The organism is Microcoleus sp. B3-D2 (genome assembly GCF_036705345.1).
Classification (GTDB): domain Bacteria; phylum Cyanobacteriota; class Cyanobacteriia; order Cyanobacteriales; family Microcoleaceae; genus Microcoleus.
In genome coordinates, this window is the sequence record NZ_JAUBUG010000042.1 from 1 (window position 1) to 57671 (window position 57671).

The window sequence follows — 57671 nt, forward strand, 5'->3', positions numbered from 1 at the left end:
CAAGTTACATTATCCGATATGAGGAATTGGTTTACTCACTGCTGTTATTGTACCTCATCTATCTGAGAAACGCTATAAAATTTTAAAAGAACGTTATGTCATCCAGAAACAGCTAAGTAAAAATGCGGGAAGGCGCACGTTGCTGGCGCGCGACTTGCACACCCAAGAGTTAGTGGCAATCAAGTTACTGATTTTTGGGGAAGATTTTCACTGGGATAACTTGAAGCTGTTTGAACGAGAAGCGCAAACTTTACAACTGCTTTCTCATCCGGCAATTCCCCGTTACCTGGATTACTTTGATGTGGATACACCAACTGGTAAAGGATTTGCCTTGGTACAAAGCTATATCCCAGCCAAATCGTTAGAGGAATGGTTAAAAGGCGGGCGAACTTTTAGCGAAGCAGAAATCAAGCAACTGGCTAAAGCATTACTAGAAATTTTGCGTTACCTTCACAGCCAACAGCCGCAAGTTATTCACAGAGATATCAAGCCGAGTAATATTTTACTGGCAAATAGATCTGGCAATAGTGTGGGTGATGTTTATTTAGTTGATTTTGGTTCCGTACAGACACTAGCGGCCAGAAAAGGTAGCACGATTACTGTTGTTGGCACTTACGGATATATGCCACCCGAACAATTTGGCGGCAGGAATATTCTCGCTTCCGATATTTACAGTTTGGGTGCGACATTAATTTATTTAGCAACAGGTAGGCATCCAGCCGAGTTATCCCAAGATAATGTGCAAATTCAATTTGAGTCAATAGTTAATCTCGATCCAGATTTAATCAATTGGCTGAAGTGGATGACACAACCGAGTTTGAATCGCCGTCTCGCATCTGCTGGGGAGGCGCTGAAAGCATTAAAAAATCCCCGCCAGCAAACAGATATCTCGGCGATTATACAAAAACCGTTTGGGAGTAGGATTGAACTGAGGGAAGATGGGGAGAATCTAGAGATTCTGATTCCGCCACAAAGGTTGACTTTTTGGGGCGCCTGCGCGATGTTGGTATTCACATTGCCTTGCTTGGGGTTAGTTTTATTGCCTTTTATATCGATAATACTCGTGATTCAAGGCGGGCTTCAATCCATTAATTCATTTGTGATGTTATTCTCGTTCATTACACTCACCTTTGGAGGCATTAATTTTGCTATATTATGGATATGCGGAGGTATCGCATTATATTTAAGAGCGACTAAAATAAATATCGATCGCAATCAGATTTCCGTGACTCACCTGTGGCCTTGGTATAAATCTCAGGTGGCTCCAATTATGAATAAAAATTTGAGCAAATGGAGTATGTATATCCGGCATTCGATGGCAATTTCAAGACCAGAAAATTATTATAAAACCCTAGTAATTTATGAGCTAACCCCGCCAGAAATAGAATGGCTAGCCAATGAAATAAGTGCGTTTTCGGGCGGGAAAATTACTGTTGTATCCGCAGATAATAAGTACGTAAATGAGTACGTAAAAATCCCTACAGCAAAATAGGGCGATCGTCCTACCTTTCTGATTCTTGCGAGTAAAAGGTATATTTACACTTTATTGTAGGCTACACAGCTAGATTCGAGCTATTCTAGAAACATACTTCATTCTCGATCGCATTATGGTTGCCTTACCCGATCGCCTATCGATGAGCGCAGAAGAATACCTGGCTTGGGAACCCACCCAAGAGGAACGCTACGAGTATTGGGATGGCGAAGTCGTCGCGATAAGCGGTCAAACCCGCAATCACAATCGGATTTGCATCAACTTCTTCAAGCTATTAGACGATCGCCTTAATCTCCCCTACGAAATTTACGTTATAGATGTAAAAGTTCAAGTGGAACCAGGACAAAAGTATTTTTATCCTGATGTTGTAGTAACTTGTGATGAGCATGATAACGATCCGCAATTAGTGCAATTTCCTTCCTTAATTATCGAAGTTTTATCGCCTTCCACAGAAGCAGCAGATCGCGGTATTAAATTTGCGAAATACCGCCAATTTTCAACACTGCAAGAGTATGTCTTGGTGCAAGTTGAACACCCAGGAGTAGAGATATTTCGGCGCAATCAACAGGGGCAATGGGTTCTCTCCGAGTATGGTTTGGGCGATTCCTTGCAACTTGAATCGGTGAATCTAGAAATTGCGATCGCCGATTTATATCGCCAAGTACAATTTTCTTAAAAATTCCGTTGTTAAGGGATTTGATATTAATTATCCTAGGGATTTTTTTAAATTATTTGAACGAACCGCGAAGGCGCTAGAGCGCGAATAAAGAACAGTATCTTCTTCTTTCTCTTTCTTCGCGTCCTTAGCGCCTTCGCGGTTCATTTAATCTTACTCCAGATTCGTAAAAACCCGGTTTCTGGGCCCCGATGCGTAAGTTCTATTTAAACAAACTGACCGGTTGGAGTCGATCGCACGCGGCGAATCCCAACCACCGACGGCATCGGCGATCGGCGCGAATCATTCGAGATATTACTCGGCCACAAACTGCCGCGAGAAACACTACGAGTCTGATTAAAAACAGCACCGTTCAAATCCAACATTTCAATTGGCCGACTGAGTACAGTACCGTCATCGATGGGGCAATCTTCCCCCGGATGCTGCACCGAAAGCAACAGCGTATCTCCCAAAAAAGTCGGCCCTGTCAATTCGCATCGGTTCGGGCCGTAAGCAAACGGAATTACTGTTCCTGCATTCGGGCCGGAAGTCGGAATGTAAAACAGAAAATTGTTGCCGAAAACACCAGTAATATCTGACACATTTCCAGTCTTTTTATGGTCGATCGTCGTTGGCTCTCCACTCGCACCGACATCAAAACCGTTGTGCGTACTCGTAGACATATCAGTCACGCCCCAAACATTGCCTTGAGGGTCAAAAGCCAAATTGTCTACATTAGCAAATCCCGCCCCATCTGCCGCACCGGCTTCTCCACCTTGAGCCAAACGCTGCCAGCGGAACGTCAAACCCGCACCATCAGGACTGTCTTCAATTATTTTGTAAATTGCTCCCGACTGCTGATTGCTGTTGACTGCGCTACCGTATTTAGCAACATTAAAAATGCGAGAATCTGGATAGCCGTCGCTTCCCGGTGCGCCGTCAGTATAGGCAATAAAAACTTCCTTAGTAGTAGGATTAACTTCCAAATCTTCCGGCCGCGCCGTCGGAGTGCCACCAATCAAATTAGCAGCTAAAAAAGCATCAACTAAAACCGCGCCTTGGCTGCTGTAGAAATTAGCCAGAGTTTTATTTTGGTAGCCCGGAAGTGCTGTTGCTTCATTGGTTGTATCTACTACAAAAGAACCGCCGTCTTCGGTTTGACCAGCAATTCCTGCGCGTTTGGGGAAGCGAGTAGCGGCATCTCTTTGAGCTTTGCCAAAACTTGCTAATTCCGCCTCGCCAACTTGAGAAGGACGCACTGGATTTGTCTGGCTATTTATAGTTAGTGGCAGCCATCTTCCAGTACCGTTGCGGTTGTATTGGGCGACGTACAAAATGCCGTCTTCAAACAAGCGGCTGTTGGTTTTATCTGCGGGATTTGTGACACTACCGTTGCTGACAAATTTCCAGGTGTGTCCGCCGCGCCGATCGTCTCCCATGTACACTACTAATCTGCGACCGGCTTCGGCACGAATCGCGACGTTTTCGTGGCGGAAGCGGCCCAACCAAGTGTGTTTGCGCGGGCGGAAACTCGGATCTAGGGGATCGACTTCTACCATCCAGCCGTATTTTTCGCCGACTAAGCCGAATTCCTCGCCGATAGTACCCTTGGGGTAGCCCGTTTGGCCGCCGTTGGGTTTGATGTTTTCCTGAACTCCCACGAAAAAATCTTCGCTACCTTGGAAATTTTCTTCGGCTGAGAGGATTGTGCCCCAAGGGCTTGTGCCACCGGAACAGTTGTAGGCTGTACCGATTATCCGGTTGCCGAGTCCGTCGGTGTTGACTTGCGCGAAGACTTGGGTAGCTGCAGGACCCGTGCCGATGAGGTAGTTGTCGTCGCCTTGTCTGCTTCCCCAGGAGGTGACATCTTTGTATGTGTCGGAACGCTGGCTGTTGATTCCGAGGCCGGACAGTCCGTGGATACGGCGGTTGAGGGAGTCGCCAGCGATCGCCCCAAATCTGCCGTTGGCTTGTTTGGTGATGCGGACGATGGAACCACCCATATTGTACAAAAATTCGCCGAGGGTCGCGCGATTTTTTACAGATAAGTCTAGACCGAGGACGGCGCGATCCGTTGCTGGGAATGATGCCAAATCTGACGGGGTATCGGGTGCCTGTTTCGACATCGGGAAGGATACGTACTCGTGGTTAACCCAGAGATAACCGTCGTCATTGCTGCCCCGAAGGCCTACAAAGCCTGTGTAGTCGTTGTTGTAGCCGAAATAGTCGGCAGGATTGGGGAAAACTCGATCGCCCCAGCGGAGAATCACGTAACGTTCGTATTCCGGCGGCACAACCACATCGTCAACAACGCTGTAACTCGTTAATCTAGTATCCTGCGAGGCAGCCATCACCGTTCCCTGTCCCCCCGGCGCCATCGCCATGAAGCTGGGCAGTTCTCGATAAATCGGCAGCGGGTGGGGAAGTCTTAACGGAGTGAAAGATGTGGGAACTACAGCTTCAGCAGCGCTGGAATTGATGCTGAACAGTTTTTGAGTTAATTGAGGGGCAAGCACAGTGGTAGCTGCACTGCTACCGAAGAAAATTAGCAGTTGTCGGCGAGTTATTTTAGACATAAATTCCTTTTCCAACCAACATCCCTAATCTGATGATTCCGTATGAAAGTTTATCACTTTTAAATTAAGGAAAGTTAACCTGAAGGTTAATTAAAATTGCCAGATATTTAGGTTAACAAAAAGTTAAAAGTTGCTACTTATAGTAATCCTAAATCCTTTGTGAATTTCTTACTCCCTCCCCTTGATAAGGGGAGGGTTGGGGTGGGGTAAAAATTTTACGACTCCTACAAAAATTGCTATTGTATGAGAGAGATATTTAGGAAAAAATAGCCATCCGTGTATCCGTGATTTCCGTGTCGTGCGGTTGGTTATTGGTTGTTTGTTACTAATTCCCAATGCCTAATGCTTTGGCTACTTCGGCTTGGCCAGCGTACAAGTAGGCTCAGCAAAAGTTCCCCATTACCAATATTTTAATCATCTCGAAAACCCGGATCATTTTCTCGGGATGTAGATCGACTGGGCGCAGGTACATTAATCACTTGCGAAAACCCCGAATTTGCGGGCGAGATATTGCCATCTCTGAATCCCAAGAGCAATTTAGCATCCGCAAAATATCTAGTCCACTGTTCGATTCTCGCATCTTTCTGCCAGTCGCGGCGCGATACTCTCGATCGCAAAACAGGAACTCTTTGTCGGCTGCGATCGGCTGTAATGATGATTGTAACTTCTGTTAATGCCGGATTTTCTTGAAACTCGCGCGCGATCGACTCTTTTGCTAAATCTTCCGCCTGCTGCACTAAATTCGCAAAAGATTGACTGCCGTCCGAATCTAAGGTAAGGTAGCGCTCTTTGGTTTCAGCCAAAGCTATCGATATACTTGCTGTTAAACTGATAATTGCTAGAATGACGGCCGACAATAAGCGTAGGTACAAATTCATTAGGTTTGAAACTCAATACTAACACTTGTCAATAATAATTAATAAAAATTAACAGAAGATTAAGCTTAAATTAAAATAATATTTTGTGTTATTAGAATGCGCCAAAAATGCAGGCTTTAGGGGGGGATTTTTGCAAAAATACAACTTGTATGGCCGGGCTTAACCCGAAATCTTTTTAGCTATCCAAGGATATGGATAAACGCGCCCCGCCTTAGTCTTCCCTTTTGCCTCTTCCCTCTTCCTTCTTCCCTCTTCCCTCTTCCTTCTTCCTTCTTCTTCTTCTTTATGAAATCAACAAAATGTGCGATCGCCCTCGGTAGCAACTTAGGCGACTCCCTCGCCACACTCAAAAGCGCGATCGCAACCCTCAACAACACCCCCGGAATAGCAGTAAAATCTCATTCAAGCTGGTATCAAACCGCCCCCGTCGGGCCGCCGCAACCCGATTACATCAACGCCTGCGCCATCCTAGAAGTTGCACTACAACCAGAACAATTGCTAGCAAAATTATTAGAAATCGAGATAAAATTTAATCGAATTCGCCGACAAAAATGGGGGCCAAGAACCCTCGACCTAGATTTGCTGCTGTATGACGATTTAATCTTAGAAACTCCGACACTGACTCTACCTCATCCCCGGATGACCGAAAGAGCTTTTGTATTAGTACCTTTAGCAGAAATTGCCCCGGATTGGGTGCATCCGGTGACGAAAAGTGCGATCGTCCAACTCCTGCAAACCGCAGAATGTTCCGGAGTGCAAAAATTGCCCTTGTAAAAATGGAGCAAAATTCACGCATCGTACCAGTAAAAAAAAATGCAACCGTAGGTAAGCCCAAACTGTGATAGTTATCAGTCATTCCCAACCTAAAATCTCAAATCTAAAATTTAAAATCGTATGAGATCGCCTATGATGTCTTAAATCGGTGCACTCAAACATTATTCGCTTCTCCCTTATGTCGATCGGTCAAGAACTACCCCAACTCCTCAAACAACGCCTATTTTACCAAGGGCGCAAATTTAACTTTGACGTAGCCACCCTCCGTCTTCCCAACGGTTCCGAAGGCGAGTGGGAATGTATTCGCCACCCGGGCGGAGCACTTGCAGTTCCCGTCACACCCGAAGGTAAACTCGTCTTGGTACGCCAATACCGCTTTGCCACAAAAGGGCGAATTTTAGAATTTCCCGCAGGTACAGTTGAAATCAATGAAAGCCCCGCCGAAACTATCAAACGCGAAATCGAAGAAGAAACCGGATATCGGGCGGGAAAATGGCAGAAATTAGGGCAATTTTTTCTCGCCCCCGGTTATTCCGACGAAATCATTTATGCTTTTTTAGCCCAAGATTTGGAAAAACTGGAAAAGCCCCCCGCACAAGACGATGATGAAGACCTTGAAACAGTTTTATTCACCCCTGAAGAATTAGAAAAAGCTATTTTAGCTGGGGAACCAATTGACGCGAAATCAATTTCTAGCTTTTTCTTAGCCCGTCCATTTTTGACTTAAATAGGACTGACGAAAAAAACCCGGTTTCTTATAAAAATCGTGCATCAAACCGATAAATCTTAACTTAGAAACCGGGTTTTTTACCCCGCGTGTGTCCAGGACTGGAAAATCTAAAATCTAAAATCTAAAATCTAAAATCGAATGTCCGATCTAATTTTATTTTGGCACCGCCGCGACTTGCGTATTTCTGACAATATCGGACTGGCAGCAGCGCGCCAGCAAAGCGCGAAAGTAGTCGGGATTTTTTGTCTCGATCGCAATATCCTAAATCGGGATGACGTAGCCCCAGCAAGAGTCACCTACATGATCGGCTGCTTGCAAAAACTCTCCTCGCGTTACAGGGAAGTAGGCAGCCAATTGCTGATAATTCAAGATGACCCGAGTCTAGCAATACCGAAACTAGCAATAGCGATAAATGCCAAAGCAGTATTTTGGAACTGGGATGTAGAACCCTACGCGAAACAGCGCGATCGGTCTGTATCAAACGCCCTCCAACAAGCAGGAATTAAAGTTCAAAATTTCTGGGATCAAGTCTTGCACGCCCCAGATGAAATTCGCAGCGGTACAAAGACTCCCTACACAATTTATACACCATTTTGGAAAAAATGGAACATTAAACCCAAAGCCCAACCAGTAGAGACACTGCCGATAACTTATCTGGAATTAATGACCGGATTAACGGCACAAGAACAAGATCTCGCAAACGAAGCAGGTGCAATAGAAACAGTGCCAACTGCTTCTAGTTTGGGGTTTATTTGGGAAAATCCATTAGTAATAGAACCCGGAGAAGATGCAGCGCAACAAAAATTAGAAGAATTTTGCGATCGGGCAATTTACCAATATCAAGGACAGCGCAATTCCCCCGCAATTAACGGTACATCCCAACTCAGCGCCGCCCTCAAATTTGGTGCAATTGGCATCCGCACGGTTTGGCAAGCTACCCAGATAGTAATGGACACTTGCCACAGCGAAGAAGCGTACACAAGCATCCGGACTTGGCAACAGGAAATAGCGTGGCGGGAATTTTACCAACACGCCATGTATAACTTCCCAGAATTAGCAGACGGCCCCTACCGTCCAGCCTTCAAAGACTTTCCTTGGGACAACGATGAAAAGCTTTTTCAAGCTTGGTGTCGAGGCAAAACTGGCTATCCGATTATTGATGCGGCAATGCGGCAGTTAAATCAGACAGGTTGGATGCACAATCGCTGCCGCATGATAGTCGCCAGCTTCCTCACCAAAGATTTAATTATTAACTGGCAGTGGGGTGAAAAATACTTTATGCAAAAATTGATAGACGGCGATCTTTGTGCTAATAACGGCGGCTGGCAGTGGAGCGCATCGAGCGGTATGGACCCGAAACCTTTGCGAATATTCAATCCGGCGACTCAAGCTCAAAAATTCGACCCGGAAGGGGAATATATTCGGCACTGGGTTCCAGAATTGCGCCGCGTTGATACTAAAGTTTTGCTAACAGGAAATCTTTCGTCTTTAGAACGCCGACTTCTTCATTATCCCTCTCCGATTGTAGATCACAACGAGCAGCAGCGCAAGTTTAGGGAACTTTACACGCAGCAAAAAATTAAAACATCAGACTCAGAACCCCCCCTTGTTCAAGAACTCGGGGTTATAGCTGACATTATTACACCTACCTAATTAATATGTCATATCAGGTTCTGTTAATTACTATTAAAAAATTTGTTTGTAGTAAGGAAGTGAGTTTTTATTGACTCTATTCGAGGACTAAAGTCTTCGCTCCGAACTATTGAGGGTTATATGAATGGAGAATTTTTCCAGAGTCAAACCCTAGTCAAATAGATAACAGTTGAAGATTTTGTAGAAGGGTATCCAGGAGATGAAAAAAGACCTTCCGAGCTACGCAATGGAGTAATAGTTGAGAGGAACCCAAATGGCGCTTATGAGGAAGTTACGGTTTTTATTCTCCGGACAATTAACGTAGAAATAGACCGCTTCCCCGCACTTGCTGTCAGAAATCCGGCTTATTTACGATCGCAAAAAAGCCATTTTCTCACAGCCAGCCTCCTAATTCCGTTGTATTCTTAATTTCGCTTTTGGGAAATAGAGAGAGAGTAAGGGTGTTGACCTTGAGATCGATCGCCCACAAAAATAACATAAGTTCCCTTGTCCCCATAACCGGAAAATTCTACATTCCCCGCAGCAGCATTCGCCGGCAGCACGCAGAAACGCCCCCTCGGCCCCTGAATCATTAAACTTGGAGCTCCAGCGGTTTGTACTGCAATCCGCCAGTAAGGCAAATCCTGCGTTACTTCGATGACGTGGTTCGGTCCTTGGGAGACAAAACCGCACTCGCCGCTATTGTTCGGGCCGCCGGAAACTCCAGAAACTCCCAGCGGTTCGGGAAATCCCGGAGCAATTTGTAGCGGTTGGCTCCGAAGGGCACCGGCATCCGCTAAAATCATTGCCAAGGCTACGGTCACGATCGGGCTAAACCACAGTTTGCCGCGATCGCCCGGATAATGGATCTTCATGTTTCCTCACACAATGACATTTGGTTCTAGTTCTTTGACGGTAGGGGATAACGGCTGTTCCAAACACATTAATCTAAAATAACTTCCGAATTTTTTTATGAATCCTCAAAATAACTTCAATTGGCAGCAAGCGTTCGGAGAACTAAAAGCTAAAGTAGAACGATCGCCACTCATCACACAAAATTCAGACAGCTATCAAGCCGTCGGAACCTTCTACAATCAATTATTGGACAAGTTTCAAAGACTCCCCAAACCCGGGCAGGTGGCAGCCTTTGCCGTCGGAGCGATAATTGTCCTGACAGTCTTCAATAGCGTCGTACAGCTAATTTCATCGCTGATGACTCTTGCCGTTCTGGGAGTGCTAATCTACATAGCGTATAAATTGGCAATTTCCCCCCAGTCCTCAAATACTAACGACAAATAATAGGAATTTCTAAATATGGCTAACCCCACCGCGCCCAGCGGCATCAATCAACCCGATCCGTCTTGGCAAACACAATCCAAGCAAATGCCACTGCTGGTTCGCAGGTGCGGCGCTTGGGCAGTGGAAATTTCGTTAATTGCGGCCAGCGCCCTCGTTCCCTTCAGTATCGGGGCATTGGTCAACAAGGAATCTCAAACCGTGCCGCTCAATTCCTCAGTAGCAGGAGCATCCGAAACCGTCGCCCGTACCTTGGGCATACCCGTGCGCGATCGCAGCCCCAGAGTCGCACCCCTAACTAATCTATTTTGGTCAGGGGCGCTGCTGGCACCGGCAGTTTTAGCGGGGTGGCAACTGTTTTTGCTCGCCAGAACCGGTCAAACTATGCCCAAACGCTGGTTCGGGGTCAAAGTTGTCACAGCGTCGGGTACTCCTCCGGGTTTTGGGCCAGTGCTAATTCGCGAAAGTTTGGGGCGCTGGGGAGTGCCTCTGGGCGTCGCTTACGGCATTTGGCGCTTGAGCGGTGCGTTTCCAGATTTGCTGATTTTAGGGGGGCTGGGCGGCTTGGCAGTGCTCGCAGACGGGGCTTTTGCATGGCGCTACAAACGGCAAGCGGGACACGATCGCCTCGCGAATACTTTGGTGGTCAATGCTCGATCGAATCAACAGTCTGCCAATCCTGTCCAGACTCAAGATTGGACTGAGGAAGACGCGCAGATTGCAGCTTTGGTTGTGACTCCACAAAGCGGCCGGAAAGCAAATGCCAGTTTGTGGAATTGGATGCGCCAACACCCGGGCACAACTTTAGTGATAGTTACCATCGGTAGCGCGGGATTGATTTTAACTTTGTTTGTCGGCACTCTCATCTACACTCAAAGTCAAGCAAATATGCGGGATTCGCGGCAGCGGAACGACGAATTATTTGTGGCTTTAGTCAGCAAATTGTCTCCCACATCGGCTAGCGGGGCATCGGGCAGGCGATCGGCTATTTTGGCTTTGGGGGCGGTGGAAGACTCCCGCGCCGTACCCCTGCTAGCGGATTTGCTAGCTCAAGAAGACAACCGCGCCATGTTGGACGCGATCCAGCAAGCTTTAGTCAGTAGCGGCCCGAAAGCTTTGCCTGAGTTGCAGCGGTTGAATCAAGCCCTCAGCAACGACCTCGATTCCCTGCGCTTTGGCGGCAAGGCCCCGGAACGCGAGTTAGCGGCCGCCCGCCAGCGAACAGTACAAAGGGCGATCGGCAAAATTCTCACAGTGTATAGCAGCCAACTCAACGGCGCGGATCTGAGCCGCACGGATTTAGCTCAAAGTCCTGCCGGCCCATCTCAGTTTACTTTAGTTTTAAACAAAGTTGACTTGTCGGGAATTAAGTTGAGAAATGCCAATTTAACCAATGCGAGCTTGCAGGGAGCTCGCTTTTACGGCACCGGCGAAGACAGGCGTCCCGCTACATTTGACGATTGGGTTTCTGATTTAAGCGGCGCTAATTTGGAAGGAGTAAATTTGACCGGGGCGTCTTTGAGCAGTGCTGTAATGAACCGCACTACTTTTGTGCGCGCTGTCATGAACAAAGCTAATTTGTCAAACGGCAATTTGAATTCAGCTAATTTCAGCAGTGCTATTTTAATAGGAGCAAATTTACAGGAAGCGCAGTTAAAAAATGCCAGTTTTACCGGGGCAGATATAGGAAGCGCGAATTTGTCGGGAGCAGATTTGTCAGGCGCGCGTTTAGCCAAAGTGAAGGCTCAAGGCGCTCAGTTGTCCTTGACAAATTTGTCTAAATCGGAATGGCAAGGTGCTGATTTGTCCGGTGCTGATTTGGGCGGCGCAAACTTACAAAATGCCGATTTGACTTCGACTAAACTCGCCAACGTGAATTTAAAAGATGCTCGGTTGCAAGATGCGAATTTTCGGAATGCGGAGGTGAGTTCGGTTGATTTTAGGGGCGCGAATTTAGCGGGAGCGAATTTTAAAGGCGCTGTGTTTCTGGGGAAAACCGCTTCGGATCAATTTATTCAAAATCCGACTGGTAGTAAATCCGGTCGATTCCTAGGAGTTGATTTTGCGGAGGCTAAGAATTTAGATAAAAGTCAAATTGCTTACATTTGTTTGCAGGGGGGCATTCATCCGAACTGCCCGAAGAAGAAGTAAGGATTGGTTGTTAACGAGTAGAATAATACAGTTGAGCAAAGAACAGGTAGGGTAATTATGAGCGTTAAGCGAATCATTTATCTCATCCTAGCAATTCTGGGGCTTGTGCTGCCTTGGTACTATAACTTGCAGTTTTTTAGCAATGCTGGCTTGCTCGACTTTGTAAACGAGAGTTCGGCTAATCTTGCTGCGAAATCGGTAAGTTTAGATTTGTTTATCGCAACTGTAGCAGGAAGCACTTGGATGTACGCTGAGTCAAAACGATTGGATATAAGTTTTGTAGGGCTGTACATACTTCTGGGTGTGCTTGTTTCGTTTTCATGTGCTTTCCCGCTTTTCTTATTTGTGCGGGAAACCAAACTGGAAAAATCCAGTGAAGTCTCAAGTTGAACAGTTGTTTAACCGATTAGTGCCGCGCAGCACAATAATTCGGTGCAGGCGATCGAGGTATTATATAATTTCCAGTAAAATCACCGTTATAGGTTTGTAGTGACGGCGGAAGTGCTCAGAATTTTATGAGGATTAAATTCCTCACTACAAACCAACGTGATTGTTGTCGTTCGAGGGGACATAATTTTATATCGTTTCCGGTTGCACGAGCGAGATAATATAGAGGACACGGCAGTGCCGTTTCCCTACCCGGATTAATTGTAGGGAAACGGCACGGCGCCGTCTCGAAAGCTGTGGGTAATATTAATTCCGATGCTACCGGATTTGATACTAATACCAATTCCATTCATTTCTGGCTAAAAACTTTTGTGTAGGGTTTCGTTCCACTGGCCAAACCTACTATTGCATTGTTTATTGAAATGGATATTACGCAATAGCATCCGAACTGGCAAGACTCTCGAATTGCGCCAATAGCATTGCCTCACCATTATTTGGAGTTCCAAAAATTTTAGGTAACTGACCTGTTTGGGCGAGAACTTGTCTCACTTCTCGGTTAGATACATCGGCTAGATTTTTGTTATTTAGAATGGCATTAACCGCAGCGATACCCACACCTTGACCAACTGCAGCGTTGAATTCCACAATTCTGCCGACAGAACAAGCAAACCCTTCAAATCCAGAACAGGGACTGACCACTGCCAGGTTAGGAACGTTTTTAATCAATGCGTGGCGGATGCCAATATTAAAGATAGGGTGTTTAAAACTCAGACTTTTAAACCATCCTAGACGGTTTGCTTTATCGCGAATACCCTGGATGCCTCCCCGTACATCAAAATGATAGCTAAATGTTGCCAGGGCTTCATTAGCAGGTACGCCACCTGACAGCATTTGTGCGCCAGTTAAAGGTTCTACAACTCCCGTCACATTGCCGGCGTGTCTGATATAAAGTTCTGAGGCATAAGTAACAGAAGTAGCGCCCAAACTCCTCAGCCAAGTTGTAACAAATAACATCTCTCTTTGCATATTAGCCGTGGGTTTGCTCCCGCTTCTAGCTAAGGCTTCCGCTTCGCTGGCGGTGACGGCAAATAAAAGTGCATTCCACGAAAGTCTATCATTTGGAAGTATGGCTATATTTCCCTCATCTAAAATTGTGCCGCTTTCAGAAAAAGATAGTTTTATTCCTCTAAAGGAGTGGTAAGCTACAGACAGAGCCGGCGAGCGTACATCGATGTAATCGTTACCCGCCCACAGAGTTTTGAGATTGCCTTGAGTGTCTTTCATTTCCCGCCGGAGTTCTTCTGCTAGTTTGGCATCCTTGTCGGCAGCGTACAGCAAAAATTTTTGACTCTCTGAATCGGCCAGGTTGGTGAAGCGTTTTAGATAAATATAATCGAATTCTTTCAGGGCTCTTGCACTGAGTCCTTGGGTTTCAAAAACGAGGGTGACTGGAAGTTCTGAGTTAGGCAGACCGAATGTTTCAAATCCCTTCAGCTTTCTCACACCGGCAGCTTGAGCTAATTCGGCATTGACAGTGGCATCAATAAATTGCTTGCCGGCATAAACTACGCCTTGAGAGGTGGTTATACTGGCAATTTTTTGACCTTCTTTACTGACTGATTTAATTTCTCCTTTGCTGAGGAGATCTGCCCCAGCTTGTACCAGCATTTCTTTCAGCGCTGCACTGGCTTTGCGGGGGTCAAGTGCAATTGCCTTAACACCGGATTTTTGCAGGAACTCTTTATAGATTGTCGTCGGTGAACCAAAGGTATCTAACTTTAAAGATTGTTGAAGTTGTTCACTAATCTGACTTCTATCTAAATAAGCAAGGCCACCTCTTACCAAATGCCCACCAATTCCTTCTTGCAAGCTTCCTTTAGACATCAGCAGAATTCGCGGATAACGCTTTGTGCGGCGAAGATATTCTCTGGAGGCAGAGACAACAGCTAGAACTCCTGGAACTTCATCACCAAAACAGATGACATCGTAAGAACGCAGATCCATGACCATTATTTAATAACCTCTCCTGATTTTCATGTTTTCGAGCTAAATCTCAATGTTTGCCGTCAAACTCTCTGTTTTTCCCAAATCTAGCCCCATTTTTCCTGATTTTTGGGATAAATAATATTCACACATTCCTGGATGCAGAAACCGGGTTTTTTCCTGAAAATCTTTCGTTGAGGACGATCGATCTCGGTTGAAAAACCCGGTTTCTGAGCGTCCAGAGTCCGTCAGTCTGGTACTCTTGATTGTCATCAGCTCAAATTATCAGGATCTATCCCCAACTCCCGCAATCGCTGAGCTAGTCGATCGGAACGTTCAGCTAATCGATCGGCGCGCTGGGCTTCCTGTTGGGCGCGCTGCGATTCCTGTTGGGCGCGCTGCGATTCCTGTTGGGCGCGCTGCGCTGATTCTTTCACCTGTTCTTCAGGAGTCAGATAACGTTTTCCCTCGGCATCATACCAATACAACCACTCCCTTGTCACCCCAGAATAACTTCCCCTTTCACAACCAATCCCCAAACCAATTTCTGGCATCCAAACTGGATTTCCTGGCTGTAATTCATACTTTCCATTGACTAACTTGTGTACTTCTAAACGAGGTTTACGACGGCGGCGGGAAGAATAAATGACGTAATAAAGTACGCCTAAAGCTTGATATTCCTCTAACTTTGTGGTGTATTCTTTGCGATAAGTTGGGGAAACTACTTCCAGCACAAAACTCGGCAGAACATTTTCATCCCACAGGACGTAACTGGGACGCAATTCTTCATCATAAAACCTTTCTACACCTAAACTCAAGAAAGCATCTGGCACAATGGCAGGTTTATCTGGGTGATAATAGATACCCATATCTATGCCAAAAAACCAGTCCATGCGTTCTGCCCAAAGTATGAGCAATATTGCTTTTAGCAATCCTGGTATTAATTCTTGCAGTTCGTTATCCACAGGCGTTTCATCAGAGTCGGGTAGTTCATCGGCGGAGGGCAAGTTCCTCGGCAAGTTGTACTGTAACATTGCGGGTTTCCTCAAAACTCACTAATATTATACCGTTGATTTGTTGAGCGATAGTATTTATTGAACGAACCGCGAAGACGCGAAGGAAGAGAAGAGAAGATGATAGGTAATTTTGACTTAGTTAATCTGAAGTAATTTTTGTAAAAGATTTGCTCAGACTTACGCGATCGACTAAACTATGTCTAACCAGTCGGTTCTAATGGGGAGCAGCCGTTAGAGGAAACGGGGAAAGTTCGGTGCAAGTCCGGCGCTGTCCCGCAACTGTAATGAAGGTCATGTCGCTTTCTGAGTCAGGATGCCCGCCGATGTGTTAGTTTACATAGTCTCATCTGCGAGGTTCAGTGTGAAGACCAGAAATCGGAAATTGGTCAGCTTGGGATTGATGGCTGGCTTGAGTTGTTATATTGTCCTGGGTTCGGCAACGCCCGCCGCAGCTATGCACATTTCGGAAGGTTTTTTGCCGGTGCAATGGGCTGCGTTTTGGTGGATTGTGGCGTTGCCTTTTTTTGCAGTAGGTTTGCGATCGATTACTCGTATTACAAAAGAACACCCGGAACTTAAATTATTGCTTGCTTTGGCGGGTGCGTTTACTTTTGTGCTTTCTGCTTTAAAAATTCCCTCGGTAACGGGCAGTTGTTCTCACCCGACGGGTACAGGTTTGGGCGCAATTTTGTTCGGCCCTTCGGTGATGGCTGTACTGGGGGCTTTAGTTCTGCTGTTTCAAACGTTACTGTTAGCGCATGGTGGGTTGACAACGCTGGGAGCGAATATGTTTTCGATGGCGATTGTCGGCCCTTTCGCTGCGTATTTTATCTATCAATTGCTGTTGCGAACTGGCAGCCAGCGGGCAGCAATTTTTTGTGCGGCGGCTTTGGCAGATTTGCTGACTTATGTGACGACTTCGATTCAATTAGCGTTAGCTTTTCCGGCAGCAATTGGCGGTTTTATGGCTTCGTTTCTCAAGTTTGCGGGCATCTTTGCTATCACTCAAGTACCCCTGGCTATCAGTGAGGGATTGCTGACTCTATTGGTCTGGAATTGGCTGCATTCTTACGGGAAACCCGAGTTGGAAACTTTGAAATTATTGAGACAGGAGTCATAAGCCGTGAATCAAAAACCTACAAAAAATTACCAATCTACTTCGCGGCAAAATTGGCTTTTGGCTGGCGCTGTGATTGTTCTGGCCGCGTTTCCTCTCGTTTTTGTGCGGGGTGAATATGGCGGTTCCGATGACCAAGCTAAGAAAGCAATTACCGAAATCCAACCGGGTTATAAACCTTGGTTCAATCACTTGTTTGAGCCGGCTAGCGGAGAAATTTCAAGTCTATTGTTTGCGTCTCAAGCGGCGATGGGGGCTGGCGTAGTTGGATACGTCATTGGGTTGTATAAAGGCCGATCGCAATCTCGGCAGCAGTCTGATAATAAATCGTCGGAATGAACCATCAGATTGATAGTCTGGCTTATACAAATCGCTTGCGGGGGTTGCCTCCATCTCACAAGTTATCATTTGCGATCGCCCTTTTAATTCTGTCTCTAGTTTCTGGGGCGATCGTCCAATTGTCGATCGCCCTTTGGTTGGCTGTCTGGATCGTCGTCTATGCCGGTATTCCGGGGAAACTGTATTTGCGGTTGCTGTCGCTACCGTTGATGTTTTTGCTGACAAGTTTGCCTGCTTTGGCGATGGGTGCGGTTGAGTTAAGTCAAATCCAGGAAATTCAGTGGGATATGTGGCAAGGTTGGGGGATTAGCATCAGCACTTTTTATCTGTATGTGAGTCGCACTGGAATATACCAAGTGAGCTTGCTATTTGCCCGTGCCTTCGCATCGACAAGCTGTATGTATTTCATTCTCTTGACGGTTCCATTTACCGAAATCTTGCAAATTCTCAGACAATTACGCTGTCCAGAGTTAGTCACAGAACTGCTATTACTAATGTATCGGTTTATTTTTAGCTTATTGGCGATCGCCGATGAACTTTGGATCGCCCAAAACTCGCGCTGTGGCTACCGCACTTGGAAGCGGGGAATGCAGAGTTTAAGCATTTTAATCGGGCAATTGCTTCAGCGAACTTTGGAAAACTACCGTCAAGTTTCATTGAGTTTAGCGTCGCGCGGCTTTAATGGAGAACTGCGCGTTTGGAATTCTTACCCTTACAAACCTTCGCGAAGATATACATTTGAAGCCGTGTTTGGCTGTACAGTTTTAACTTTGTTAAGCGCGGTATTTTACTGCTAATTTTATGCTATTAGATACCAGACTTGCTCGTGCCCAAGCAGAGTGTGAGAAAGAGTAAACCAGTCCAATAAATGTCGCTTATTGTCAAGTTTAGATCCCCCTAAATCCCCCTTAAGAAGGGGGAGTTTGATAAGAAGAACGCATAGCTTAATAAAGGGGACTTTAAGAAGAATCTTGTTCCCCCCTTATTAAGGGGGGCTAGGGGGGATCTAGACTTTGATGCAAACAAGAGAGACTGAAGGGCTTTCTGCTATAAATATGACTTTTATGAAGATAATTAATGACTTTAATGAATTGACTCCACAAGATAAGTGTTGAATAATTGTAGTCAACACTTATCTTGTGGAAATTATATGATAAATCAACGACTACTCAAGAAAATACTTTATTTATTAATGATATCCTTGACCGTATTTATGGTCACAGTCACTCATGCAGCGGCCCAACAATTACCGTTTTACTGGGATAACATCAACGTCATCATCGACGTTCAAACGAACGGAGATATGTTAGTTACCGAAACGCAAAAATATGTATTCACCGCAGACTACACCAATGAACGATATCGCTATATTCCTTTAGATAAGGTCGATGAAATTAAAGATGTGACCGTTGCCGAAAATAATCAAATAATTCCCAGTAGCACTGGAACAGAAAACAATCAACTTTGGATTCGCTGGCAACATCAATTAAAAGCGCCAGAATCACATACTTTTGTTATCAAATATCGTGTAGTAGGTGGATTGCAGCTAGATGGTCAGGATACTCAAGTTTATTGGAAAGCCATTTCATCAGGTCGCAAAGCCCCGATTAATGCCGCAAAAGTTAGAGTAAAATTACCAGAAACTTTGTCAGGTAAAGTTCTGTTTTTTAGGAATTTTGGTACGCCAGCTATCCCTCGCAAAGTAGATGCTAAAACATTTGAATTTGTGGCAAGTCAGCCTGTTCAACCGCAGCAAGAATTAGAAGTGCAGATTGCATTTCCCCAGCAAATTCTCAATGTACCTCAACCTCGCTGGCAACAAACTGGCAATCAATCTCAATCTTCTTCGGAAGAACAAGTGTTTTTGGACTCTGAGCCTTTTGTAATGTCTTTTATCCTGATTTGGGTATCTGCACTCATTGTAGTGATTGTATTAATAATTATCACCAATGCAATCAATAATCGACGCTGCCCTCAGTGCAAAACGCTCAATCTCAAACGGACTTATAACGTTTTGTTGAGTCCTACATATAGCAGTGCAGGAGAGCAGGAAGTTACCTGCAACTGTGAACACTGCTCTTACTATCACAAGTATAAAGAAGTAATGCCAAGCATGAGCGATGGCGGTGGCGGTGGCGGTGGCGGTGGCGGTGGCGGTGGCGGTGGTGGCGGTGGCGGTGGCGGTGGTGGCGGTGGTGGCGGTGGTGGCGGCGGTGGTGGTGGTTAATATCAACTGGACTTACGCATCATAGCCAAAGAAACTGGGTTTTTACTTAATCTGTGGGTTGTAACGAAGTATTGTCGAAAAAAACCCGGTTTCTGAGCACCCGCGCGTCCATGACTATTGTTGATAATTTTCGTATTCTCGTTAGTTTAGCGCGCAGGATTTGCATAAGGGCGATCGCACTTTTTTACAGATTGTACGATCGCTTTTAAATATTGGATGGAAATTTTAGTCACTCATTTTGAGATGAAACGATCGCACTTCATGCACAATCATATTCCAAATATGACTTTTATGAAGATAATTAATGACTTTAATGAATTGACTTCAAAAGAAACCTGTTGAATAATTGTAGTCAACACTTATCTTGTGGAAATCCTATGATAAATAAACGACTAATCAAAAAACTACTTTTTTTGTTAATGGCTTCATTAAGCCTATTGTTGGTAACAGTGACTCATGCAGCCGCCCAACAAATACCGTTTTACTGGGATAACATCAACGTCACAATCGACGTTCAGACCAACGGAGATATGTTAGTTACGGAAAAGCAAAGATATGTGTTCACAGCCGACTACAACACTGAACGATATCGCTATATTCCTTTAGATAAGGTATATGAAATTAAAGATGTCACCGTTCAAGAAAATAATCAAATAATTCCGAGTAGCACGGGGATTGAAAACAATGAACTTTGGATTCGTTGGCAACATCAATTAAAAGCGCCCGAATCACATACTTTTGTCATCAAATATCGCGTGGTAGGCGGATTGCAGGTAGATAATGAGAATACTCTAGTTTATTGGAAAGCCATTGCAGCGGGTCGCAAAGCTCCGATTAATACGGGAAAAGTTACGGTGGAATTACCAGAAGCTTTGTCAGGGAAAGTTCTCTCGTTTACGAATTTTGGTACAGCCGCAGTTCCTCGTCAAGTAGATCCGAAAACATTTGAGTTTGTGGCAAGTCAGCCTATTCAACCCCAACAAGAATTAGAAGTGCAAATTGCATTTCCGCAGGGGATTTTGAATATACCTCAACCTGGTTGGCAACAAACTGGCAACCAATCTCAATCTACTTCTATAATTTGGCAACTGTTTTTCTCCGGCACAGCAATTAGCATATTCATTGCACGACGACGTTGCCCTGAGTGCAAAACGCTCAAGCTCAAACGGACTCATCAAGTTTTGATTCCTGCAACTACTGGCACTTCAGGAAAGCAGCAAGTTACCCATCACTGTCGAAACTGCTCTTACCATAAAGAGTACGAAGAAACAATTGCAGTCATTAGCACTAGCAGCGATGGTGGTGGCGGTGGTGGCGGTGGTGGTGGTGGCGGTGGCGGCGGCGGCGGTGGTGGCGGTGGTGGTGGTTGATATCAACGGGACTTACGCATCACAAGCAAAGAAACCGGGTTTTTACCGAATCTGTGGGCTGTAAAGAAGTATTGTCGCAAAAAACCCGGTTTCTGAGCACCCGTTGATATATTGCTCTTAGCCAAATTCAGGACACTGCAGTGCCGTTTCCCTACAAATAATCGGGCGGTGGTTACATTTTTCATGAAGTGCTCATGATTATTTTAGGGTAGGGAAACGGCATTGCCGTGTCCTCTTTTCAACATTTGGTAAAACTTTGAGTCCCTCATTTTGGGGGACAACCGATCGCACTTCCTGCAAAATCATATCATCAATATGACTTTTATGAACATAATGAATGACTTTTATGAATTGACTTTAACTGAAATCTGTTGAATACTTGTTGTAGTAAACAAATATTCTGTATATTGCAAGAGTAGATTGAAATCTACAGCATATACTAAGTTTATTAAATACAGTAGTAAGTATTGCTAATTCAGCTATATATATCACGCGATTGTGTGTGTACCAAACACATGAAATATGCTGTTATTCAACCCTAGGAGAAACAACTCATGACATCTGATTCCACCAAGGGAAAATTTTCCCCGCCCCCGATCTTCTACATAATTGCAGCACTACTCTTAATTGGAGGAGTTAGCTTGGGCGGTAAAATCCTTAATTCATTGCCTAGCAACTCGATCAAAATCAATACTGATGCTGTTAAAGATTCCATGAGCCAAGGGGAGACTCTATTCTTTCCAAAAGACGGCACTCCTACTAAACTCCAAGCGGCAGAAGCGTTTACAAGTGGCAACTATGCAAGTGCACAAGCATTATTCGATCTATCGCTGCAACAAAAGCCTAACGATCCCGAAGCTTTGATTTACAGCAACAATGCCAAAGCATTCTCGCGCAACCCACTTAAAATTGCGGTTTCTATTCCAGGGAGTACCGATATCAATGGCTCCCGTGAAATTCTGAGAGGCGTGGCTCAAGCTCAACAGGAAATTAATGCGGCTGGCGGTATCAATGGTCGGTTACTCATGGTTGAAATTGCCAATGACAACAACGATAATAAAACCGCACAAAAAATTGCTGAATCATTAGTCAATCAGTCAAGTATTCTTGGTGTTGTTGGACACTATGCCAGTAGTGTGACGCTAGCCACTGCCGAGATCTATAACCAGGGCAAGCTGGTCGCAATTTCTCCAATTAGTACAGCGGTTCAACTGTCAAATAAAAGCCCCTATGTGTTGCGGACAGTACCAAGCGACTATGTTTCAGCTAGGGCGCTGACTGACTATATGCTGCAAACATTGAAGCTGAAAAAAGCGGTTGTTTATTTCAATTCCCAAAGTGAATACAGTAAATCTCTTAAGGGGGAATTTAGCACTGCGATCGCCCTCCAAGGCGGCCAAGTTGTGGGCGAATACGATCTGTCCAATTCGGGCCTCAGCCTCAACAAAAGTTTAGAAGAAGCTAAACAGCTCGGAGCAGAAGTGATTATGCTAGCCAGCAATACGGATTCGCTCGATCGCGCTTTCCAGGTTGTCCAGGCCAATAATAATCGCTTACCTGTGCTCGGTGGGGATGATGTTTACAGCCCCAAAACCCTAGATGTGACCCGCGAGCAAGGACGCGGCATGGTCATAGCAGTGCCTTGGCACATTCTGGCTGCGGGGTCGGAGAACTTCGCAACACGATCGCGCAAACTCTGGGGCGGCGATGTTAACTGGCGCACCGCAACTGCCTATGATGCGACTCAAGCTCTGGGCACAGCTTTGCAACCAAATCCCACTCGTGAAGGTGTTTCGGTAACCTTGCACAGTCCATTGTTTACTGCATCGGGAGCTTCTGGCACGATCTCATTTCTGCCATCGGGCGATCGTAATGCTCCTGTGCAGTTGGTGAAAGTGGTCGAAGGTAGTCGTTCCACCTACGGCTATGATTTCACCCCCATTCCCTAGTTTCTCACTGATATTGATTCGACATTTGGTGAATTACCATCTGACAATGTTTGAGTTAATCTGTGCAATTTATAGAGAGGACGATCGTTCTCTCTTAAAGCTTTTCGTTAATGCTAAAACTTGACATTCTAGACAATTAGGTGTACAAGATGATGACACTTATAGTTGGACAAAAATACATGAATTTACCAAAGTTTATCGCAATTACTTGTAGTGTACTCATCGCTGTAGCATTATCTTGAAATGGACTTTCAGTTTTAGCAGCAGAAACCCAACCCACAAACAAAACATTTGGTGATTGGTGTCGCGAGTATGCTTCTTTGAATCCAGAAGCTAGACATACTGTGGAAGCCCTTTTGGAAAAAGCAGGGACGAGTGAATGCGATGTGGCTAATCAGAAAATATCAACGAGAGTTACGCATCACAACCTTCATAAACCGGGTTTTTACTGAATCTGTGGATCGCACTTCCTGCCAAATCATATTCTAAATATGACTTTTATGAACTTAATTAATGAATTTAATGAATTGACCTTCCAAGAAATTTATTGAATACTGATTGTAGTTAACTACTTTTCAGTACATTTGAGCTTAAAACAGGTTAAAAACTATGACTAAATCACGTTGGCTTCGCAAACTTTTACCCTTAGCAGTATCTTTCGCAACCACGATCGCAGCAGCAGGCGCTTTTGCCCCGCCAACTTCCGCTCAAAGCAATCCGCCGCCGCAAGCCCAGGAAGTTCAACCAGCCCAAGCAGAAGGATTTAGCATTCCGATTTGGATCTATCCCGTAGGAGCAATGTTCCTAGTTTTCATCTTTATACCCAAGATTGGCTGGACTTTGGGATTAATTGCGATCGGGGAACGAGAAGTGGGAATTGTTACTAAGAAATTCTCCCGCAAAAATTTGCCATCCAGTAGATTGATTGCTCTCGATGGCGAAGGAGGTTTGCAAGCAGATACCCTTCCTCCCGGCTGGCATTTTGGTTATTTTCCCTGGCAATATAGCATTCGCAAAGAACCAGTTGTTGTCGTTCCTCAAGATGAAATCGGTTTAATTATTGCCAATGACGGAGCCACTATTCCTCCCGATCGCATTTTAGGTAAAGTTGTCGATTGCGACAATTTTCAAAATGCCCGAAAGTTTCTCACCGACGGTGGAGAAAAAGGACGGCAACTAGCCATAATCACAACTGGTACTTATCGGATCAATACCGCTGTATTTGAGGTGATTACTTCTGCCAATGCCTCTGCAAAGGGTATGCAGCCGTCGCAACTTCAACTATACAAACTTGCTCCCGATCGCGTGGGAATTGCGAACGTGCTAGACGGCGTTCCGATTGATGAAGGTGAAATTGCTGGGCCAATAATTCCCGGTCACGACAATTTCCAAAAAGCACAATCTTTCATCAAGGGTGGCGGGCGCCGGGGCTTGCAAGAACAGGTGATTTTATCGGGTTCTTGGAACCTCAATCCCTGGTTTGTGCAAGTTGAACAAGTAAAAATGACCGAAGTGCCGATCGGCTATGTAGGCGTAGTAATTTCCTATGTCGGGCGATCGCACCAAGATGTAAGCGGCGCCGCTTTTACCCACGGCAATCTCGTCAACAAAGGCGATAAAGGTGTGTGGGTCGAACCGCTTTACCCCGGCAAACATCCCATCAATACAAAAGTGATGAAAGTAGAACTTGTTCCCACTACCGATGTTGTTTTAAACTTCACATCGCGGTTCAGCGGAGAACACGGCTACGACTCTAAGTTAAGCGCTCTGAAATTGCTTTCTTTTGACGGATTTACGTTTGAGTTAGAAGTTTTTCAGATCATTCATGTCGGTACTTTGGATGCACCGAGAGTCATTTCGCGGCAAGGTTCGATGCAGAATCTGATCGACCAAGTGCTGCGTCCAATTGTGGGCAATTATTTTCGCAATTCCTCTCAAGAATATACAATACTCGATTTCCTGATCGCGCGCAGCGAGCGCCAAGCAGAGGCGGCAGAACACGTCCGTCAAGCCCTGCGGGCCTACGACGTGCAAGCTGTGGACACGCTGATCGGTTTGATTTCGCCGCCACCAGAGTTAATGCAAACGCTGACCGATCGCAAAATTGCTCAGGAACAGGAGAAAACCTACGAAGTACAGCGCATTTCAGAGTCGCAGCGTCAAGAATTGGTGCGCGCAACTGCGATCGCCAATATTCAAAATCAGGTGGTGGCGGCAGAACAAGGGGTGAAAATTGCCCAACTAAGTGCAACTGCTGCGATCGAACACGCAAGTGGTGAAGCAGAAGGGATTCGGCTGATGGGACAAGCAAAAGCTGATGCTTATCAAGTTGGTGTCAACGCTTTGGGTACGCAGAGTTACACGCTGTTGCAACTGATGCAAGCGGTTTCGGATGGTAGCGTTCGCGTTGTTCCCGATGTCACAGTGAATGGTAACGGCGGTAGTGGGGGTTTGTTGGACGGTTTGATGGCAATGTTGCTGCGGAATGAAACCAGTAAACATCAAGAAAATGGAGCACAATCACCTGTAATTAATGTCAAAAAATCATAGTCTGTCGTTGTGGAACCTGTGACCGAATCACCAGTAGCAAAAGTGCATTCGGTGAAGTCACCGGAGTCTCCTAATCATTCACCAGTTTCTCAGTCTATGGCTGTTGCTGAGATGGATATTGATTCGGCATTTGGTGAATTGTTAGGTATTTGAGCTGAGTGCAATTTGTAGAGAGGACGGTTGTCCTCTCTGAAAGCTTTTTGCCTAAAACTTTACTGTTCAGAGAATTAGAGGTGCAAGATTATGACATTTATGGTTATACAGAAATACGTGAATTTGTCAAGGTTGATGGTGGTAGTTGCTTTGAGTGCGATCGGTCTAGCATCATGTGGAAATATATCTTCCCCATCAGTCGCACAGACGCAGCCGGCAAACAAAACATTTGGTGATTGGTGTCGCGAAAAAGCTTCTTTGAGTCCTGAAACTAAACATACTGTTGAAGTGCTGTTGCGGAAATCTAAGACTACTGAGTGCGATGTGGCTAATCAGAAACTTTCGAGTCTCACAAAACTCGACCTTGACAACAATGACATCAGCGACATCAAACCCTTGGAATCTTTGACTAAACTGACTGAACTAGACCTCAGTAGAAATGAAATAAACGATATTCAATCATTGCAATCTTTGGCTAACCTGACTCAACTCTCCCTCTACAACAATCAAATCAGTGACATTAAACCCTTGCAGTCCTTGACTAAGCTGAGTTTTCTCACTCTCGGCAACAATCAGATCAGTGACATCAAACCCTTACAATTTTTGACTGAACTGGATTATCTCAGTCTTGACAACAATCAAATCAGGAACATCCAACCCTTACAATCTTTGACTAGCGTGACTTTTATCGAACTCGGCACCAATCAAATCAGCGATATCAAACCGCTAGAATCCTTGACTAACCTGACTGGGATATTCCTCGGCACCAATCAAATCAGCGACATTAAAGCCTTGCAATCTTTGACTAAACTTACTCAGCTCGATATCAGCAACAATAAAATCAGCGATATCAAACCATTGCAATCTTTGACTAAACTGTCTGGAATCGGTCTCGAAAACAATAAAATTAGTGACATCAAACCGCTAGAATTCTTGACTAAGCTGACTAATATCTCCCTCGGCGGAAATCCGATCACGCCCAAAACTTGCCCTCTCAAACCAGAGTCTATCTGTAATTGGGAAGCACTACCTAAATGATAAAACTTAACACTAAAAAAAAAACGGGTACAAGATGATGACACTTATAGTTACACAGAAACACATGAATTTATTAAAGTCGAGCGCAATTACTTGTAGTGCGCTCATCGCCCTAGCATTATCTGGAAATGCACTGTGTGCGATCGCACCATAAACGCGATCGAGAAACAGAACATTTACAGTTGAGCAAAACAGCCAACTTTGATGGAACTCTTGTGGGGTGAGCATCCTGCCCGTTTTAAACATACAAATATGACTTTTATGAACTTAATTAGTGAATTTAATGAATTGACTTTAACAGAAAGCTCTTGAATAATGATTGTAGTTAACAGCTTTTCTGTAGAACTTATATAAGGAACAAAAATTATGTCTCCAGATACTAACAAAAGAAACAGTCCCCCGCCCATTGTTTTTATTATTACCATCGGCTTAATTGGGTTTGGCGCATACAAGTTCCTTCCCGGTTTATTGAAGGGCAAAAATTTAAATACACCTACATCTACATCTACATGGGCAACGAGCGGCTCGGGAGGGATCGCCAATCGCATCAGTTTAGGAAATCAGATATTGCTGACATCCCAAACAACAGGCGCAAAACAAGCAGGCGTTCAAGCTTTTGCCAAGGGAGATTACCAAGCCTCCGTCCAAAATTTTCAGGATTCGCTGCAACAAAATCGCAACGATCCGGAAACCATTATCTATTTAAATAATGCCATTATTTATTTGAATAATGCCACAGCCAGCAATGGGTCTTTCTTAAAAATTGCTGTCAGCGTCCCCATTGGTAGCAACCCAAATGTCGCCCAAGAAATCCTCCGAGGTGTGGCCCAAGCTCAGGATGAAATCAATAATATCGGTGGCATCAACCGCGCCAAACTGCAAGTAGAAATTGTCAACGATGACAACAGTCCAGAAGTGGTCCGAGAAGTTGCAAAGACATTGACAAAAGATCCGGGTATATTAGCAGTAATTGGACACAATGCTAGCAACGCATCTCTCGAAGCTGCTCCGATCTATCAGCAAGAAAAACTGGTAATGGTTACACCGACGAGCTTTGCCAATAATTTATCAGGATTTGGCAGCTACATCTTTCGGACAGTACCCAATATTAGCTTAATGGCTGCTCCCTTAGCAGAATATGTAGTTAGAACAGAACGCACAACTAATATTGCCGTTTGTTATGACTCCCAAGCACCGGATAACATATCATTTAAAGATGAATTTGTGGCATCTCTTACTGCTGCTGGAGGCAAATTAGTTCCTACTGTTTGCGACTTTTCATTACCCTCTTTTAATCCCGAAAGTGCGATCGCCGATGCTGTCAGCAAAGGTGCACAAGGATTGATGCTAGCGCCCCACATCGATCGCATTGACCGTGCCATCTCTCTGGCTCGCATCAATCGAGGCAAATTGCCACTCTACGGCAGCACTACGCTCTACACCTTTCAAACTTTAAAAGAGGGACAAAAAGACGTTGACGGGCTTGTTTTGCCCGTTCCCTGGCATCCGGACACTAATCCCGGTAGCCGTTTCCCAGAAAATGCCCGCCAGCGTTGGGGAGGCATTGTGAATTGGCGAACAGCAACGAGTTTTGACGCGACTCAAGCTGTGATCGCTGGCTTGCGGCAAAGCAATACGCGGGAAGGATTGCAACAAGCACTCAGAAATGCGAGTTTTTCGACACCAGGATCGAGCGAAAATGTGAAGTTTTTGCCCACGGGCGATCGGGCTGGTAAGCCGATTTTAGTGCAAGTTAAACAAGGAGGAAGCACTGGCTATAACTTTGTCCCGCTGCGGTAACTTTGTTAAGTGCGATCGCACTTACATCTTGCACATTCTCAATAAGTCTTTCAGGGGCGGGCAGGATGCCCACCCCACAAGAAAATTCTCTCTTTGTGGAACAGGCATCTTGCCTGTTTTTTAGCATGATTAAAATCGAATTTTATGTTTAATTAACATGATTCTTAAGAGAAAATGAAATGGGTAGATTAAAGAAGATTGTTGTATATAATCGCGTCGGTTGAAACCAAAAGCTACACGGCTGAAGAATATCTAGAAGCTGAAGTCAATTCTCAGGATAGGCATGAATTTCTCAATGGAAAAATTGTTCTGATGACTGGCGACACACCGAATCACAATATAGAATTGAAAAGTCAGTCAAGGGGCGGCAGGATGCCTAACCCCTACTCCCCACAAGGATTGTTGCAGATGTCCGATCGCTTTTTTGTCAAATATCCCAAATAGTGGTAATATCCCCGTATATCGATCGGCTCTGATGAAAAACACACATCAGACGCAAGGGGGAAAGTTCGGTGCGAATCCGGCGCTGTCCCGCAACTGTAATGAGATCGTTGCATCTCTGAGTCAGGATGCCCGCCGATTTGTTTACCTGTTGTTTTTCATCTGCGAGGTATGGATGATGGTGAGTTTATTATTTTTTTAATTATTGGATTGGGCTTTTTTAACCGCAGATATCAGCAGATAAACACAGATGAACGCTGATGTAATTCGATCTGTGTTCTGAAGCGTATATTATTTTAATGGAAAAGAAATGCGAATCGAAGATAGTGTTTGGCAGGGTAGTTTTGGCTACTGGCAAAACTTGTTTATTCACCAGAATATTTTGTCGATTGGACATACTGCTTGGAATGGCTTTTTGCATCAAGGACGAGGCTTGGTTGCTTGCAACATCAATACTCCCATTAACGGTTCTGTGAATTGGAGCGTAGATACTATCAAGTACGATCTGCAATTTGTTTCCCAATTGTACGCAACTGCTTATTTGCAACAACTAGAACTAGAGGATAACACTGTTTCAAATCTGCTCTTTATCATTGCTAGCTACGAACCCAAGGAAGCAATTATATTTTTGTCGATCGCCAACGGTCAGATTGATATCAATTTGTTGCAAAACTTGGCAATTTCTCCGGTTGAGTGCTATGAACAAGTATGCAAGCGCTGGGAAGAATTTCAACTCTGCCCGAAATCCTAAAAATTACTAAATTTTCCGAATGTCGCAGCCAAAATCAATCGAAATTTCCAAGGTAACTCGCTACCAAAATGCAGCACTTAATTACTATTTGGGCCTGACAGATTCGCCCTACCTTCACTACGGCTATTGGGAAACCCTACCTGTGCCCGCTGACGAACTAACGATCGCACGATTGCGCCTGGCTCAGCAAGCTTATACTGTAAAACTGTTGGATGCGATCCCCAAAGGCACTCATACGATACTCGATGTGGGCTGCGGGATTGGCGGAAATGCAGCTTATTTGCTCGATCGAGGTTTTGCAGTCGAAGGGCTCGCACCCGATCCGTTTCAACAGCAGCGCTTTCTTAAGTGTACTGGCGATCGGGCAATCTTCCACCTCACTAGGTTTGAAGACTTCAAAGCAACCCATTTCTACGATCTTATTCTCTTTAGCGAAAGTAGCCAGTATATGTCGGCTGTTGATATTGCTAACGGTGCCGCCAAAATCCTCAATCAGGGCGGTTACGTTTTGCTGGCTGATATGCTGCGCTCTGATGCTAATTATAAAGAGGGAATGTTCTCTAATTGTCATGTTGTTACGGAACTTCATGCAGCATTAAAGCAGGCTGGATTCACTTTAGTAAAAAGTGAGGATATTTCCGCCCATATTTTGCCGACTATCGATTTGTATGTCGATACTTTCCGCCGATATGGACTAAATACAATGATCTATGTTGCCGATTTGATTGCGATCACAGTTCCCCCCGTCCACAAATTCCTGCGCTGGATATTTCGCCGCTGGTTCAAGAAGTTGGTGGTTGAAGGATTGGAAGCGGGCAAACTTTTTGAGCAACATCTCTGTTATGAAATGCAACTTTGGCAGTTGTCAAAATCAGATCAAGGCTGACACAAATATAGCAATCCTAAATCATTTGTGAATTTCTTACTCCCTCCCCTTGATAAGGGGAGGGTTGGGGTGGGGTAAAAAGTTTACGACTCCTGCAAGGATTGCTATACAATGGAAATCGGTAATCGGTAATTGGTAATCATTCATCGGTAATCGGTAATTGGAGGCATAGCCTCCGGGTATTTATTCCCCGGCAGAGCCTGGGAACAAGGCTATAAAAAATAAAAAATAACGAATATGTCTGAATGGATTCTCGAATTCGCTGGCACTTCCTACTCCTATCCCTGCGGTTCGCGATCGGCAATTCATGATTTAAACCTCAAAGTCCCCGCCGGGAAACGCTGCGGGCTGATCGGTCAAAATGGCTGTGGCAAAACTACCTTTTTTCTGTTAGCAAATGGCTTATATCAACCGCAACAGGGAATCATTAGCTGGCAAGGTGAACCCTTTCGCTACGATCGCAAATCTTTGATGCAACTGCGCCAACAAATCGGACTCGTCTTTCAAAATCCCGAACATCAATTAGTAGCTTCGACGGTAGAAGAAGATATTTCCTACGGATTGTACAATTTAGGCTTAAGAGAATCCGAAATTGCTCAACAGGTGCAGCAGGCGATCGAGCAATTCGATCTAAGCGAACTCGCCCGCGAACCAATTCACAATCTCAGTTTGGGTCAGAAAAAGCGGGTTTCCATCGCCGATATCATGGTTCTCAAGCCCAAACTGCTGCTGTTAGATGAACCTACCGCTTATCTCGATCCGCGTCACACCCGACAACTGATCGGTTTACTTCAACAAATTCACAGCACCGGAACCACCATTCTTTTAGCAAGTCACGACCTCGATTTCATCTACCGCTGGGCTGATTGGGTGTTTGTAATGGATCGGGGAAAACTGATTTTAGAAGGAACACCGGAAACCGTTTTTGCTCAGCGGGATGTCTTGGAACAATTGCAGCTTGGCGTACCGCTGGCGATCGAGCTTATGGAGCAAATAAGGGCGATGTTTCCAACAGACGATCGCTCAAAAATCCCCGCTTTCGAGCAATGGCAACAACAAATTTTACAAGCACGTCGGCTGCTTTAACGAGACTTAGACAATTGATAATTGGCATTGCTGATTCACGGTAGGAATTACCTTTTCGCTTGAAGTTACAAAACTCACCAGACTTGGCTTGTAGCAATTGGGAAATCTTGAATTCATACCTCTATTCAGCAACGCCGTTTATAGCAATTGGGAAATCTTGAATTCATATCTGTATCCAGCAACGCCGCCCGTGGGGGGAAGTTCAGATTACACATTACCAATTATCAAAAATTGATTTAGGAAAAAGGCGATCGCCCCACTGCCGATCGGCACAGTCAGATTGTCAATTCCCAGCTTGGAAACCGACTCCAAAGTAGCAGCCGCCAAAGCTACAACAGCAGACACAGCCCAAGTTTGCCAAATATTGCCTTGAACCGTCAGCAAAATCAAACTGCTAACAGCAAAACTCACCAAATACATAGTTGCAGAACCTTCCCAACTCTTCTGTATTCCCCAAACTCGATAAATATGTTTGCCGTATTTCTGGCCGATGACAGCAGCCAATCCGTCGCCCCAAGTCATGACTAAAATGCCCAAAGCAGCGTACTCCTGATGCTGTAGCGGCCAAAACCAAGCCACGAGAACGCTAATACTAACAGCATAGAAAAAAGTCCCCAAACTCTTGCGGTTGATACTGTTAAGACTCGGCAAAATCGGAACTTGGTAAGAAATTAGGGCGATCGCACCTGCTAAAACCCCCGCCGAAATCCCCACCCAACCGGGTATTTCCAGCCACCACGCCAGCAAAATCACATTTCCAGTACCGATATGCACCACCTTCCGCGATACTTCAGGATCGACAGAAGTAAAGCGATTTAACCCTTCAGCTACCAGTAAAATCAAACCCAACCAGACTCCCACGAGGGAAATTTGCAACCACACAGTCGGAATTTCAGAAAATATAGACACGATATTTAGGAAAAACTTATTTACATCAGGCACTCTTTACTACTTTAGTGGAAAGCCGATCGCTCTGTTCGGTGTTGGGAGGATTTTTAACCGTCGCTACGGTATAATTTACTCGCTCTCCTGTGGTCAGCTTTGGAGACAAAGTGAGTGAGTCTAATAAAATTAGTCGTTTGAAGTTTTGAGAGGCTCAGAGAATCTGATTACTATGCAGTATGTCTTAATTATTCATGAAGTAGAAAATTATGACGCTTGGAAACAGGTATTCGATCGTGCTGAAAGCATCCGAAAAGAAGCGGGCGAGCGCTCCTATCAGGTCTTGAAGTATGACAATGAACCAAACAAAATTGTTCATTTCTCCGCCTGGACATCAATCGCAGATGCTAGGGCGTTTTTTGAGTCGCCTAGACTGGTTAAAATTAGAGAAGAAGCCGGAGTTAAAGCTCCTGAGTTTATTTATCTAGACCAATTAGAGTCAGGAGTATTGTGAAAGACCTATAGCCATCCTAAATCATTTGTGAATTTCTTACTCCCTCCCCTTGATAAGGGGAGGGTTGGGGTGGGGTCAAAAATTTACGACTCATTTAGGATTGCTATATTTGTATAATGTAAGTTGTTCAAACTATGTGATTATGTTTTGAGTATGTACGACGGTAGCTACTACCAGCTAATGGCTGAGTACAATTGCTGGATGAATCAAAATCTATATTCGGTCTGCTCGGCTATTCCTGATGAACAGCGCAAACAGGATATGGGTGCCTTTTTTAAGTCGATTCATGGCACTTTGAATCACTTACTGTATGGGGACAAAGCATGGATGGGTCGTTTCACTCTTCACCCATTTTCTGGTACCGTTATCGGTCAAGAACTGTATGCTGACTTTGAGGTTTTGAGAGCAGAACGGGAGACAACGGATCGGCAAATTATAGAATGGTCTAGACACCTTAATTCTGACTGGTTGAGCCAACCGTTTGAGTACACAAGCAATGTAGATGGTAAATGCCGCGTGCTACCGACTTGGGTTCTGGTGACACATATGTTCAATCATCAAACTCACCATAGAGGGCAAATTACCACACTACTCAAACAACTTGGCTACGACCCAGGCGTTACAGATATTCCGTGGCTACCCGCTATATCAATCGGATAATTTCTGGTTGTAAACCGACACGCCAGAAAACTCGGCGGTTAAAACCTGGTCTACAGTTGCCTCTCGTCCCAGCAGAGGGGGACTCAAGAAAATCAAGAATTTAAACTTGTTTCGATGGGTTTTGTCTGTATAAACGTGATTTTAACCCCCGACTTTTCAACCCTTGCCTTGTGAGTTTTGTGTGTATAGACGCGGTTTCAACCGCCGGGTATTCTGTAGAAATCCTACGCCTTCACAACTCCCCTTTTACCAACTCCCGCACCGCAGCAAAAGCCCTCCTCCGCCACTCGACGGGCAGCAGCGACAATCCCAAACCAGCCCACATTTTCGCCTCAGAAACAGACTTTCCAGCCCGTACCATCAGGCGCCCTTTTGCAGTTTCACCCACCTCAATCAGCCGCAAACCTAGCGCTAATTGAGTTTCAGCAATCCTTTTGAGCCTGACTGTTTCCAACTTCTCCGACTCAAACTCGTACCCGGTCAAATAGCGCAATTTATCGCTTAAATACGGAATTGCCCGATCGACTCCTTGCTGTCCTGCATGAACTCGATACTCCATCAACAGCTCCGGCAAGTAATAGCACCTTTTGCCAGCAATCGCAAGTCTCACAAACAAATCGTTATCTTCGCAATTTTGCAAATTCGGCCGCAGAAATCCTACTTCTTCCAGGGCGCGGCGGCGAAACAAAGTGGCCCCTATTTGCAAACTTTGTCTCAGAAAAACTGTGGAAAGCAAATCTTCAATAATTCCAGCCGACAACTCGGTGCGGCCCCACCGCTGCGAATTGAGTTTCGTCTGGTTTTCGTCAATATAATTGTTAATGTCGATCACCCAGTGATCGGTACTGACAAAATCGATGCTGGGGTCTTTATCTAAAATAGCAGATGTCCGCTCTAGAAATTGCGCGCTCAGGCGATCGTCATCGTCAAACTTGATAAAATACTCACCCCTTGCTGCCGCAAAGCCCGATCGCATATTATTACTCTTGCCGATATTCTGCGGGTGGCGAATGTAGCGAATCCCGCGATCGACAAATTCCGACATCAACAGTGGAGTGCTGTCAGTGGAACCGTCATCACAGATAATTAATTCAAAATCTGTATAAGTTTGATCTAGCACGCTGGCGATCGCACAAGCCAGTAGATGCACTCGATTGCAAGTAGGAATGCAAACGCTAATTTTCGGCACTAACTTAGACAATTTGAGATTTGAGATTTAAGATTGCCAAAAAATCCTGAAACCATTGATTTTCTTCCTTCTTCCTTCTTCCTAAATTTTCTTCCTTCTTCCTTCTTCCTGACATCGGTTACATCCGTTACATCCCGTACATTGCTCGTTGCCGAACTTCCTTCTTCCTTCACTCCACAGTTGATTTTAACTCAAACGAGCCGTACATTCGAGAATTAACTTTTGATTCACCAAAGCAAAAGGTTGAATTTCCAAAGCGCGACGAAAAGCTTGAATAGCATTTATGTATTCTCCCAACGCAGCGTAGCACAAACCCAGACCGTGCAACGCCCCAAAATGCACCGGGTTCAGTTTGAGGACGATTTCGCAGTCGTCGATCGACTTTTTATAATTTCCTTGGGTATAGTGAAGTACGGCGCGCCGGTTCCAAGCTTCAGCAAAATCCGGCGCTTCCGCAATCAGTTTCGTCAGCAAATCCAAAGCGTGGTGAACATCGCCTGCATCCAGCGAAACTTGCGATCGCCTGAGAATTTGCATCCCATAGTCACCCTTCTGGTTAAACCAAGTGCGCCAGAGTTCTGTAGTTGCCCGATCGCGCACGCTTTCGTCGGACTTTTTCAAGTCTTCGAGCAGGGCCTTAACAGATAATTCGTCCATAGGTGCGAAGATTGTTAAAAAGATTTAATCAATCAATTTTATCGCGCAAGCGGCAACTTTAATTTATTCCACATCCCATGAAGATTTTGATGCTTTCCTCGACTTTTCCCTATCCGCCAAGCCGCGGAGGAACTCAGGTGAGGACGTTTAATTTATTACAATACTTGAGCCAGCGGCATGAGGTAATTCTCGGCACTGTGCGATCGCCCGATGTCACCGATGCACAAATCGACACATTGCGCCAGCAAGTTGCAGAATTGGCAGTTTTTCCCCATCCGCAGACACCCCCCCAACCCCCCCTTGCTAAGGGGGGGCTAAGACTCCACCAGGAGACTGAGGAAGGATTTTTACCTCCCCCCCTTAATAAGGGGGGGACTGAGGGGGGGTTCTCTAAAATAATAGGAAAATTCCACAGATTTGGTCGATTTTTGCAGTCGGGTACACCACCCAACGTACTCTCAAGCTACTCCCAAGCAATGCAGAATTGGGCAGACGAATTGGTAACAGCAGGCAAATGCGATGCTGTCACCTGCGAGCACAGCGTTAATGAGATTTACGTGCGTCCAGAATGGCGGCAAAAACTGCTGACAGTGGCAAACATTCACAGTTCCGTTTGGGGAACTTGCAGGGAAATGTTAGCAACCGGCACCTCGGAAAAACCCCTGCGCGATCGACTAAATTTACCGCTACTTGCCCGCTACGAAAAACGCTACTGTTCCAAATTCTCCCGCATTGTTGCGACCACATCCACAGACAGAGAGCAACTCCTAGAATTACTGTTGTCTCCGGTTCAGGTGCGAGGAAAACAAGATTTTTTTGTACCTTCCGTAGATGTAATTCCTAACGGCGTAGATTTAACTCAATTTCCGTACCGGTCGATCGATCCGGGAGGACACACCTTAATTTTTGCAGGCGCAATGAACAATTTGCCCAATATTGACGCGGCGCGGTTTCTCAGTTTGCAAATACTGCCGCCTTTGCAGCAGCGGTATCCTGATGCTACCCTCACCCTAGTCGGGGCTTCGCCAGTCCCGGAAGTGCTCGCCTTGGGGAAACTCCCGGGAATTCAAGTAGTAGGTCGGGTGCAAAGGGTGGCAGAATATTTGCATCAAGCTGCTGTTTGTGTGGTGCCGATGCGGATAGGTTTTGGGATTAAAAATAAAACTTTGGAGGCGATGGCTGCGGGAACCCCCGTCGTTGCCAGCGATCGAGGTTTGGAGGGTTTAGCCGTCGATGGCGGCCCACAACCGAGAAGGGCCTTGCGGGCGAACAAAGTTCACGAGTATGTTGAGGCGATTACCAGTTTGTTTGAAAATCAGCAGCTAAGACAGGATCTTTCTGTCAGCGCGCGATCGCTCGTGGAAAGCCAATACACTTGGGATATCATAGGTCGGCAGTACGATCGGCTATTGCAATTTTAAACCCTAAATTCTAAAATCTAAATTCTAAAATGGGATGATGGAACACAAAATTAACCCCTCAAAAAATCGAGCCTTACCCCCAGAAAATCGAAAAGTTGCTCCTCCTCCGACAAGGCGCCGTCGCCAAACCCGACGCGCGAAAAATCTTCAAGAGTCCCAGCTTCCAATACCTACTCCCCGAACTCGCGCCAGATATCCCTGGAAAAGACTGGTAGCTAATTTGACAGCCCTCAGCGTCTTGGCTGGCTGTGCAGCTTTGATGGGAGGCGGCGCTTGGCTGAGTTATCAGCTAATTGTCGATCCCAATGGCAACAGGTTGATCTCTCAGTTTGTGCCGGAATGGTCGCGCCTGCCTACAGGTAGCAGAGATTCGATCCAAACTCTCGATCAAATCAAAGCCAGCATCCGCAAATTGGGATTCGTAACCGGAGAACCCCTGCCGCTTCCCGTCGATCAATCCCGCGATAATTCTATTTCCGATTTGCTATTGCCGGTGATGGTAGAAAGAACTGTTAAGGCTTCTACTGTTTGCAAAAATCCTTGCCGTCAAATTGTCGAACTTCGGGTGTACAAGCGAGTACAGTTGCCCGATCGCAGTTCCGATAAAGAGCAGTATTTTCAGTTAGCAAGTTCTGTGAACGTAGAAGGCCCGGCGGAATCTTTTGTCATTGCTTCTTTACCTGACTCTACATCTGACAATCAAGCCTCGAATCAGTCGCTACCCCTAACAGAACTGCGCCGCTTTGACGGAAAGCCCCCCGCCTCAGGCATTTGGTTTAATGTCAGCGGTCAACTAAAGCGGGGCGACAGGAAAATTCCCTACGGACAAGTCGTTCGCTACAACCCCAGCCAAAATCATTTAATGCCGCTGTTGGAGTGGGCGAGTGCGGCCGGACAACCGCCGAATTGGCAGCAAATTGTTAAGGGGGAAAACCCGCAGTTGGCGATCGACCAAACAGTTGGTTTAGAGCCGCAATTTACCCTTTATCAAATTGGCCCGCGCAAATTTTTGCCGAACCCCGTTCAGTTAACGGCGATTTCTTTAGAAGAAATTGCTTTCAATGACGAGACTTACAAAAATGGGCTGCGGCTGGCGAAAAGCGGGCTGTGGTCTCCAGCATTAAATGTCATGCGTGTGGCGAAGGGGAAAGCTGGCAAAAATTGGCCTGCTGTCGCGCAAGCTCAGCTAGAAACGATCGAATTTCACGCTAAAATTACTCGGGCGCAGGCGATCGCATCTTGGGCCAGTCCCGGTCAACAAGTTCTCGCAGAATTGATCGACGGCCGCTGGGCCGAAGCTTTGCAAGTATTTGAAGCCGATCCGAGCAACAGTAACGAAATAGCCACAACCCTCAAAAATGACAGCGGGCGGATCTGGAACCGCATAGACGCCGCCTTGAGAGTGAATGCCGCTGACGCCGATGTCAAGGCTTGGGGTGCTCTGATTGTAGCTTCTCAAGACGGAGCTCGCGAGGCGATGAATTGGCTCGACCAGCAATCAGATACTGACAGCGAAACAAGAAGTCGAATTCGGAATTTAGTCAACAAACTTCAGGAAGCAGTTTCTCAGGCTGAAAGTTTAGAAGCCCACAAAAGTCAAATTATGGGTTCTGCTACTTTAATTAGCAGTGTCAATCCCGCTGAGTGGCTGGAACCCGAACCGAACAACGAGTTAAAATTGGCCGGAGAACAAGTTTGGTATCAGGTGCAAGTAGCGAGTTTTTACGACGGTAGCCGCTGGGTTAATTCGCCCTTTTCAGATGTAGAAGTGCGCTCTTTTCCTGCTACTCAAGTTAAGTGGCTCTGGGGGCGGCTGGGATTACTGGCTGACCCCAAGATTAAGATTGAGGTAGCGATGGCTAACGGTCAACAAAGAGTTGCTGTGGGAACGGTGAAAGCAGTGCAGGTTCAAGACGGAAGTCTGCGCTTGCTGGCGGCGGTTGACAAGCGATCGTAATCTGGCAGAAAGCATTCGGCAGACAGAACAGTCCCGGAGGCACTCTTGATACAAAGAAACCGGGTTTTTTTACCATTTCTGCCGATTGCAACAGAAGTATTTTCGTAAAAAAACCCGGTTTCCTGCGACCCATGCGTCCAAAACTAGGAAAAAGGAAAATGCTCTCTTCTCCCCCTCCCGCAACTCCGAAAGAGGCGCAATCTCAAAACTCTTCCCCTAGCCACTTATCGCTCTTGGACAACCATGCAGACAAAAATTTTGTTAATTAAATTAACACAAGTTGCACACAAAAAACCCAGAGATGTCAAATCGCGCCCTTTTTAGAGAGTGCTGCAATCATCTGCCGTTTCACCGCTTTAGCCCAAAGCTCAAACTCCAAACTGTTGATATTGTTGATTTTCACTTCCTCAACAGGCTGAGTTGGGGCTTCTTTCTGTGCTGTAGTCTCCATTGTTTTTTTCCTCGTCCAAAAAATGTTAGTAGTCGATCGCAAACGGTTAGCATCATACATCTATCTTATGAACTAATTCCTGCGATTAATTACACTAAAGGCAGAGATTTTACCCATAAGATGCAGTAAATACATCTAGATAATGCAATTTACGAATTTAATGTAAGAAAATCCTACAACCCTTGCTCTATATAGGCTTTTCCTGACATTAAAATCTTACAATTTACATTGTATGGCACTATCAAACCACTACTTATGTTAGTAAAATTATTTTTTAATGAATGTATTGGCATATACAGCCCAAAATCATTTTATTGAATTCAGAGAGTGCCGTAAAGCCGATCGCCTGCATCTCCGAGTCCGGGTACAATATAGCCGTGTTCGTCCAAACACTCGTCAACAGCAGCCGTATAAATCTGCACGTCAGGGTGTTGTTCGTGAAAGTGCCCCACTCCCTCCGGTGCCGCCAGCAAGCACAAAAACTTAATAGACTTCGGATTAACTTCTTTCAGCCTATCCACTGCCGCGACTGCTGAATTACCAGTAGCCAACATCGGATCGACAATTAAAACATCTCGCTGTTCGATATCGTGGGGAACTTTGAAATAATATTCGATCGCCATCCGAGTTGTCGGATCGCGGTACAAACCAATATGTCCTACCCTCGCAGACGGAATCAGCTCTACAATACTATCTAACAGTCCCTGACCGGCGCGCATAATCGAAATAATAACAATTTTCTTTTCTGCCGCCAGCACCGGTGCATTCATTTTGGCGATCGGCGTTTCTATTAGTTCGTATTTTAGCGGCAAATCTCGCGTCACTTCATAGGCTAGCAGCATTCCAATCTCTTTCAGCAGTTGGCGAAATTTCGCCGTGCTAGTTTGAGTTTGCCGCATTAGAGTTAACTTGTGCTGTATCAAAGGATGGTCGATGACAGTAACTTTAGCACTCATTTTTTTGAAGAATTAATTTGCTTTATTCTAACTTATCAGCCATCAAGGCATTCTTGACGCAAAAAAACCCGGTTTCTGCCGCCCCGGCGTCCTGAACTACTTATATCAAACCCCTATTGAAAACACAAATACCGCGCCAATAAAACTACTTCTACACTTGCCTTTCATCCGCGCTGGGCGACACTAAGTATGCGAGGTTAAAAATACACAAATATCTCATTTTCTCGTTTCCTCTCCTTCCCGCACTCTTCCTAAGAACGCAGATCCGGGCCCAAAAGCCTCCCCACTGGTTTCGCTGTCTCGCGCTCCGTCCAAGCCCATTAACACAGATCCGGAGTTTCGCACCGAAATCTTCCGGAACTTTTACGAGCCGACATGAATCTTAGAAAGTATCAGCAGAAAACCAATTTTTTCGATTAATGAATTAATCGAAAAAACCAGATATAGGTAATGCAATTCAGGTCATCAGCTTGGCTTGACAGGCTTTTCATCTTTCAAGATAAAGGCTGCCTTATCCAAGTTTAAAGAAGCTTACCTAAAGTTGGCTTCCATTTTTTAGGGTGCTCCTAACACACACCTGAGCTTATTAAGGAGAACATCCATGAAGTTTGTAAAACTATTGCTAGCTACGGCATTAATGACTGCTTCTATCAGCCCCGCCTTGGCTAATCCGCTGGTTCAAATTTTAGGTGCAAGCTACGGTGGTAGCGGTTGCCCCGATCGCTCCGCCAGCGTCAGCGTCAGCCCCGACGGTCAAGAACTCACCATCCTATTTGATAAGTTTGCAGCCCAGGGAAATGTCTCAACAGAAAGCCGGAAAAGCTGCAATCTGAGCATTCCCATCAAAGTACCCCAAGGCTACCAAATTTCTATCTACGATGCTGATTACCGCGGCTACGTGGCTCCTAAAACCACAGCCAACCTGCGAGCAGAATACTTTTTCGCTGGAACCCGCGGCCCAGTCCTTTCTCGGAATTTCAGCGGCGAAACTAACTACAATGTTCGAGATAGCTTAGCCACTGTAGCTAATGTTTGGTCTCGCTGCGGCGACAGTGTAAATATGCGAGTAAATGCTGCGATGACAGCCCGCGGTGCCGGCATGGCCACCGTTGACTCCTTCGATTTGGCTCATCGCGGTTTAGTTTATCACGTCAAATATCGAGCTTGCCGCTAAGCAGCTTGTGGGAGTGTAGTGTGAGGAATAGTTTTCAGGTTTGAATTGTGAATTTTGAGTGGGAAGAGGGAATAATTTTCCCTCTTCCTTCTTGCTTCTTCCCTCTTCCCTTTTCCTTCTTCCTGACATCCGTTACATCTGTTACATCCGTTACATCCGTTACAGAATCCGTTGCCGAACTTCCTTCTTCCCTCTAAAACACAGTGCCGTCACTTTCAATCTGAATTGGCGGCCCTCCACCAGCCCTCAATTCGCCCGCAATTTTCCGCCCCGCCGCCCAAGTTCCTCCTTGCAAAATCTTCACCAGCGGCAATTCTGTCGCACTCAAATGCAGCTTTTCTCGAATAGCTGCGGCAATTTTATCTAAAAGATTCACAGTCAGCGATCGCCATTCCACTATAACTTCCGAACCCGGCAAATAACTCTGCTCAAAAATAGCCGAATCTTTTGCCCGCAGCAGCCCGATATCCAAACACAAACCGCCGTTGCGGTACTCCGGCAATCCCGTTAACTCATCCAATCCCGCGACTTCTAAACCAAGTTCTTGCAGCGGTTCCAACAGCGAATAAGTCAACCACTGCGAGAGTTTGTGAAACGGCACGAATTCATCTCCCAGATTTTCTCCTGTTAAAGCCGGATGCCGCCAAACATCGCCTAAATTAACGCCACCAATTGCATATCTTCCCGGCCAAATTTCCCCAAAACCTGTCAAAACAGCGTTCAATACTTCAGCAGCCTTCACAGTGTTGACTCCAGAAACCCGATTGTCTAGCAAGTATTTTGCCAAATTGCCGGGACGCGGGTTTTCGCTGCCAAATAATAATGGATGCTGACAAATCGCATTTCCCAAACGCTGCAATAATTCTAATCTGCCTGTTAAACCAACTAGCGGATTGTCTCGACTTACCTGAAATCCCGCAGCTAAGGTTTCTAGTTTTAATTGAGAAAGTCCGCGAGAATCAGCTTGCCAAGGAAAATCAGGATTGCTGGAAAAAACACCTTGACAAAACATCCGCAAGCTGGCTATTGCTAACCCTTCAGAACGGCGGTAAACCTGCCCGGTTTCTGGTTCACAATACTGCCAATCTGCACCAGCACCGGCATCGATCAAAACGCTGACAATTGCTAAATCAAATTTGATTTTAGCTTGCTCTATGAGTGCAAATTCGGCTATTGCTGCATCCAATTCGGCGAGTCGCGACAAGTTGCCAGCTTCAAAATGTCGCCAGCGACTGTGAAAGGGAATGTTAAAATCGGGATACTGTTGGCGCGTTGTATCAATTACATAATTTGCTGCGTTATCGAGTTGGGATAAATCGACGCGGAAGTAGCGGAGTTTGTCTAGGCGGGCTAAATCAAAAAGCCGATCGCACTTTTGGCGAATAGCAACTGGTGTTCTCAGATATTCTACAGTCTCAAGTTCAATATTTTTCAACGTCATACCACCAAACAACGGTAAACATCGTTTTCTTGAAAAAAGTCAAACTGACTGTAATCTAAAAGATTATCTAAAATCACATTTTTATCGAGTTTGATCAGCTTATATTCCCACTTCGAGCCGCTGACTTCGCGTTTTACTTGATCGGAAACTATCACCGAGTTTTTTTCGGTACTCGGAGATACTATTTTACTTAAATCTTCCAGTCTGTCGGCTATGTTAATATCTTTTCCGTAAGTGCAAGACCTAAATATATATAAATTTCCCTTAGCAACTCCTACGGACAAGCCACAAGGGATTTGATTGGCGTCAATAAAAAGTTTCCAATTCTCGCACAAACTTTCCATTGCCGCTAAGGCTGAGTGAGCTTCCGGGAAAGTCAACAAATGCGAATCCCCAACAATACTCCGAATTGTACCGCCGTATTCTTCGCAAATTGTTTTTTCAAAAGTATCAAAGTTGGTGAGCAAATATTCCACATCTTTGATAGAATTAGATTCTTGATAAGCAATAAAACCTCTCAAATCGGCTTTAATTATTGCTTGATTCTTGATGATTCGCGTTTTATAACTTTGGTCAACTTTGTAGACTTTTTCAGGTTCGCTCATCCCTTTCAAAGAAAACTCGTTGACAAAAGACGTTTGCACTTCTGCTTTGTTGAGCGCCAACCATGCTGCTTGGGACAAATATATTTCATCCGGCGGAGTTACTGATTCTATGCGCGCTGTTAAATTCACCGTATCGCCAAAGATATCTTTATCTTGATGCAAGACATCTCCTAATGTAATCGACACGCGAATAGCCAACCGTTCGTCGTTCGCCTTGCTAGATTGTTGCGCTCTCAATTCTTGCTGCATTTCTATGGCTGCTACCGCCGCTGCTGTGACGCTGGGAAAAATTATCCAAAATGAATCACCTTCCCCTTTAATCACGCTGCCTTCATTTCTGGCGCTAATATCTGAAACAAAATTTTTATGCTCGTTTAACAAACTACTCAAGTCCGACTGAGATAATTTTTTGACTCTGGCGGTATATCCGCAAATATCTGTTTTTACGATCACACTAGAACGCAAATTAGCCATAACCTACCCTGACTGATCAAAAACCAGCAATAAATTTTGTTTAGCAAAGACGCGATTGTTCGCGTCCCATCGGTCGCGTCTTTGCCCTCTTAATCTCCTAAATCGCGTCCGATCGCTTCTGCAAGAATTGTAGCATCTGGCACCGGGTCTGGCGTGTAGTAGCCCGCGGCTTTTTTGGCGACGATTTCGACTTGTGCGTCTGCGGGAATCCAATCTTCAGGAATGGGGATGCGATCGACCACCTGAATGCCAGAATTGATAATCGCATTGTATTTCATATCGCTCATAGAAACTAAACTGTCAATTCGAGAGATACCCAACCAGTGCAGCACGTCTGGCATTAGTTCTTGAAACCGCATATCTTGAACTCCCGCAACACATTCAGTGCGCGTAAAATAGGCATCAGCGCGATCGCCGCCTTCCTGCCGTTTTCTGGCATTGTACACCAAAAACTTAGTCACTTCCCCCAAAGCTCTCCCTTCCTTGCGGAAGTAAACTATTACCCCAGAACCGCCTGATTGTGCCGTTTGGATGCAAATTTCCATCCCGTGTACCAAATAAGGGCGACAAGTGCAGATATCGGAACTGAAGACATCTGAACCGTTGCATTCATCGTGTACACGTACCGCCAACTGCTTATCCGGGTCAGAAATATTCGCGACATCGCCAATAATATAAACCGTAGTTCCGCCAATTGGTGGCAAGAAAACGTGTAAGTCTGGCCGCGTCACTAAATCCGAGAACATTCCGCCTGTTTGCTCGAACAGGACACGGCGGAGAACGCTTTCTTGAGCCCCAATCCGCCTAGCAATTCCCGGCAAATACCAAACCGGGTCGATCGCAATTTTAGTTACTGCTAAATTGCCACCTGCTTTGACTATTTTGCCATCAATTTGCACTCGCCCCTTAGCGATAGCATCTTGCAATTCCGGCATATTAATGTGAGCTTTAGTGACCGCAATTGTCGGTCGAATATCGTATCCCTGCTGGAGAAATGAAGTATAAACTTCGCTGACCAAGCCTCCAAAGGGATCGAGAGAAACAATTAAATTGCGATCGCCCCAACTCGGGTGCGGCCCGATGTGTGCGGCCGGAGAGGTGTTGGTAAAATCCGGGCGGTGATCTGCTTGGAGTGCGCCGGAAGCAACTGCTAGCGCGCGATAAACAGAGTAGGAACCCGAATGAGTGCCGATCGCATTCCGGTGAGACGATTTGGTGAGGCTACCAATCACAGGCCCCCGTTTCAGGGGATCGATTTCTCCCCAGTAAATTGGATGAGGTTTGGTGCCGGATCTGTCGGGGTGGGATGTTAAAACTATATGCTTGGGTTTTGACACAGTTGTTTTTGGCTTTTGCTATGGATGCTGCTGTTAGTTGAAAGTGAAATTGCAATTTGAAGCAGTGATTTATGATAGCAACAGGATTCAGGCTCTGGAAGTATCCGGCATAGCCAAACTCGTGACACTGATTTTCGCGCTCTCCTCAAAAATATAAAATTTTTATATTTTTGCTTCAGTGCTCAGGGCTGCCGTACCAACAACAAATCTACCTATTTAATCCAAGTTTCTTTAGCGATTCTATTTCATTTGTGCATGAGTTTTTTTGAACTAATCACACAGGGCGCAGAGGACGCAGAGCCTCTATAAAAGAGAGAAAAAGGAAAAGAGAAATGTTCACAATTCCGGCAAGGGTTGCTATAGTTACAACTGGTAGCGCTGAATAATCAATAAAATACATACTAACTTAGAAAATTAATGTTGCCAAGTACATCTAATTATTTGCTCAAAAATGCTCGCGTGCCCGCGTCTCTTCTAGAGATGAAATCGATCGCCCCGTCAGCTTCTACTGTGGCGACAGCAGGGAGTGAGAACAATTTTTGTTTGGTGGATTTGGAAATTGCAGCAGGGGCGATCGCCCAAATCATCCCAGCAGGTACAAAACCTGTATCCTTTTCTGGAGATATCTCAGTTGTAGATTTGCAGGGCGGCTTAGTTTGGCCTTGTTTTGTGGATATGCACACCCATTTAGACAAAGGCCACATTTGGGAACGATCGCCCAATCCCGATGGAACTTTTGCCAGCGCGATCGAAGCGGTAGGCGCTGATGCCCAAAAAAATTGGAATGCAGAGGATGTTTACCGGCGAATGGAGTTTGGCCTCAAGTGCAGCTACGCCCACGGAACCCAGGCCATCCGCACTCACATCGACAGCGCGGGCGAACAGGGAACCGTTAGTTTGGGAGTATTTGAAGCGCTGCAAGCCGAATGGGGCGATCGGCTGATCTTGCAAGCAGTTTCCCTGGTTTCCCTCGACTATTACCTGACACCCGCCGGCGAAAAATTAGCCGCTCGCATTGCCCAAATTGGCGGCATTCTCGGCGGCGTCGCCTATATCAACCCCGACTTAGACAAACAACTCGATCGAGTTTTTGCCTTAGCCAAAGAACGAAATTTAAACCTCGACTTCCACACCGACGAAAACGACGATCCAGATTCAGTAACATTGCGGGAAGTCGCAAAAACCGCCATCCGCCATGAATTTGGGGGTCAAATAATCTGCGGACACTGCTGTAGTTTAGCCGTACAACCGTCAGATTTAGTAACAGAAACTCTGGAATTAGTCAAGGAAGCAAATATTGGCATTGTCAGCTTGCCGATGTGCAACCTTTACCTGCAAGACCGAGAATCTCAGCATACACCGCGCTGGCGGGGAGTGACACTGCTGCACGAACTCAAAGCAGCAGGAATTCCCGTTGCAGTTGCTAGCGACAATTGTCGCGATCCGTTTTACGGATTTGGCGACCATGATGTTTTGGAAGTTTTTAATATGGCAGTCCGCATCGCTCATTTAGATAGCCCTTATGGAGACTGGCCCTGTGCAGTTACAAAGACTCCAGCCGATTTAATGGGATTGCCGAATTTAGGACGAATTGCAGTGGCTTTACCTGCTGATTTGATTTTGTTTAAGGCGCGGAATTTCAGCGAATTGTTATCTAGACCGCAGGGCGATCGCACAGTTTTGCGGCAGGGGATTAAAATTGATACAACTTTGCCCGATTACCGCGAACTCGATGATTTATTAGCAATTAAAATCTGACATCCTGCATCAATCTCAAGAACAGGCTCTCCGGTCTGTGCCACAAAAGATAAATTTTCTTTCTACTCGTTACTAGGCTCTGCCTGGTAAGGTAGATCCGGAGGGCCTGCTCCAATTTTCTTGACCGTAATGCGAGGCAGAGCCTCTAAATCTCGGTTCCCAGGCAGAGCCTAGGAACCAGTTAAACAGGCACTATAAATTATCAACAAACGTCCCTTCTCTTTTCTTCCTTCGCGTACTTCGCGTCTTCGCGGTTCGTTCAAAAAAACATCTTTTACCAAGCATTCCGCATTGCTATCTTGTCAAGTTGCCCCTAATTTGATATAAATATAAAAGTTAATTTTAGTGAGGATGTTTTAAGTGAAAGCAGTTATTTTATTGTCGGGAGGGCTGGATTCCTCAACAGTTTTGTATCAAGCCAAAGCCGACGGCTGCGAGTGTTACGCTATTTCGTTTGACTACAAGCAAAGACATCGGCGGGAGTTGGAATCAGCAAGGGCGATCGCACTTTCGGCAGCGGTTAAGGCACATCAGATAGTAAACTTTGACCTGACGCTTTGGGGCGGTTCGGCTTTGACGGATAATGAGATGGAATTACCGATCGATCGCAATCTTGCAGAAATGTCCCAAAACATCCCAATTACCTACGTTCCTGCTAGAAATACGATCTTTCTCAGCTTTGCCCTCGCCTACGCAGAAACTCTAGAAGCTCAGCGAATTTACATCGGCGTCAACGCTTTAGATTATTCCGGCTATCCCGACTGCCGCCTCGATTACATCCAAGCAATGCAGGAAGTATTTCGGTTAGGAACAAAGCAGGGAAGGGAAGGAGAAGCTATTAATATTATAACACCTTTGATCGAACTTAAAAAGACAGAAATTATTCAACTGGGCAACAAATTAGGAGTACCTTGGGAGCAAACTTGGTCTTGCTATGCAGGGGGTGAAACTGCGTGCGGCGTTTGCGATTCTTGTCGGCTTCGGTTGGCAGCTTTTGAGGAAATGGGGCTGAAAGATCCGGTGCCTTATGCTTAAACAGTATTCCGACTCGGCGGTTGAAAACGTTCCTCCATAAACTCTCCTCCCTCTCTAAGAGACTAAAGAATAAACGGGGTTGCTAACTCAGATTTGGTATAAAAAGTTGCGCTATTTCGATCGCCCTTTTCATCAAAATCTTAATGAGACAATTTTGCCACACTACTCAACCCGTTATTCTTTCGCCCTTTTGCCACAATTTCCCCCTCGGCTGCTGCAATTTCATCTAAAGCTCGATCGCCCGCAGCGTCTTCCAACAAGTGAATTTGAAGTTGATCCAACCGCGGCCCGGACACAGAAACAACCGTAAGTTCCACATTTTCGCCGCGCCAAACTTCCCCCACAGCCGGCATTCTTTGCAACTGATAGCTCAGAAAACCTCCGATTGTCTGATATTCGTCAGTTACTGGCAAATCCAAATTCAATATTTGATTCACATCATCTAAATTTAACTGCGCTTGCACTAAATAAGTGCGATCGTCCAATACTTGCAAAGCAATTTCTTTACTGTCGGGTGACTCGTAGCTGCGACCGATAATTTCGGCTATCAAATCCCGCAATGTCACTAACCCGGAAATGCCACCAAATTCATCGACTACGATCGCAATTTCTTCCGACGAACTCTGCATCAAAGGCAGCAGTTCTCCCAGCAGCATCATCTCCGGCACAAACCTCACCGAATCCATCCAAGGTAAAATTGGCGTGTCGGGAGATAGCAAACCTTCAGCTAAGGGTTTCGCAAGTTGTTTGAAGCCAATAATGCCGATAATGTCGTCTAAAGAATCTCCCGTCACGGGATAGCGGGAATGGTGAGAAATCGCCATTTCGTCGAGCAAAGTTTGAAAGGTTGCCGTCTTGGGAAGTGCGACAATGCTAGGCCTCGGCACCATTACTTCTTCTACCCAAACTTCGCCAAATTCAAACACGTTGTTGAGCAATTCTCGCTTTTCTGCTTCCAAGCCGCTGGATTCGCTGGAAGTAGCTATAATTAATTGCAGTTCTTCGGGAGTAACCGGGCGATGCCTTAGATCGTATTCGATGCCCGCAAACCGCAAGAGCGATCGAGTAGATTGATTGAGAAACGACACAAAGGGCTTGAACAAACGGGCAATCAATAAACTCGGAGGCCCTAAAGTTCTGGCTAGCTGTTCGGAATACAGCAACGCTACAGATTTGGGAAAGAGTTCGCCGAGTACGATTTGCAGGTAAGCTAGCAACAAAAAAGTTACTATTGATATGCTAAAAGAATGGGCGATCGCAGACTTGAGGTAAATTGGCAGCGGCAAATAGCCGATCGACATTCGGACTAGCACGGCGATCGTACTTTCCCCAATCCAGCCCAGAGCTAAACTAGAAAGAGTGATTCCCAACTGCATTGTCGAGAGCAATCGCTCAATACTTTGCTGCAAAGATTGCACAGTTAAAGCTGCAACGTCGCCAGCTTCCACTAACTGATTGATGCGCGATCGGCGTACCGTCACCATCGAAAACTCAGCCGCGACAAAAAAGGCATTAATCGCAATCAGCAACAGCACTGACAGCAACCGCGACAGCACCTCTGTCAAACTCATCGCGGGTAAATCAGATATCTCCTGCACTCTCGCCCCTAAAAGTGACACAATGCTCCCTAAAAAAACTTTCTCGATCAAACCTGAGAATCTGTCTGCAGGTTTGGTCTTCTTTTATTTTACTTCGCCACTGGAATGCCAGATATTTGCAACTGAAGTTTTTGACCTGGATAATCTGTCAGCGTCAGCGAAACTTCTTTAGCATTTTCCAGCAAAGCTGTGGGAATACTCACCGTACCGTAAAACACCTGCCCGTTGGGGGGCAGTTCCGACGGCAAATCCTCGGCAGTCGCGCTCAGGGCCCGACCGCGATCGTCAGTAACGTTCAAGAAACTGTAGAGAAACCTCACAGGTTGGGAGCCTTCATTTTTCATGCTCACGTCTAGCAGCATGGAATTGTTGCGCTGACTGGCCGCGCTCACTTCCAGGGTTATTCCCCCGTCGCGACTGTTCAGGGGAAACTTGGCGCTAGCATTTTGTGCAGCCGGTTTTTTTGCCGCGGCTGGTTTAGAGCTTGCCTTGTCTGTTTTAGTATTTGCTTGATCCGTTGTTTTTTCGGGATCGCGACCTTCTACCCGTGCTTTGACGGTGGTGAGAATGTCTTTTTCTTTCAAAATGCTCACTTGGTCTTTGCTAGCCGTCTTTCCAGGCTTGCCGCTGCCAGCATTGTTGCTGGGACGAACATCGGGTTGAGTCGTTCCTTGCAAGGCTTCGCGACCTATAGTAAATCCCCAAACAGAACTCGTCACGCCTGCTCCAAACATCAGAGCCAGCAGAATTAGAGTCAGCACTACCGTCGAATTCACTGCCATTGCCTATAAGTTTATGCCGAGTCCTAGACACTGCTTTGTCCGGTCGATCGGCTCCAGCACATTGGCTAAGAGGCGATCGGGGAATCAGCAGATCTAAAGATTTTGATTTTTGTTCTCTAGTTCTAGCACGGACTGGGAAATTATGTTATACTTCATTTTCAGTTAGGTCGAACAAATCGACTTAACGGCAGTTGGCCGAGCGGTTTAGGCAGCGAACTCATAATTCGCCCCAGGCAGGTTCAACTCCTGCACTGCCGATTTAAAATCAATCACGACGCTCCGCGCTCTGGCTAAAAACCAGGTTTCTTCCCAGATACCAGTTTTAGACGGATGGGCGGCTAGAAACCGGGTTTCTACGAAAATTTTGCCAGCAGTAACGAAAAATATACCAAGAAACCTCATTTCTGAGGTCGCAAGTGCGATCGCCAACTAGAAATTTGGTCGATCGCGATCTCAAGATCTCGCACTGCACTCGGAAAATTATTATTCTGATGCCAAGGTCAACGATATCAACCCTTAATCAATTCCACATTATATCTGCTCGCTTCTGAGATGGCGGGCGCTGCGCGGGGACGATCGCACTGCACTCCAAAAATGATTATTCCGATGCCAAGGTCAACTATATCAACCCTTAATTAACTCCACTCCGTCGCGCCCGTCGAGTTCTTGAACGTAAACCTTAACTTGTTCTTCCTTTGCAGTCGGCAACTTTTTACCCGTAAAATCCGGCTGAATCGGTACTTCTCGGTGGCCGCGATCGACTAATACCGCTAACCAAATTTTCTCCGGCCGCCCGTAATCGTTTACCGCATTCAAAGCCGCTCGACTCGTTCTGCCTTTATATATAACGTCATCTACCAACACCACGGTTTTGCCCGTCAAATCGAAAGGAATTTCTGTTTTAGCCGGTGTCCGCATCGCAACTCGATCCAAGTCATCTCGGTAAAAGGTAATATCTAAAGCGCCCACGGGTACTTTGACTTGTTCGAGAACTTCAATTTGATCTGCCAAAATTTGAGCTAAAGGCACTCCTCTACTATGAATGCCCAACAGCACTAACTCCGAGGGATTCCCTGATTTTTCGACAATCTGGGAAGCGACGCGGGTGAGACTGCGCCTGACTTCATCAGGGGATAAAATTTCGATAATTTTAGTCATTGGTTGCTGCGAGCTAATTGTTGGCTGTTGGCGGATCGAACAATTTTAGATTTTAGATTTTAGATTTTAGATTGACTTTACAGATGAATTTGGGGGTTTGAACGAAGGTCAAAACTTTTTTTTGCTTCTGTCGGTGGCCGATCTGTGTCTTCTGCAGGACTTACCCCGAACGGATGAAAAGGATATGCTGCGATTGCAAGGCTTGGAGCGCGAACAATGACAGAAATACGTTATTTATGCCTCCTGGACTGTTCGGGTGAGGTCATCCGTTAGCAGCTCAAACATAATAAGGTATAAAAAAGCAATGATAGTCCCAACCAAATCAGAAAGCAATACCGAGTTAATTGCAATGCTTGGCAAATTAGCGGCGCTGCGATCGGGTGAATCGGGTCGCCTAACAGCGGTTTGTGTTTGAGAACTCCGCGATAGGAATTGGTACCTCCTAGTTGTACTCCCAAGATGGCGGCGTAAACGCACTCGCTCCAACCGGAATTGGGGCTGGCATCTTTAACAGCATCTCTCTGACAAATTTGCCAAATGTAAATCGGTTTGCCAGATATAAGGGCTAAAGTAATCACTGTTAGGCGGCAAGGAATCCACGTCAGCACGTCTTCTAGTTTGGCGCTAAACCATCCTAAATCAGTGTATGGTGCTTCTTTGTAGCCGATCGTAGAATCTAATGTGCTGGCTGCTTTGTAAGCGATCGCCAAGGGGACTATAGCACTCGCCCACATCGAGTTAGGATCGATCGGCCCAGCGGTAACACTTAATAATAGATGCGGCAGAGCGAACCCAAGTAAGGCATAAAATAGCGGTGCTGTCACACCATCGACTGCATTCTCTGTTACAGTTTCTAACAATGCTCGCAGAATTTCTGGCTCGGATAAGTTTTCGGTATCCCGGCCGACGTAAAGGCTCAACCTTTCTCGCGCCTTGACTAAATCTCCAACATTTAAAGGTGCTAGCACATCCTCTGCTGCCGCCCTCAAACTGCGACCTGCAAAACAGCTTGCCAGCAAAATGGTGTCTAGGGCAATACCTAAAAGAGGATGCACCCAACTACCAGCTTGGACGATCGACCAACTGACAGTATAACTGCCTACAATCAACCCGATCGCTAGTATTGTACCAGCACATCGTAGCAGCAGTTTGTGCTGCTCGCCAGGGGGACGATCCGCTGCTTCAGGCATTTTGCCTGCGGGATTATTCCATATATTAAAGACAAGTCTAGTATAGCGGTCGATCGCCCAACCCATCGCCTGCACGGGATGCGGCCAACCCCAAGGATCGCCGATCGAATAATCCAACACCGCAGCTAAAATCAAAACAGGAAATTCATCCGGCATCATTATATATTGTGTCAAACTTGATAGTCCGTCCGAGCAAGAGCGCTCGCAATGGTAGCGCAGGTTTTAACTACTCCTACCCTTGCGGACTTTGATTCTTGAGCTGCAATTTTAACTGCTGAGATTACTTTCGTCGCGGAGCAAGTGTACGTTCTCCTCCCAATTAACACCGTCAAAGGGTAGGATCTGAAAGTGTTTGATGGCATCTGAGTCAAGACAGCGGACGTTGACATCGAAATGATCGGGATGCGATCGGGGGCGATAGAACGAGTGAATGCCGCAAATTCGGCAGAAAGTATGTTGAGCAGTTCCTGTATTAAATGTATAGGTGGTCAAAACATCTTCGCCACTGAGCAAGGTAAAACGTTCCGGCGGCACAATGAGGTGCAAAAATCCCTTCTTTTTACAGATAGAGCAGTTGCAATCAGATGCTTCGTGTTTGTCAACGGCGACACGGAAGCGGACAGCTCCGCAGTGACAGCCGCCAAAGTAGGTAACAAGTGTTGCGTCCATGTGTGATTGCTGGCGATCGAATGAATGAACTTACCATTTAAATGATAAAGCTAGTTTCTTCCCCAAGAGCCGCTTGCCAACTGCGGACATCATAGTATAAGTCTTCGAGGGAAATACTGTACAGCGCTTCGGCAAGTTTTTTGTGCAATCGGTTCCACAAACTGAATGTTACCCAGTCCTCTGCTTGCGTCGCGTCTGGAAAATGTCGAGGTAAAGGTTCAATAGTTTCACCTACAGCCTCTAAGATTTGTCCTAAAGAGATTTGAGCTGGCTGGCGGGCTAATTGATATCCTCCTTGGGCACCCCGAACAGATTGGACTAAACCTGCTCGTCGCATTTCAATCAGCAATTTTTCTAGATACGGAGCAGGTAACTCCTGTCGCTTCGCTATCGATTTCACCGATGTCGGGCCAAAGCGAGGTTGCAAACTTAGATCCAGTAATGCTTTGACACTGTAGTGTCCGCGTGTGGTTAACTTCATGGGATTTTAAGAGCGGGGCAAATATTCAGCTAGCTGATAGCTGATAGCTTATGCTACCGACTTTAGAGATTGCTCGCACCGGCTGCAGCTACTCCTCAAGAAAGACTACAGGTTGTTAAAAATATTTAGATAATAGTGGTTAACAATTGAGCCAATCGGTGTAATATGGTTTTACGACCAGCTATAAAGCTAAAGTTTCTTGGTCAAACCAAAAACCAACCGAGAAAAAATCCGTACACCAGTTGAATATTTCAGGACTCAGTAAATGGCTAAAAAGAAAAATATCGAACCCCTTGAAGGCGAAGATCTGATCAAAAAGGTCAAAGACCTAGAGAACCTTACCAAGGAAGAAAAAGCTAGAGCCTGTGGCTACTACACCGTTACCAAGAACGGCGTAGAACGGGTCAACATGATGAAATTCCTGAATGCGCTGATTGATGCAGAAGGCATTCAGCTAGACGGGAAGCAAAACGGCAATGGACGCGGCGGACGCTCTGCCAGCTATCGGATTAGCGTTCAATCTAACGGCAACTTACTGATTGGAGCTGCCTACACCAAACAGATGGAACTCCAGCCGGGAGATGAATTTGAAATCTCTCTGGGACGCAAGCACATTCACCTGCGCCAAATTGATCGAGAAGAAGAAGAAGAATCCTAGGCTTTTACGACTTGCTTTGACTTCTTGCTTGAACTGGTTGGTTTGACTTCAAGCATTGACTGCAAGCAGAGAGTTGGCTCTGAAATCTTTCTGTGAGCCTAAAAAAGTATGGCTTCTATAGATGGCAATGGCTCGACAAAAGCCAGTGCCACCACTTTATATTTTCCGAGAATACCTATTCTCGCCCCTCGCTATATCCGTTTGGACAAGCGGGGGATTTTCCGCATAGCTGTTGAAGAGAAGTTCTGCAGCCAATTGTGTACGGGATTTAACGGATGTAATTGATGAACCGAAGAGGTTTGAAGGAAGAATTAGGTTTGGTTGAGCTAGGAAACCCACCAAAGCAAGAAAATGGCAGAGGTATTCTCAGCTAACAGTGCGTCATACCAGTTGAAAAAAAGAATGCAACTGTAGCGAAGCTCGAAAGCACGAGCTTCATGATTCATTCCCAATTATTTAACCTAAAATCTAAAATCTAAAATCTAAAATTGTATGTGTCTGTGTGGGAGGGGTTTTGAGGGCAAGGAAACACCTCGATCGCCCCTAAGTGAAATTACAGGCAGGAACAGTTAAAGTGTTAGGGAGCAATTAGTCACCAGCCTATGCCGTTGCCCCGATTCGCGAGTAAAACTTCTCAACACCAAACAAAAATCTCCCTGCGTCGCCTTGTAGTGGCCTCTTTGGTGCTGCAAATCGTCGCAGCAGTCGGGATTGTCGGGTATCTGTCCTTTCACCCTTTCGTAACGGAGACAAAGCAGTCGAAGAGCTCGCCGAGAAATTGATCGCCCAGACGCGGAAGAGAGTTGAAGAAAAGCTGATTTCTTTTCTGGAACCTACGCAGTGAGTAAATAAACTTAACGCTGAAGCGATCGAGCGCGGTGAATTAAACTTACAGTTAGAAAGGCCCTAGCCTCGGGGAGAGAAGTTCCTCTGGCAGCAAATGCGATGTTTTAAAAGCATTCAATGGATATCCTTCGGTGCTGAAAAATCAGGAGAATATCTCGGCATTTGGCGCAACCCACGGATAACAGCTTGCAAATTGTCGCAGCTAACAAGTCTACCAACTCTCACAACATATACTTAGCTACAGACAGCCGAGGCACTTGCACCGCTAAATTAAAGGCAGAACCGGCAACCTACGATGCCCGCCTGCGCCCCTGGTACAAAGAAGCTGTCGCAGCGAACAAACAAAGCGATTTGGACGAGTATTTATCCTGGTTTTACTCCCGGGACTGTTTTTATTGCTGCCAGCCAACCGATTCGCGATCGAAATGGTAAATTACTGGGAGTTAGTGCCGTAGACTTTTTGCTCTCGGGGCTTCAGCAATATCTCCATCGCATCAAGCTTAGCAAAACGGGACAAATTTTCGCGATCGAACGATCGGGCTTGCTGGTTGCCAGTTCAAGTCAAGAATCACCCTTTAGAAAGATGCCAAGAAAGCAGCAACTGGAGCGGGTGAATGTTTTAGACAGCCAAAGTCCTGTCATTCGCACCGCAGCTAAATATTTGTACCATCGCTTCGAGGGCTTTGGCGACATTAAGCAGCCGCAGCAACTGAAATTTAGGCGAGACGGGCAGGAATATTTGGTGGAAGTGCTGCCGTTTTCTGATGTTTACGGTTTGAACTGGCTGATTGCGATCGCAGTTCCCGAATCCGATTTCATGGGGCAAATTAACCAAAATACCCGCACTACAATTTTACTTTGTTCGGCGGCGCTGCTATCGACAATTGCTGGAGTGCTGCCAGCTAGGTGGGTAACGCTGCCGCTGCTGCTCAACGAAGCAGCTAAAGATATCGCCGCCAGAGAGTGCGCGCTGTTACTGTCAGTAGGCTTGATGAAGTCGGCGAATTAGGGCAGTCTTTCAACGAGATGGCAGCTCAACTGAAAAAGTTTTTTCCAGCTTTGGCACAAACTGAAGAAAAATTTGCCCAACTGGTAGAAAATTTGCCCTTTGGAGTCTCGACGATAACTCCGGGCGGCGTATTTATTTTCATCTATTCGGCGCGAGTGCAAATATTGAGTAGGGGATAAATGCCCGATGCTAGCGCCGAAGAGCTACCACCAGCTTATCAAACTTATATAAATTAGCGAACACTGTTCCCGGAAAACTTTACCAGATAAAATTGCTGTCGGACACGCAAGGCGCAGCTAATAACTGATGAATAATGGCTGATGACTAATCTTGAGATTTTATGACTTGTTTATGTTGAGAAAAAATTCTACAGTTATCAATATCAATCAACAACTGCTCTTCTTCATGCTTGTCTGACATATTCACTAAATTATACTGAACATTGTCTCCATAAATAGTTAAAGCAATCTGGCTCAATTCTAAAAAATTAATGAGCCACTGACATTCAGTAGCCGAGTCATCTTGATAGTATTGAATTAATCTAGCACAACAAAGTTCTAAATAGGTTCTGGAATGGGGTGAAATTAAAATAAGTTTAAGAATTATAATTGCTAGCCTTAAAGGATTTAGTTGAGTGGCGAACAGTAGAAATAAGGCTGTTGGTTTGCCGGAATTTTCTACAGTCAAACATTTGATTAGATAATTGCAAGTTCTGAGATGCAGGCCGGTGTTCAAAGTTTCTCCGTCATTTTCTGGATGAAAAGTCTTTAAAACATTAATTACTTGCGATTGATAAATCTCAGTACGTAAAAGTTTAGATTGGTAATTAAATAAATACTTAATTAGAGATTCCTTAAACTGCTTGTAAGTAATATTTTGAGTCTCTCTAAGAAAAATAGTGGCTAAGCTGCGATAGTTGAAGGAGCCGCTGTTGACCAAAATTATTTTGATTAAACGCAGGGCTTCATCTCCTAAAAGTGTGGGATTATGATAATTATTTAATTGGGATGTGGCAGACTGAGAGCGAGAGGTATACATTGCTAGGTCAAACTTGTATTTTTCTTTGAGCTGCTGCGACAATAGTCTGGCAGCTTGGCGTTCTTCGGGGGTGTTTTTAGCATCTAGATATTGAGCGGCGAGCAAATAAGGCTGATAGCGAGAAGTCCAGTGATTTTGTAGTGGCTGGTAGTCCTCGTACTTTAATACAAATAACTTTAGGTCTTCATAGTCTTTGCTACTGAGAAAGTTTGTCAGCCACACTCTCAGTATTTTGAGACAATTGTCGGGGTGGGGTTCCCGAAGGGTTCTATCGCTAATAATGTTAATTAAGTCGCGAGCCAGTTGGTATTGTTTCTGAGTGATCCAGTTATTTAATAAGATGTAAATGCAGCGCTTAAATAAGTAGTTAAATTCTAGTTGAGAGTCAAATTTAATTATTGTGTCTAAAGCTTGAATTAATGTGGGGTTAGCTGGAGGAATTAATTGGATAAAT

The 57671-nt window shown here is 45.5% G+C and carries 52 protein-coding genes, 1 tRNA gene and 2 riboswitches (1 of these 55 running past the window's edge); of the genes, 32 read left to right on the forward strand and 21 right to left on the reverse strand.

Annotated elements, in window-relative coordinates; translation table 11 throughout:
- Positions 1-139 precede the first annotated feature (139 nt).
- Together QUB14_RS16865 and QUB14_RS16870 are read left to right on the forward strand one after the other, a co-directional pair.
- Positions 140-1492: a serine/threonine-protein kinase gene (locus QUB14_RS16865; protein ID WP_333218248.1), complete on the forward strand. Its 1353-nt coding sequence runs from the start codon at positions 140-142 to the stop codon at positions 1490-1492.
- 115 nt (positions 1493-1607) lie between these two features.
- Positions 1608-2168 carry a Uma2 family endonuclease gene (locus QUB14_RS16870; RefSeq protein ID WP_333218247.1) on the forward strand — a complete coding sequence of 187 codons (561 nt, stop codon included), beginning with the start codon at positions 1608-1610 and terminating at the stop codon, positions 2166-2168.
- Between the two features lie 206 nt (positions 2169-2374).
- Here QUB14_RS16870 and QUB14_RS16875 read toward each other — a convergent pair whose 3' ends face one another.
- Together QUB14_RS16875 and QUB14_RS16880 are read right to left on the reverse strand one after the other, a co-directional pair.
- A complete protein-coding gene (locus tag QUB14_RS16875) occupies positions 2375-4723 on the reverse strand; it encodes a PhoX family protein (RefSeq protein ID WP_190656104.1) in 2349 nt (782 codons plus the stop codon).
- 410 nt (positions 4724-5133) lie between these two features.
- Complete coding sequence (locus tag QUB14_RS16880) at positions 5134-5601, reverse strand: hypothetical protein (protein ID WP_333218246.1); 468 nt, start codon at positions 5599-5601, stop codon at positions 5134-5136.
- Between the two features lie 285 nt (positions 5602-5886).
- On the opposite strand from QUB14_RS16880, the gene folK reads away from it, so the two are divergent.
- The 3 genes from folK to QUB14_RS16895 all read left to right on the forward strand — a co-directional run bounded on the left by folK (position 5887) and on the right by QUB14_RS16895 (position 8758).
- Positions 5887-6375: a 2-amino-4-hydroxy-6-hydroxymethyldihydropteridine diphosphokinase gene (folK, locus tag QUB14_RS16885; protein WP_333218245.1), complete on the forward strand. Its 489-nt coding sequence runs from the start codon at positions 5887-5889 to the stop codon at positions 6373-6375.
- A gap of 178 nt (positions 6376-6553) precedes the next feature.
- Positions 6554-7102: an NUDIX hydrolase gene (locus QUB14_RS16890; protein ID WP_006635393.1), complete on the forward strand. Its 549-nt coding sequence runs from the start codon at positions 6554-6556 to the stop codon at positions 7100-7102.
- A 141-nt stretch (positions 7103-7243) separates the two neighbouring features.
- Positions 7244-8758, forward strand: coding sequence for an FAD-binding domain-containing protein (locus QUB14_RS16895; RefSeq protein ID WP_333218244.1), 1515 nt, complete (start codon positions 7244-7246; stop codon positions 8756-8758).
- Positions 8759-9162: 404 nt separating this feature from the next.
- Here QUB14_RS16895 and QUB14_RS16900 read toward each other — a convergent pair whose 3' ends face one another.
- Positions 9163-9612 (reverse strand): hypothetical protein, encoded by a 450-nt coding sequence (locus QUB14_RS16900; RefSeq protein ID WP_333218243.1) that lies wholly within the window; start codon positions 9610-9612, stop codon positions 9163-9165.
- 97 nt (positions 9613-9709) lie between these two features.
- Between QUB14_RS16900 and QUB14_RS16905 the strand changes: the two genes are divergently transcribed.
- From QUB14_RS16905 to QUB14_RS16915, 3 genes are read left to right on the forward strand one after another with little or no spacing between them, the layout of a single operon-like run.
- Entirely contained in the window at positions 9710-10036 is a 327-nt protein-coding gene (locus QUB14_RS16905; protein WP_333218242.1) for a hypothetical protein, read from the forward strand.
- A 15-nt stretch (positions 10037-10051) separates the two neighbouring features.
- Entirely contained in the window at positions 10052-12184 is a 2133-nt protein-coding gene (locus tag QUB14_RS16910; protein ID WP_333218241.1) for a pentapeptide repeat-containing protein, read from the forward strand.
- A 57-nt stretch (positions 12185-12241) separates the two neighbouring features.
- Positions 12242-12574: a DUF2834 domain-containing protein gene (locus QUB14_RS16915; protein WP_190656091.1), complete on the forward strand. Its 333-nt coding sequence runs from the start codon at positions 12242-12244 to the stop codon at positions 12572-12574.
- Positions 12575-13000: 426 nt separating this feature from the next.
- On the opposite strand, the gene QUB14_RS16920 is transcribed toward QUB14_RS16915, so the two are convergent.
- Positions 13001-14575, reverse strand: a complete 1575-nt coding sequence (locus tag QUB14_RS16920) for an FAD-dependent oxidoreductase (protein WP_333218240.1) — start codon at positions 14573-14575, stop codon at positions 13001-13003.
- A gap of 251 nt (positions 14576-14826) precedes the next feature.
- Positions 14827-15588: a Uma2 family endonuclease gene (locus QUB14_RS16925; protein ID WP_333218239.1), complete on the reverse strand. Its 762-nt coding sequence runs from the start codon at positions 15586-15588 to the stop codon at positions 14827-14829.
- Positions 15589-15762: 174 nt separating this feature from the next.
- Positions 15763-15909, forward strand: a riboswitch (cobalamin riboswitch).
- A 61-nt stretch (positions 15910-15970) separates the two neighbouring features.
- Here QUB14_RS16925 and QUB14_RS16930 point away from each other — a divergent pair.
- The 8 genes from QUB14_RS16930 to QUB14_RS16965 all read left to right on the forward strand — a co-directional run bounded on the left by QUB14_RS16930 (position 15971) and on the right by QUB14_RS16965 (position 26313).
- Positions 15971-16690, forward strand: a complete 720-nt coding sequence (locus QUB14_RS16930) for an energy-coupling factor ABC transporter permease (RefSeq protein ID WP_333218251.1) — start codon at positions 15971-15973, stop codon at positions 16688-16690.
- Positions 16691-16693: 3 nt separating this feature from the next.
- Positions 16694-17026, forward strand: a complete 333-nt coding sequence (locus tag QUB14_RS16935) for an energy-coupling factor ABC transporter substrate-binding protein (RefSeq protein ID WP_333218238.1) — start codon at positions 16694-16696, stop codon at positions 17024-17026.
- Complete coding sequence (cbiQ, locus tag QUB14_RS16940; RefSeq protein ID WP_333218237.1) at positions 17023-17823, forward strand: cobalt ECF transporter T component CbiQ; 801 nt, start codon at positions 17023-17025, stop codon at positions 17821-17823. The genes QUB14_RS16935 and cbiQ overlap by 4 nt, the downstream gene beginning before the upstream one ends.
- A 353-nt stretch (positions 17824-18176) precedes the next feature.
- Positions 18177-19253: a DUF2207 domain-containing protein gene (locus QUB14_RS16945; protein ID WP_333218236.1), complete on the forward strand. Its 1077-nt coding sequence runs from the start codon at positions 18177-18179 to the stop codon at positions 19251-19253.
- A gap of 419 nt (positions 19254-19672) precedes the next feature.
- Positions 19673-20623, forward strand: a complete 951-nt coding sequence (locus QUB14_RS16950) for a DUF2207 domain-containing protein (RefSeq protein ID WP_333218235.1) — start codon at positions 19673-19675, stop codon at positions 20621-20623.
- Between the two features lie 554 nt (positions 20624-21177).
- Positions 21178-22572 carry an ABC transporter substrate-binding protein gene (locus QUB14_RS16955; RefSeq protein ID WP_333218234.1) on the forward strand — a complete coding sequence of 465 codons (1395 nt, stop codon included), beginning with the start codon at positions 21178-21180 and terminating at the stop codon, positions 22570-22572.
- Positions 22573-23181: 609 nt separating this feature from the next.
- Positions 23182-25122 carry an SPFH domain-containing protein gene (locus QUB14_RS16960; protein WP_333218233.1) on the forward strand — a complete coding sequence of 647 codons (1941 nt, stop codon included), beginning with the start codon at positions 23182-23184 and terminating at the stop codon, positions 25120-25122.
- A gap of 252 nt (positions 25123-25374) precedes the next feature.
- Positions 25375-26313: a leucine-rich repeat domain-containing protein gene (locus QUB14_RS16965; protein WP_333297256.1), complete on the forward strand. Its 939-nt coding sequence runs from the start codon at positions 25375-25377 to the stop codon at positions 26311-26313.
- A 12-nt stretch (positions 26314-26325) separates the two neighbouring features.
- On the opposite strand, the gene QUB14_RS16970 is transcribed toward QUB14_RS16965, so the two are convergent.
- Entirely contained in the window at positions 26326-26541 is a 216-nt protein-coding gene (locus QUB14_RS16970; protein ID WP_333218231.1) for a hypothetical protein, read from the reverse strand.
- A gap of 138 nt (positions 26542-26679) precedes the next feature.
- On the opposite strand from QUB14_RS16970, the gene QUB14_RS16975 reads away from it, so the two are divergent.
- The 5 genes from QUB14_RS16975 (at position 26680) to QUB14_RS16995 (ending at position 31277) form a co-directional block, all read left to right on the forward strand.
- Positions 26680-28113 carry an ABC transporter substrate-binding protein gene (locus QUB14_RS16975; protein ID WP_333218230.1) on the forward strand — a complete coding sequence of 478 codons (1434 nt, stop codon included), beginning with the start codon at positions 26680-26682 and terminating at the stop codon, positions 28111-28113.
- 198 nt (positions 28114-28311) lie between these two features.
- Positions 28312-28557 (forward strand): hypothetical protein, encoded by a 246-nt coding sequence (locus QUB14_RS16980; protein ID WP_333218229.1) that lies wholly within the window; start codon positions 28312-28314, stop codon positions 28555-28557.
- A gap of 6 nt (positions 28558-28563) precedes the next feature.
- A riboswitch (cobalamin riboswitch) is annotated at positions 28564-28708 on the forward strand.
- 156 nt (positions 28709-28864) lie between these two features.
- On the forward strand, positions 28865-29305 hold the full coding sequence (locus QUB14_RS16985; RefSeq protein ID WP_333218228.1) for a hypothetical protein: 441 nt from the start codon (positions 28865-28867) through the stop codon (positions 29303-29305).
- Positions 29306-29324: 19 nt separating this feature from the next.
- The gene (locus QUB14_RS16990; protein WP_333218227.1) at positions 29325-30191 is read left to right on the forward strand and encodes a methyltransferase domain-containing protein; all 867 of its coding nucleotides are present in this window, start codon (positions 29325-29327) and stop codon (positions 30189-30191) included.
- A 237-nt stretch (positions 30192-30428) separates the two neighbouring features.
- Entirely contained in the window at positions 30429-31277 is an 849-nt protein-coding gene (locus QUB14_RS16995) for an ABC transporter ATP-binding protein (RefSeq protein WP_190656066.1), read from the forward strand.
- 207 nt (positions 31278-31484) lie between these two features.
- On the opposite strand, the gene QUB14_RS17000 is transcribed toward QUB14_RS16995, so the two are convergent.
- Positions 31485-32186, reverse strand: coding sequence for a diacylglycerol/polyprenol kinase family protein (locus tag QUB14_RS17000; protein WP_445251637.1), 702 nt, complete (start codon positions 32184-32186; stop codon positions 31485-31487).
- Positions 32187-32391: 205 nt separating this feature from the next.
- Between QUB14_RS17000 and QUB14_RS17005 the strand changes: the two genes are divergently transcribed.
- Together QUB14_RS17005 and QUB14_RS17010 are read left to right on the forward strand one after the other, a co-directional pair.
- Positions 32392-32673: an antibiotic biosynthesis monooxygenase gene (locus tag QUB14_RS17005; protein WP_190656064.1), complete on the forward strand. Its 282-nt coding sequence runs from the start codon at positions 32392-32394 to the stop codon at positions 32671-32673.
- 153 nt (positions 32674-32826) lie between these two features.
- Entirely contained in the window at positions 32827-33333 is a 507-nt protein-coding gene (locus QUB14_RS17010) for a DinB family protein (protein WP_190656062.1), read from the forward strand.
- A gap of 232 nt (positions 33334-33565) precedes the next feature.
- Here the strand turns inward: QUB14_RS17010 and QUB14_RS17015 are convergent, their stop codons facing one another.
- Together QUB14_RS17015 and QUB14_RS17020 are read right to left on the reverse strand one after the other, a co-directional pair.
- A complete protein-coding gene (locus tag QUB14_RS17015; RefSeq protein WP_333218250.1) occupies positions 33566-34522 on the reverse strand; it encodes a glycosyltransferase in 957 nt (318 codons plus the stop codon).
- A 186-nt stretch (positions 34523-34708) separates the two neighbouring features.
- On the reverse strand, positions 34709-35179 hold the full coding sequence (locus QUB14_RS17020; RefSeq protein WP_333041178.1) for a tetratricopeptide repeat protein: 471 nt from the start codon (positions 35177-35179) through the stop codon (positions 34709-34711).
- Positions 35180-35256: 77 nt separating this feature from the next.
- On the opposite strand from QUB14_RS17020, the gene QUB14_RS17025 reads away from it, so the two are divergent.
- Positions 35257-36600 (forward strand): glycosyltransferase family 4 protein, encoded by a 1344-nt coding sequence (locus QUB14_RS17025; protein WP_333218226.1) that lies wholly within the window; start codon positions 35257-35259, stop codon positions 36598-36600.
- A 34-nt stretch (positions 36601-36634) separates the two neighbouring features.
- Positions 36635-38557, forward strand: coding sequence for a hypothetical protein (locus tag QUB14_RS17030; RefSeq protein WP_333218225.1), 1923 nt, complete (start codon positions 36635-36637; stop codon positions 38555-38557).
- Positions 38558-38861: 304 nt separating this feature from the next.
- Here QUB14_RS17030 and QUB14_RS17035 read toward each other — a convergent pair whose 3' ends face one another.
- A complete protein-coding gene (locus QUB14_RS17035; protein ID WP_006635359.1) occupies positions 38862-39008 on the reverse strand; it encodes a hypothetical protein in 147 nt (48 codons plus the stop codon).
- A 320-nt stretch (positions 39009-39328) separates the two neighbouring features.
- Positions 39329-39964: a uracil phosphoribosyltransferase gene (gene upp / locus QUB14_RS17040; protein WP_333218224.1), complete on the reverse strand. Its 636-nt coding sequence runs from the start codon at positions 39962-39964 to the stop codon at positions 39329-39331.
- Positions 39965-40565: 601 nt separating this feature from the next.
- Between upp and QUB14_RS17045 the strand changes: the two genes are divergently transcribed.
- A complete protein-coding gene (locus QUB14_RS17045) occupies positions 40566-41138 on the forward strand; it encodes a DUF4360 domain-containing protein (RefSeq protein ID WP_333218223.1) in 573 nt (190 codons plus the stop codon).
- A gap of 193 nt (positions 41139-41331) precedes the next feature.
- Here the strand turns inward: QUB14_RS17045 and QUB14_RS17050 are convergent, their stop codons facing one another.
- From QUB14_RS17050 to QUB14_RS17060, 3 genes are all read right to left on the reverse strand, one after another.
- On the reverse strand, positions 41332-42579 hold the full coding sequence (locus QUB14_RS17050) for a URC4/urg3 family protein (protein ID WP_333218221.1): 1248 nt from the start codon (positions 42577-42579) through the stop codon (positions 41332-41334).
- Entirely contained in the window at positions 42576-43658 is a 1083-nt protein-coding gene (locus QUB14_RS17055; protein ID WP_333218219.1) for an adenylate/guanylate cyclase domain-containing protein, read from the reverse strand. The genes QUB14_RS17050 and QUB14_RS17055 overlap by 4 nt, the downstream gene beginning before the upstream one ends.
- Before the next feature lie 89 nt (positions 43659-43747).
- On the reverse strand, positions 43748-44995 hold the full coding sequence (locus tag QUB14_RS17060; protein WP_333218217.1) for a GTP cyclohydrolase II: 1248 nt from the start codon (positions 44993-44995) through the stop codon (positions 43748-43750).
- 417 nt (positions 44996-45412) lie between these two features.
- On the opposite strand from QUB14_RS17060, the gene QUB14_RS17065 reads away from it, so the two are divergent.
- Both QUB14_RS17065 and queC read left to right on the forward strand, forming a co-directional pair.
- On the forward strand, positions 45413-46753 hold the full coding sequence (locus QUB14_RS17065; RefSeq protein ID WP_333218215.1) for a cytosine deaminase: 1341 nt from the start codon (positions 45413-45415) through the stop codon (positions 46751-46753).
- Between the two features lie 360 nt (positions 46754-47113).
- Positions 47114-47788 (forward strand): 7-cyano-7-deazaguanine synthase QueC, encoded by a 675-nt coding sequence (queC, locus tag QUB14_RS17070; RefSeq protein ID WP_333218213.1) that lies wholly within the window; start codon positions 47114-47116, stop codon positions 47786-47788.
- 140 nt (positions 47789-47928) lie between these two features.
- On the opposite strand, the gene QUB14_RS17075 is transcribed toward queC, so the two are convergent.
- Both QUB14_RS17075 and QUB14_RS17080 read right to left on the reverse strand, forming a co-directional pair.
- Positions 47929-49407 (reverse strand): hemolysin family protein, encoded by a 1479-nt coding sequence (locus tag QUB14_RS17075; RefSeq protein ID WP_333218211.1) that lies wholly within the window; start codon positions 49405-49407, stop codon positions 47929-47931.
- Positions 49408-49475: 68 nt separating this feature from the next.
- Positions 49476-50168, reverse strand: a complete 693-nt coding sequence (locus QUB14_RS17080; RefSeq protein WP_333218209.1) for a hypothetical protein — start codon at positions 50166-50168, stop codon at positions 49476-49478.
- 185 nt (positions 50169-50353) lie between these two features.
- Here QUB14_RS17080 and QUB14_RS17085 point away from each other — a divergent pair.
- Positions 50354-50426: transfer RNA gene (locus QUB14_RS17085), tRNA-Ile, on the forward strand.
- A 366-nt stretch (positions 50427-50792) separates the two neighbouring features.
- On the opposite strand, the gene pyrR is transcribed toward QUB14_RS17085, so the two are convergent.
- From pyrR to QUB14_RS17105, 4 genes are all read right to left on the reverse strand, one after another.
- Complete coding sequence (pyrR, locus tag QUB14_RS17090) at positions 50793-51326, reverse strand: bifunctional pyr operon transcriptional regulator/uracil phosphoribosyltransferase PyrR (protein WP_333218207.1); 534 nt, start codon at positions 51324-51326, stop codon at positions 50793-50795.
- A gap of 269 nt (positions 51327-51595) precedes the next feature.
- Positions 51596-52675, reverse strand: coding sequence for an adenosylcobinamide-phosphate synthase CbiB (gene cbiB / locus QUB14_RS17095; protein WP_333218249.1), 1080 nt, complete (start codon positions 52673-52675; stop codon positions 51596-51598).
- A gap of 108 nt (positions 52676-52783) precedes the next feature.
- Positions 52784-53185, reverse strand: coding sequence for a GFA family protein (locus tag QUB14_RS17100; protein WP_190656036.1), 402 nt, complete (start codon positions 53183-53185; stop codon positions 52784-52786).
- Between the two features lie 37 nt (positions 53186-53222).
- Complete coding sequence (locus tag QUB14_RS17105; protein WP_190656033.1) at positions 53223-53666, reverse strand: Rrf2 family transcriptional regulator; 444 nt, start codon at positions 53664-53666, stop codon at positions 53223-53225.
- A gap of 265 nt (positions 53667-53931) precedes the next feature.
- Between QUB14_RS17105 and QUB14_RS17110 the strand changes: the two genes are divergently transcribed.
- From QUB14_RS17110 to QUB14_RS17120, 3 genes are all read left to right on the forward strand, one after another.
- Entirely contained in the window at positions 53932-54324 is a 393-nt protein-coding gene (locus QUB14_RS17110; RefSeq protein ID WP_006635344.1) for an AbrB family transcriptional regulator, read from the forward strand.
- Positions 54325-55465: 1141 nt separating this feature from the next.
- Positions 55466-56179, forward strand: coding sequence for a cache domain-containing protein (locus QUB14_RS17115; protein ID WP_333218204.1), 714 nt, complete (start codon positions 55466-55468; stop codon positions 56177-56179).
- A complete protein-coding gene (locus QUB14_RS17120; RefSeq protein WP_445251851.1) occupies positions 56134-56358 on the forward strand; it encodes a HAMP domain-containing protein in 225 nt (74 codons plus the stop codon). The genes QUB14_RS17115 and QUB14_RS17120 overlap by 46 nt, the downstream gene beginning before the upstream one ends.
- Before the next feature lie 145 nt (positions 56359-56503).
- On the opposite strand, the gene QUB14_RS17125 is transcribed toward QUB14_RS17120, so the two are convergent.
- On the reverse strand, positions 56504-57671 hold the 3' portion of the coding sequence (locus QUB14_RS17125) for a hypothetical protein (protein WP_333218202.1). Its footprint extends 224 nt past the window's final position; 1168 of the gene's 1392 nt are visible here — the last part of the coding sequence; its start codon lies off the right edge, out of view; it ends in the stop codon at positions 56504-56506.

Coding starts and splice junctions, on each gene's coding strand:
- QUB14_RS17115 (WP_333218204.1), top strand. CDS start 55,466: ATGCCCGCCTGCGCCCCTGGTACAAAGAAGCTGTCGCAGCGAACAAAC.
- QUB14_RS16915 (WP_190656091.1), top strand. CDS start 12,242: ATGAGCGTTAAGCGAATCATTTATCTCATCCTAGCAATTCTGGGGCTT.
- QUB14_RS16930 (WP_333218251.1), top strand. CDS start 15,971: ATGGCTGGCTTGAGTTGTTATATTGTCCTGGGTTCGGCAACGCCCGCC.
- QUB14_RS16995 (WP_190656066.1), top strand. CDS start 30,429: ATGTCTGAATGGATTCTCGAATTCGCTGGCACTTCCTACTCCTATCCC.
- QUB14_RS16905 (WP_333218242.1), top strand. CDS start 9,710: ATGAATCCTCAAAATAACTTCAATTGGCAGCAAGCGTTCGGAGAACTA.
- QUB14_RS16950 (WP_333218235.1), top strand. CDS start 19,673: ATGGCTTCATTAAGCCTATTGTTGGTAACAGTGACTCATGCAGCCGCC.
- QUB14_RS16880 (WP_333218246.1), bottom strand. CDS start 5,601: ATGAATTTGTACCTACGCTTATTGTCGGCCGTCATTCTAGCAATTATC.
- cbiB (WP_333218249.1), bottom strand. CDS start 52,675: ATGATGCCGGATGAATTTCCTGTTTTGATTTTAGCTGCGGTGTTGGAT.
- upp (WP_333218224.1), bottom strand. CDS start 39,964: ATGAGTGCTAAAGTTACTGTCATCGACCATCCTTTGATACAGCACAAG.
- QUB14_RS16875 (WP_190656104.1), bottom strand. CDS start 4,723: ATGTCTAAAATAACTCGCCGACAACTGCTAATTTTCTTCGGTAGCAGT.
- QUB14_RS17065 (WP_333218215.1), top strand. CDS start 45,413: ATGTTGCCAAGTACATCTAATTATTTGCTCAAAAATGCTCGCGTGCCC.
- QUB14_RS17080 (WP_333218209.1), bottom strand. CDS start 50,168: ATGGCAGTGAATTCGACGGTAGTGCTGACTCTAATTCTGCTGGCTCTG.
- QUB14_RS16870 (WP_333218247.1), top strand. CDS start 1,608: ATGGTTGCCTTACCCGATCGCCTATCGATGAGCGCAGAAGAATACCTG.
- folK (WP_333218245.1), top strand. CDS start 5,887: ATGAAATCAACAAAATGTGCGATCGCCCTCGGTAGCAACTTAGGCGAC.
- QUB14_RS16965 (WP_333297256.1), top strand. CDS start 25,375: ATGGTTATACAGAAATACGTGAATTTGTCAAGGTTGATGGTGGTAGTT.
- QUB14_RS17020 (WP_333041178.1), bottom strand. CDS start 35,179: ATGGACGAATTATCTGTTAAGGCCCTGCTCGAAGACTTGAAAAAGTCC.
- QUB14_RS17045 (WP_333218223.1), top strand. CDS start 40,566: ATGAAGTTTGTAAAACTATTGCTAGCTACGGCATTAATGACTGCTTCT.
- QUB14_RS16985 (WP_333218228.1), top strand. CDS start 28,865: ATGCGAATCGAAGATAGTGTTTGGCAGGGTAGTTTTGGCTACTGGCAA.
- QUB14_RS16925 (WP_333218239.1), bottom strand. CDS start 15,588: ATGTTACAGTACAACTTGCCGAGGAACTTGCCCTCCGCCGATGAACTA.
- QUB14_RS16895 (WP_333218244.1), top strand. CDS start 7,244: ATGTCCGATCTAATTTTATTTTGGCACCGCCGCGACTTGCGTATTTCT.
- QUB14_RS16960 (WP_333218233.1), top strand. CDS start 23,182: ATGACTAAATCACGTTGGCTTCGCAAACTTTTACCCTTAGCAGTATCT.
- QUB14_RS16920 (WP_333218240.1), bottom strand. CDS start 14,575: ATGGATCTGCGTTCTTACGATGTCATCTGTTTTGGTGATGAAGTTCCA.
- QUB14_RS17035 (WP_006635359.1), bottom strand. CDS start 39,008: ATGGAGACTACAGCACAGAAAGAAGCCCCAACTCAGCCTGTTGAGGAA.
- QUB14_RS17005 (WP_190656064.1), top strand. CDS start 32,392: ATGCAGTATGTCTTAATTATTCATGAAGTAGAAAATTATGACGCTTGG.
- QUB14_RS16990 (WP_333218227.1), top strand. CDS start 29,325: ATGTCGCAGCCAAAATCAATCGAAATTTCCAAGGTAACTCGCTACCAA.
- QUB14_RS17055 (WP_333218219.1), bottom strand. CDS start 43,658: ATGGCTAATTTGCGTTCTAGTGTGATCGTAAAAACAGATATTTGCGGA.
- QUB14_RS17025 (WP_333218226.1), top strand. CDS start 35,257: ATGAAGATTTTGATGCTTTCCTCGACTTTTCCCTATCCGCCAAGCCGC.
- QUB14_RS16900 (WP_333218243.1), bottom strand. CDS start 9,612: ATGAAGATCCATTATCCGGGCGATCGCGGCAAACTGTGGTTTAGCCCG.
- QUB14_RS16910 (WP_333218241.1), top strand. CDS start 10,052: ATGGCTAACCCCACCGCGCCCAGCGGCATCAATCAACCCGATCCGTCT.
- QUB14_RS17050 (WP_333218221.1), bottom strand. CDS start 42,579: ATGACGTTGAAAAATATTGAACTTGAGACTGTAGAATATCTGAGAACA.
- cbiQ (WP_333218237.1), top strand. CDS start 17,023: ATGAACCATCAGATTGATAGTCTGGCTTATACAAATCGCTTGCGGGGG.
- QUB14_RS17105 (WP_190656033.1), bottom strand. CDS start 53,666: ATGAAGTTAACCACACGCGGACACTACAGTGTCAAAGCATTACTGGAT.
- QUB14_RS16955 (WP_333218234.1), top strand. CDS start 21,178: ATGACATCTGATTCCACCAAGGGAAAATTTTCCCCGCCCCCGATCTTC.
- pyrR (WP_333218207.1), bottom strand. CDS start 51,326: ATGACTAAAATTATCGAAATTTTATCCCCTGATGAAGTCAGGCGCAGT.
- QUB14_RS17010 (WP_190656062.1), top strand. CDS start 32,827: ATGTACGACGGTAGCTACTACCAGCTAATGGCTGAGTACAATTGCTGG.
- QUB14_RS16975 (WP_333218230.1), top strand. CDS start 26,680: ATGTCTCCAGATACTAACAAAAGAAACAGTCCCCCGCCCATTGTTTTT.
- QUB14_RS16945 (WP_333218236.1), top strand. CDS start 18,177: ATGATAAATCAACGACTACTCAAGAAAATACTTTATTTATTAATGATA.
- QUB14_RS17100 (WP_190656036.1), bottom strand. CDS start 53,185: ATGGACGCAACACTTGTTACCTACTTTGGCGGCTGTCACTGCGGAGCT.
- QUB14_RS16970 (WP_333218231.1), bottom strand. CDS start 26,541: ATGCTCACCCCACAAGAGTTCCATCAAAGTTGGCTGTTTTGCTCAACT.
- QUB14_RS16890 (WP_006635393.1), top strand. CDS start 6,554: ATGTCGATCGGTCAAGAACTACCCCAACTCCTCAAACAACGCCTATTT.
- QUB14_RS17110 (WP_006635344.1), top strand. CDS start 53,932: ATGGCTAAAAAGAAAAATATCGAACCCCTTGAAGGCGAAGATCTGATC.
- QUB14_RS17030 (WP_333218225.1), top strand. CDS start 36,635: ATGATGGAACACAAAATTAACCCCTCAAAAAATCGAGCCTTACCCCCA.